The sequence below is a fragment of the Bradyrhizobium sp. LA2.1 genome (genome assembly GCF_040547725.1).
Lineage (GTDB): Bacteria > Pseudomonadota > Alphaproteobacteria > Rhizobiales > Xanthobacteraceae > Bradyrhizobium > Bradyrhizobium barranii.
The window spans coordinates 1-53,924 of record NZ_JBEPQI010000019.1 but is presented as its reverse complement, the minus strand read 5'-3'; the positions used below and the strand labels follow the sequence as shown (position 1 = coordinate 53,924).

Below are 53,924 nucleotides of genomic sequence, written 5' to 3'. Positions count from 1 at the left end.
CTCCAGCTTCCGTCATCGTTGAAGGTGATGTCGCAGCGATAGGAGTCGGTGCGGAAGGCCTGTTCCAGGAAATCGGTCGAGCAGATTCCGTAAGCCGTATCGCCGCGCTTCGCCGTGACCGATATCTTCCTGTCATCCGGCCCGGCCTTGCCCGAGGCGAGCAAGACCTGTCCGCGCGGAATCGCGAGCGTCTGCATGATCAGCCCGGTCGCGGGCTCCCACAGCCAGTAGCCGACCTGGTCGTGGAAGGTGATGTCTTCCTCGGGCGTGTTGATGTGGATGTGATAGCGCAGCCCGTAAAACAGCTGCGGCCCGTTGGCCTGCGGGTCGATCGGGTCCATGCGGATGCGCTCGATGAAGGTCCGCCGCTCCGGCCCCTCCGCCTTCGGATTGATGTCGATGCCCTTGTCCGCCTGCCAGCTCCCTGCGAGACGGCGGAGCGGGCCGAGATTGGCAAGGCCGTCGGGCGAGACGTCCTCGGGTTCGGTGAAGATGTCTGCGGGAATGGGGAGCATGGGAACCTCGCGTCAAGTTGCGGGGAGCAGCAATAGCACAAGGACGGCGGGAAACGACTGGAATGGAACCAGAGCGCGCGCCGGGTGTTATCTGCGCTTGAGTACGAGCCCTCGAAAGCTGGCTCGAATGGGCAAGGACGCCCGTGTCACGCGTAGCGGGGGATCCGGTGCTGTCTGAAAAGGCTGCTCGGCGGTCGATTGAAATGGGCTTCCTCGCTGACGGAGGCAAGCTGGGCGCGATGATGAGCGCCCGCGACTGGTCGGATTCACCGCTCGGTCATCCCCGCGATTGGTCTCAGGCGCTGAAAACGACGGTCAGCATGCTGCTGGCCGCGCAAGCCCAGATCGTCCTGTTCTGGGGGCCCGACTTCGTCGCGCTCTACAATGACGCCTACGCCCCGGGCATCGGCGCCAATCATCCCCGCGCCCTTGGTCGCCCCGCGATCGAAAACTGGGGGGAGCTGTGGGACGATCTCGAACCGCTGCTGTCAGGCGTGCGCCGAACCAGAAAGACATTCGCCGCCAAGGATCGTCCGTTCTACGTCGAGCGCCACGGCTACGGCGAAACCAGCTACTGGGACGTCTCCTACTGGGCCGTACGGGACGATGACGGCTCGGTCGGCGGAGTGCTTTGCATCGTGTCCGAGACGACGGAGCGCGTGCTGGGCGAGACGCGGCTGCGGGCGAGCGAAGCGCGATACAGGGAGCTGACCACGACCCTCGAGCAGCGCGTCGCCGAACGCACCGCCGAGCGTCATTTGCTGGCGACGATCGTGGAAACCACCGACGGACAGATCCAGGCGCTCGATCTCGATTATCGCTGGCTGGCGATCAACACGTCCTGCGCCGATGCCTATCAGCGCATCTACGGCAGGCGGCCGCAGATCGGCGATTCCCTGCACGAATTTCTGGCCGACCGGCCCGAGCATCTCGCTGCGGCGACCGCGATCTGGAGCCGGGCGCTGGCCGGCGAGGCCTTCACCAACATCGATGAGTTCGGCGATCCCCGGTTCGACCGCCGCGTCTACGAGATGAAGTTCGAGGCGCTCCGCGCTCCGGACGGCACGCGAATCGGCGCGTTCCTGACCGGGGTCGACGTGACGGATCGCCTGGAGGAGCAGGCGCGGCTCGCGCAGGCCGAGGAAGCGCTCCGCCAGGCCCAGAAGATGGAGGCCATGGGCCAGCTCACGGGCGGCGTCGCGCACGACTTCAACAATCTGCTCACGCCGATCGTCGGCCTGCTCGACCTGTTTCAGCGCAAGGGCATCGGCGGCGAGCGCGAGCATCGCCTCATCGCCGGCGCAGCACAGGCGGCCGAGCGCGCCAAGACGCTGGTTCAGCGCCTGCTCGCTTTCGCGCGCCGGCAACCGCTTCAGGCCATTCCCGTCAACATCGGCCTCCTCGTTGCCGAGATGGGCGACCTGATCTCGAGCACGACCGGGCCGCAGATCCAGGTGACGGTGGACACGCCGGAAGACCTTCCCGCGGCCATGGCCGATCCCAACCAGATCGAGATGGCGATCCTGAACCTCAGCGTGAACGCCAGGGATGCTATGCCCGGCGGCGGCAAGCTGCGCATCTCGGCGAAGGCCCGGACGATTGGAGACTCTCACAATTCGGAATTGGCACCGGGCGCCTATGTCTGCATCTCCGTCGCCGATACCGGCATCGGCATGGACGAGTTCACACTGGCCCACGCCGTCGAACCGTTCTTCTCGACCAAGGGCGTCGGGCGAGGCACCGGTCTCGGTCTCTCGATGGTCCACGGCCTTGCGTCACAGCTCGGCGGCGCGCTGACGATCAGGAGCGCCGTGGGGGCGGGGACGACGGTCGAGCTGTGGCTGCCGGTCAGCCACGCCGTTGCGGGCGCAATTGATGCCGTCCCGCAATCAAAACTGCGGCCACAGCCCGTCGGCACGGCTCTGCTGGTGGACGACGAACCGCTGGTGCGCATGAGCACCGCCGAGATGCTGGGCGAGCTCGGCTACAACGTCGTCGAAGCCGGCTCGGCGGAGGATGCGCTTCAGCGCGTCAGGGAAGGCCTGCGGCCGAACCTGCTCGTCACCGACCATTTGATGCCCGGCATGAGCGGAACAGACCTCGGCCTCGCGCTGCGCAATCAATATCCCGAGCTCCAGATCCTCGTCGTGTCAGGCTACGCCAACAACGAAGGCATCACGCCGGACCTGTCGCGGCTGACGAAGCCGTTCCGAAGCGACGAGCTGGCGGCGAGTTTGGCGGGCTTGGCGAAGGCGGGGCGGTAGGCGACGCAAGCGGGCGAGCAGCTCGCATGAGCGAAAGCGACATGCCGGTGCGATGACATGTATCGGCGATCACGCCGTGATTATCGATGCGCGGGCGACTGTGCCCAGTCCGATCGGAGGAGGCTGGCCTAGCCGACGAGCCTCCTCAACCCCAGCCGCATCTACTTCAACGCCAGACTCTGGGCGTGAACTGAGAAGACCGAGGTGGAGGCCCGCCGGTTCACGCTGGCGGGCTCGCTACGTTCTGAGAGCGTCAACCGCGTGGGCGACGAGAACGCCGATGCTGAGTACGATCAGGCAAATAATCGCCGCTTGAAATAACATCGGAGTAAATCCCGTGGGCCAGGGTCGGCTTTTATAAGCCCTCACATTCCGCCAGCATTTGGCCACCCAGAAGGCGCTTCGGTGTCCGCCTCGTTACAAGTATGCAAGGTTCATTGGCCTTGCGCGACGACGTCTCACCCCTTCAAAGCGGTGCGAGAATCTACCAGTCGATCAGCAGCACAACGATTACTAACATGGCGTAGATAGTCCTGCGGCCGATCCGGTTCATTCGAAAACCTCGTATTCGAACGCCACTCCCTCAGGATCGTTCTCTACGAACCATGCTTCCGCGGCATCCTGGCTGGCGAACACCTTGATGTGGTCCTTGTCGCCGACCTGCTTGGCGATGTTGGCGTAAACGAAGACGGTCGTTGATCCCTCTTCCACTTGCGCCCCCCCGATGCGGCTCTTTCCCTCGGGGTTAATCGTCGGATCGCCGCGCTCGACCCCCAGGAGCAGGGCTTCCACCGCTGCCTGCCACTCCGGCACATCGTGCTCTTTCTTCGGCAGCGCGGCGATGTATTCGCCGGCGTTAAGCGGCGTCGCCAGCTTGCGGCCGTCGACCTCGATTGGCTCCTCGAAAGGCCGCCCCCAGCCCTTGGTCATTGCGTGTTTTGATACCCCAGCAGGTGAGCCGGCGGCTTGCCTCGCTCAAAATCTGGCTCGACATCGGCGCCCGCCTGCCGCAAGCGGCGCAGATGAAACGGGGCTCGATATCCGAAAGCCGTACGTCATCCGGCCAGCGGTCCGCATTCAAGGACACGCAATGGCAATTGTTACGTTTACCTACAAGCAGTTCCGAGCCTGAATAGCATGAGCGCTTTTCGCGCCAGGTAGCATCAATAAACGCCCCAGCGTCTGGCAAGGGCTTTTACTGGCGGTATTCCCCTCGCGCCGCCAGTATATTCACCTCCATCCATCCACGGAGATCGATATGCATCGTGTCGCTCCGATGCTGACGTTACTCACTGCCACTGTATTCCTTGCTTTTTTGGAGCCAGTCCGAGCTGTCGAGGCGGATCGATACTGCCTGCGAGGTCGCAATTGGGGCTTTCCGGGCAATTGTCAGTTCGCCACCCGCCCGCAATGCCTGGCTGCTGCTTCTGGCACGAACGCATATTGCGGCATCAACCCGCGCTATGCCGCTCCGCGGCGGCGCTAATCACCGCTCGGAGCTATTCGGCGGCACGGCATGGCAGAAGCGGTCAATCAAGGGAAGGCCCCCGATGCGAAAGCTTGCACTGTTCGTCATCCTGCTCTCGTTCGCAGGAATGGTCCCTTCCAGCGAATCATTTGCTCAGAGTGCGCTTCGAGGTGCCGTCATCGGTGGTGCTGTTGGTGGTCGCCGCGGCGCTGCCATAGGGGCGACGGCCGGAGCCATCGCGGGCGCCCACCGGCGACATCACCATTGGCATCGATATTATTGGAGGAACGGCAACTGCTGGTACCGCTCGACCAGCGGAAGATCGCACCGCGTGTCGCATCGGTACTGCCGTTGAGCCTTCGCGTAGCGGGCCGCGCGACTGGCCTACAGGAAAGATCGAGAACGGCAACTCAATAAGGGGATCGCAATGTTCTTCGCTCAGGAAGGATTCACATATCGAAATTTTCTGATGGATATAATTGCTGTATTCGCATTTGTCGTTTGGTTCTGGCTGCTCATTGTCATCTATGGCGACCTGTTCAGGCGCCACGACATTTCCGGATGGGGTAAGGCACTGTGGGTGCTTGCACTTGTTCTGACCTCCTACCTCGGCATCTTTGCTTACCTCATCACCCAAGGCAGGGGGATGGCGGAACGCAGCGCTGAGCAGGCTCAGCGGGCGCGCGAGGAATTACGGCACATCGTCGGCTTTAGTGTCGCCGACGAGCTTTCCAAGCTCGATCAGCTCAAAAAATCGGGATCCATAACCGACACCGAGTACGGGCGCCTTCGCACCAAGCTGGTCTCCTAACCATCGGTGAGGGAAGCGGGGAGGCCCATGATGTTCGCAAAGCCTTTTGGCACCGTTGGAGCTCTTATTGCTGGCTTTGCAATTGCGTGGACTGAAAGCGCGCATGCGGAAATATTCATAACAACCGCCACCATATCGCAGGGCGAGTTGGTCATCGTCGGAAGAGTAAGACGGCCCCGCGAGCCCAGCGTGGAAATCAAGATCAGTCCGAGCAAAACCGTGAAAGTCGAGAGCACTTCGACCGGAGGATTTCGGTGGATTGGACCGGAGTTTCCATCGACTTGTATCGTAAAGATCACGTCCGGACCGGATACAAGAGACGTGGTGATACAGAATTGCGGCCTCCCCGGGCCAGCGGGTCCTCCAGGGCCGGCCGGACCTGCGGGCCCGATCGGACCGCCCGGGCCCAAAGGGAATTAGAAGGCAGACTTCGTCTTGCGGGTTTGCAGGTTGCCCACCGGATCGCTCTCGCATCGACAATCGAGGTGTCGGTTCGAAGTTCTGACGGAGCGCTACTGAGCATTATTGGGCTTGGTCGCGTTTTCGACCGGAACCGCAGCGTGAGTTCCGCCATCCGTCCTTGTCCCCCTCGACTTTGAAGCCAAGCGGCATCGGCGGCGAGCGCGAGCATCGCCTCATCGCCGGCGCAGCGCAGGCGGCCGAGCGCGCCAAGACGCTGGTTCAGCGCCTGCTCGCCTTCGCGCGCCGGCAACCGCTTCAGGCCATTCCCGTCAACATCGGCCTCCTCGTTGCCGAGATGGGAGATCTGATCTCGAGCACGACCGGACCGCAGATCCAGGTGACGGTGGACACGCCGGAAGACCTTCCTGCGGCCATGGCTGATCCCAACCAGATCGAGATGGCGATCCTGAACCTCAGCGTAAACGCCAGGGATGCCATGCCCGGCGGCGGCAAGTTACGCATCTCGGCGAAGGCGCGGACGGTTGGAGACTCTCACAATTCGGAATTGGCACCGGGCGCCTATGTCTGCATCTCCGTCGCCGATACCGGCATCGGCATGGACGAGTTCACGCTGGCCCACGCCGTCGAACCGTTCTTCTCGACCAAGGGCGTCGGGCGAGGCACCGGTCTTGGCCTCTCGATGGTCCACGGCCTTGCGTCACAGCTCGGCGGCGCGCTGACGATCAGGAGCGCCGTGGGCGCGGGGACGACGGTCGAGCTGTGGCTGCCGGTCAGCCACGCCGTCGCGAGCGCCATTGATGCCGACCCGCAATCAAAACTGCTGCCACAGCCCGTCGGCACGGCTCTGCTGGTGGACGACGAACCGCTGGTGCGCATGAGCACCGCCGAGATGCTGGGCGAGCTCGGCTACAACGTCGTCGAAGCCGGCTCGGCGGAGGATGCGCTTCAGCGCGTCAGGGAAGGCCTGCGGCCGAACCTGCTCGTCACCGACCATTTGATGCCCGGCATGAGCGGAACAGACCTCGGCCTCGCGCTGCGCAATCAATATCCCGAGCTCCAGATCCTCGTCGTGTCAGGCTACGCCAACAACGAAGGCATCACGCCGGACCTGTCGCGGCTGACGAAGCCGTTCCGAAGCGACGAGCTGGCGGCGAGCTTGGCGGGCTTGGCGAAGGCGGGAAGGTAGCAGGGTTCGTCAACGCTCGGCGTGATGCAGATGATTTTCAGGCCTTCGACGCCTGGCAGACTTAGAATATCCCTAGGAGTGCTTCAGCTTACCGGTAATATGTCGGAGCATCGTATCATCATGGGTAAATCGCAGCTCGAATCCGCAGTTTGATCTTCGATAGCTTTCATACTGACAGATTGCATTTCTCGGCGACCCGCAGGGGCACGCTGAGTTGGAAAGGTAACCGTGCAGGCACAACTTCAGCTACTGACCAATCAGGTTAAGATCCATGAGGCTTTTTCCATTTGGCGCAATGCCATCGAGCAGCGCGGAGAGCGTTTCCACGGCACCCATTGGCTCCCCGAAGAGCGGGTGTACTTCCTCACCACAGGAAACAATTTCAAATTCGGCTTTGACGATAAGGGTGAGAACTGGGTCGTCGAGTTGAACGAGCCAGAGCAGGGAACGGAAAATCCCCTGTCGGGCCTTGCACGAGATTCGACCGGCCGGCTTTATCTACTCAGACAAGGTACCCTGCATAGAAATGCTCTATCTGTCCGGATCGAAAGCGACGTATTTGAAGAACGGACTGGCCTTAGTCCCGCTGACGTAACAATAGATGGCAAGCCTGCAAAGCGCTCGTGGTTCATCGTCGCGGCGCTGGACTGCCCACCAGCGGAAATCTGTCAGAATACGGCAACATTCGTGGAGCGATGCCGCCTCGCCAGGGACCCGACTGCTGCAGCCATTGCAAAGCAGGACGATGAGCATCTGACTCAACTCTTCGGCAAGCCAGAGCAGGGTGGTCGAATTAGCGGGCAACCGTACATCAATCCCAACCAACGCCATCGCGTTCAAGGCGAGGTTTCGCAAAGGCTGCGGATGCTGCTCACCTCCGATGGTCGCAACCTCGATAAGCCCAGACACGCCCGTGGCTACGAAGTCGACGGCGAAATCAAAACTGCGACCGAAAGCCTGCTCCTCGAAATCAAGATCGATACGACGGCATCGGACGTCTATGCCGGAATAGGTCAGCTGACTGTTTATCCGAAGCTACTACCGCACCTTGCTGACCATCGTCGGATCCTTCTTCTTCCCGGCTGCCCGTCGAGCGCTCTTGTTGAAGCGATCCGCGAGTGCGGGGTTGAACTCCATAGTTACAAAGTAAACATCGATGGTGAGAGCGTGGACGTCAGCTTTTCCGAGGATTTTCTTCAGCTGTGCGGTATCGGCGGCTAGCATACGTCAGCCGAAACCCGAATGTCGCTTCCGCGTTCGTTACTTGAGTGAATGCTGGCCGGCGAGCCTCGCCCCCTACTTCAACGCCAGGCTGCTGCAATACGCCGAGGTCTCGCCCGATCGCCAGCCGGTGACCCGTCCGGCTTCCTTGCACTCGTCGTAAGTCTTGAAGTTGCCGACGTTCCGGCACGTGAAGGAGTACACGCCGCCCGAAGCGTTGCAGCCGACCCAGGGCTGATTTCCCGTCTTGAAGCTCGATTGGCAACCGCCGGCACAGCTGCTCGTTTCGCGTTCGAGCTTGGCGAGCCTCGCGGCATCCGACATCGGCGCCGCCGCGGCGGTCGATGCGGCTGGCGATGTCCGATACCCGGTGCTGCGGGTGGCCACGTGATGCGTTGGCTTGTGCGGCCTCGCCACCTGTCTCGGCGCGTCGACCGTGATGCTGGGAAGCTGGGTCTCGATGGGCGTCGGTTGAGACATCGCCGTGCCGCTCAGGCCGCACAGCAACAGTGCAATCGACGGGAATGTGACAGCGGGACGCGCAACGAAGCGTGACGACAACGTCATGGCCATGTCCTTCCAGATGCGGAGGGACAGTCCATTCCATCCCCCGAGACGAGGATATCACGCGCCGATTGAAGTTGCATCGCCAAACCCTGCAACTTGATTCGGCCGCTCTCGTCATCCGCCCGTGGCGATCAACCACTGGAAGAACGTCATCAGAACGGCGACCGCGATGGCGACGACGATGAGGTTTGGCTCCTGGAGCGGGCGGAAATCATCGTTGCATTCCGCCTTGAAGCGGGCGCAGCCATGAATGAGCATGGTCAGCAGCACCGCGCCCGCTAAACCAAGGTTCGCGCTCAGCCACGATGCGTGGCGTTCGTGAAATAGGCCGGAGAAATTGGCGTCAGCGGATGCCGGAGAACGAGGGCAAACACCAGGATGGTGCCCAGGGGCGGAATCGAACCACCGACACTGCGATTTTCAGTCGCATGCTCTACCAACTGAGCTACCTGGGCGTGCTCCAAAGAGGGGCCAAGGCCCATCGAGCGGGCGGTTTATAGTGGGCTAGAAGCGGCATGTCCACCCGGCTTCGCCAAGTGGCTTCGCCGGGCGCGGCCCGGCTGTGCACAAGGTGCGAGGGCGTCGCCGCGGCTGGTGCGCGGCGAATCGGAAGCCGAAATAAGCATCTGATATTATTGGCTATTCTTCGCCGTCCGCCTCGTCATCGCGGCCGGAGATGACGTAGGAGCCTTTCAGCCAGCGGTTCAGGTCGACGTCGCGGCAGCGCGAGGAGCAGAACGGGCGGGTGGCTTCCGACTGCGGCTTGCCGCAGATCGGGCAGGTTTTGAGCGGGCCGGCGGGCTTTTTGACGTGGTCGTCCATGATGTCGGCAGCTTACTCGGGGTGAAGGCGTTCAAGAGCCTGTCGGCAAAGCGGTTCCTCGGGCGGACGCGCAGGCGTCGCGGGCCGGGTCCCGTCGGCCCATTCTACTGTGCATGGGGTTGTTTTCGAGATTTTTGTCGGCGCGCTAGATGGCCGTGGCGTTGAGCCAGCCGAATCGGATCGGAAAACCTTCGCCGCCGAGCAGCGTCGTGGTCTCGTAGAGCGGCAGGCCGACGACGTTGCTGTAGGACCCCACCATCTTGACCACGAAGGAGCCGGCGATGCCCTGCACGGCGTAACCGCCGGCTTTGCCGCGCCATTCGCCGGAGCCGATATAGGCCTGGATGTCGTCCTCGGAGAGGCGCTTGAAGCGGACGCGGGTCTCGACCAGGCGCTGGCGGAAGGCCTCGCGCGGCGTCACCAGGCAGATCGCCGTGTAGACGCGGTGGTTGCGGCCCGACAGCAGCCGCAGGCACTGCGCCGCCTCGTCCACGAGGTTGGCCTTGGGCAGGATGCGGCGGCCGACCGCCACAACCGTATCGGCGGCGAGGATGAAGGCGCCGCGCAGCTCGTCGTCGAGCTGCACCGATTTCAGCGCCGCATCGGCCTTGGCCCTCGCGAGACGGTTGGCGCAGGCGCGCGGCAGCTCGCCCCGCTTCGGCGTCTCGTCGACGTCGGCCGGCCGGAGCGCGTCCGGCTCGATGCCGGCCTGGTTGAGCAGCGACAGGCGCCGCGGCGAACCGGAGGCAAGTACGAATTTGGGGCGGCCGAGCATCAGGTGATTTGGGGGATGAAGCAGGGGGTGAATTGCGCGCGGAACCTATCGGAAGGGGGCTGATTTCACAACCCGGGAACCCGGACTTTACTGATTCGAGGCGTCCAACATGCGTGTGCCCTCGGTCTGTGACGCGGGTGTTACGGCTACCCGCTCGCCGCGCCGACCTTCGCAAAACGCCTGCGGATGCGCATCAGGAGCTGGTCGCAGACCTCGCGGTAGGCGGCGAGCTTCTGATCGCGGCTGCCTTCGATGGTGGTGGGATCCTGCGTCGGCCAGTATTCGACGTCGGCGGCGAGCGTGCGGGTCAGCTCCAGCGCCTTGTGGTGCGCTTCGGGCGAGAGCGTGATGATGAGGTCGAAATTCAGCCCCTCCCAATCCTCCAGCTCCTCGAAGGTCTGCGGCTTGTGGGCGGAGATGTCCTGCCCCAGTTCGTCCATCACGGCGACCACGAAGGGATCGAGCTCGCCTTTTCTGGCGCCGGCCGACTTCACGTAGAGGCCCTGCGGAAACATGTGCCGGAGCAGGCTCTCGGCCATCGGCGAGCGCACGCTGTTCATCGCGCAGGCGAACAGCACCGATTGCGGATCGCGTGCGCGTGGCGGACCCGCCATCGCGCCTAGCCTCTTTTGAAAGAGGGCATGGCCTTGTCGGAAAACCGCTGCACATTTTTCCGGGCCATTAAGCCGTTTGTCTCGCGCATGATCTGGTCCGAAAACCGGTGCCCACTTTTCGGGATCATGCGCCTAACCCTTCCAGTGCAGGACGGTGATGAGCGTGAACAGCCGGCGCGAGGTCTCGAAGTCGACCCGCACCTTGCCCTTCAGCCGCTCCTGGAGCGTGCGCGATCCCTCGTCATGGATGCCGCGGCGGCCCATGTCGATGGCCTCGATCTTGTCCGGCGTAGCTGTCCGGATCGCCTGATAGTAGCTGTCGCAGATCATGAAATAGTCCTTCACGATCCGCCGGAACGGCGTCAAAGACAACAGATGCGCGACCACGGGCGCGCCGTCCTCAAGGCGAATGTCGAACATCAGCCGGCTGCCGGTGATGCCGATATGCAGCGTGAACGGCCCCTTCCCGTCGGCGCCATCGGGCGCGAACAGGTTCTGCTCGATCAGATCGTAGATCGCGATCGCGCGCTCATGCTCGATGTCCGGCCCGGAACGGCCGATCGAGTCCTCGTCGAGGGTGACCGCGACGATGCGATTGGTCGAGTCGTCCTGTTCGGGCGGCTGGGTCATGACAGATTGAGGCGCAATCCAATCGAGCGCGAATGAGCGTCCAGCCCCTCCGCTTGTCCGAGCGTCATCGCGGCAGGTCCGAGCGCACGCAGCTGGTCCGGGCCGCATTTCAGGATCGAGGTGCGCTTCATGAAGTCGGCAACTCCGAGGCCTGAGGAGAACCGCGCCGAGCGCGCCGTCGGCAGCACGTGGTTGGAGCCGCCGACATAGTCGCCGATCGCCTCGGGCGTATGCGCCCCGAGGAACACCGCGCCGGCGTTGCGGATCTTTGCGGCAAGCGCATCGGGATCATCAGTCATGATCTCGAGATGCTCGGCCGCGATCGCATCCGCGAGCGGAATGGCGTCGGCAAGATTCTTGACCATGATGATGGCGCCGAAATCGGCCCAGGAGGCGCCGGCAATCGCTGTGCGCGGCAATGTCTTCAGCTGCGCTTCGACGGCCTTCTCGACATCCGCGGCGAGGCGCGCGGAATCCGTGATCAGGATCGATTGCGCGCTGGCATCATGCTCGGCCTGCGCCAGCAGATCCGCGGCGATCCAGTCGGCATTGCCGGTGTCGTCGGCAATCACCAGCACCTCGGAGGGGCCGGCGATCATGTCGATACCGACCTTGCCGAACACGAGCCGTTTTGCGGCGGCGACATAGGCGTTGCCGGGGCCGACGATCTTGGCCACCGGCGCGATCGTGGCGGTACCGTGCGCGAGCGCCGCCACAGCCTGCGCGCCGCCGACGCGGTAGACCTCGCTGACGCCGCCAAGCGAAGCGGCCGCCAGCACCAGCGGGTTGAGCTTGCCGTCCGGCGACGGCACCACCATGACGAGGCGCGCGACGCCGGCGACCTGCGCGGGTACGGCGTTCATCAGCACAGAGGAGGGATAGGCCGCGGTGCCGCCAGGTACGTAGAGGCCTGCGGATTCGATGGCGGTATAGCGCCAGCCGAGCTCAACGCCGAGCGGATCGGTGAAGCGCTCGTCCTTCGGGAGCTGGCGGCGGTGATAGGTCTCGATGCGGTCGCGCGCGAGCTTGAGCGCATCCAGCGTCGGGGCATCGCAGGCCTTCACGGCCGTCTCGATCTCGGCGGCGGTGACGCGCAGGCCGGATGCATCCAGCTTCAGCCGGTCGAACTTTGCCGTGGCCTCAAGCAGGGCCGCATCGCCCCGCCTGGCGACGTCGTCGACGATGCTGCGCACGGCGGCCTCGACGTCGGCCGAGACCTCGCGCTTGGCGGCGAGGAAGGCCGCGAATCGCTGGTCAAAATCGGCGCTGCTGCGGTCGAGACGAACGGGCATTTTGGGCTTGGCTTCCGGCTGGTCTTTGGGGCGGATTGGCTCACCCGACCCCCTGCTCAATGGCGCGGCGGGGAAGCTGCGTCAACCCTCGGGAGATGCCGTTCCGGCAGCGGCCCGACCTGGCTTGACTGGTATACCGGTCAGCTCACCCCTCCTCCTCGAGGCCGAGTCCGGCCCCCAGCGCGTCCGCCCCCAGATCGGTCAACTCGCATTCCAGACATTCGACGTCGAGGCGGATGGCGCCGCCATGGGCGAACAGCAGCAGGGCGCTGCCCCCGGGCTCCTCGTCGCGGCCGTCCTGGGAGTGAAACTCGATGCCGACGAGGTCCAGAACCTCGTCCGGGGCGCCGAGGTCGATGTTGCGTGACTTGCAGGCGAGCACGCGGTCGAAGCGGAGCGCGGCGACCAACCGGCGGGGTTCGGCCTCGCCGTCCAGCGACTGCTCCCAGTCCAGCCGGCTCATCCCGACCACCAGCCGCTTCTCGCTTTGCCGCCAGATGATGTCGGCGGCCTGGACGCGGGCGTCCTGCACATGGGTCGAGATCACAGCGAGATCGTCGGCGTCGAGCGCGATCAGTTTCAGCTGGGGAGACATCGCCGGCATTTCTCCTCGGGGCCGATAAGGCTCAACGCGCGCGGACGCGGAAATTTCCGTGAAACTAACGGGCTAGCCGGTTAGAGGCTATTGATATCCTCCATCTCCAGCACCTTCCGCGGATACCCCTCCCGGGCGACACGAATCATGGCGCGGCCCATCTGCTCGGTCGAGGTGACGAGCCGCGGCGAGATCCGGCGCAGCGCCGACCAGAGCGGCCCGGTTGCGGTATACACGGCCTGCACCCAGGCGGTCTTGGAGCGGGCGCCGTGCAGGGGCTGGATCGCCCCGGGCCGGAACATGTAGGCGCCCCGGAACGGCAGCTTGAGCAGATCGTTTTCGGTCTTGCCCTTGATCCGCGCCCACATCCGCGATCCCTGCTCGGTGGAATCGGTGCCGGCGCCGGTGACGTAGACGAACGTCATCTGCGGATTGAGCTTCGCGAGCGTCGTCGCTGCCGCGAGCGTGAGATCGTAGGTGAGATGGCGATAGCGATCCTCGCTCATGCCGATCGAGGAGACGCCGAGGCAGAAGAAGCAGGCATCGAAGCCCGTGAGCTGCGCTTCGATCGCCGAGTAGTCGGTGAAATCGCCGTGCGTGATTTCGGTGAGCTTGGCGTTGCGCACGCCGGTCGGGCTGCGGCCGACCACGAGCACGCGGTCGATGCCGGTGTCGATCAGGCATTCGCGCAATACGCCCTGCCCGACCATGCCGGTCGCGCCGAAGATGATGACTTGCATCGTGACGTCCCCAACCGGCCCGCGGCTCATGCGGCGACCGCGATCTCGTCGAAGGATACACCGGTCAACGTCGCCGAGACATCCCACAGCATGGCGGCCGCGGCGAAATCCTTCGCCTGCGGCATGATCTTCGCCGGCGCGGGCGGCCCCTTCAATTCGTAGAACCAATTCGGACCGTAATAGCCACCGGGCTCTGCAGCCGGAGAGGTTGCCGCGAACAGCGTGGGCAGCGCGCCTTCGGCTGCAGAGTGGCTTATGAAAGGCTGGAGCCAACGGCTCACACGCCACTGGAAGGTGTTCGCGCCCGGCCCGTTCGGAATGAGATCGGTCCGCGCGTAGCCGGGATGGGCAGTAAGGCTCGTCAGGCCCCAGCCGGCGGCGAGGCTGTGGCGCTGCAGCTCCAGCGAAAACATCAGCATCGCCAGCTTGGACTGGCAATAGGCGCGCCAGGGACGATAGGAACGCTTGCCTTGCAGATCGTCGAAATTGATCGCGCCGGAGCGGTGCGCGAGGCTTGACAGATTGACAATGCGCGGCGCTTTCGCGCGGCGGAGCTGCGGCAACAGCTGTGCCGTCAGCGCGTAATGGCCGAGATAGTTGGTGCCGAACTGCATCTCGAAACCATCCTCGGTCTGCTGCCGCTTCGGCAGCGCCATCACGCCGGCATTGTTGATCAGGAGATCGAGCTGCTCGTTGCTGGCGGCAAAGCGCCTGGTAAAATCGGCGACGGAGGCGAGACTGGCGAGATCGAGATGCTCGTAGGCGATCAATGCGTTGGGAAACCGCTCGCAAATACCCTCGATCGCCCGCAGGCCCTTTGCGTCGTTGCGTCCGGTGAGTATGACAATGGCACCGGCGCCCGCCAGCGCCATCGCCGTCTCGTAGCCGAGGCCGCCCGTCGCCCCTGTCACGACGGCGGTCATGCCGCTGAGGGAGGGGATGTCTGCCGTGCTCCAGTCGGTCATGCCGTATCTCCGTTCGGGGCTGGAATGAGGCCCGCGACCGGTCTAAATGTGCACTGAGTGCAAGTTTGCAAGAGGTGAAATAATTTGAAGGCTTCGAAGCCCGGCGGGAAATCGGTCAGGACAGGCGCCAAGCCATTGCCGGCAGGAGCAAAATCCCCTGATGGTCCCGGCCTGCGCCAGCGTAAATTGCAAGAGACCCGCGAGCGGCTGACCCGCGCGGCGATGGCGCTGTTCCTGGAGCGCGGCTTCGAGGCCACGACCATCGACGACATCGCGACCGCGGCCGACGTGTCACGCCGCAGCTTCTTCCACTACTTCGCGTCGAAAGAGGACGTGGTCGCCGCCTGGCAGGAGGGCGCAGCAAGCGCGCTGGTCGCAGAGGTCGTGGCGCGGCCAGCGGGCGAAACCATGCTGACGGCGGCGGAGAATGCGATCGCGGCGGCGGTCAGGCGGATCGACCCGGCGGAAGCGGCGGCGATGTCGCGGCTCAAGCGCGATAATCCTGCGCTTCAGGCGCGCGACCAGCTCAAATACGAGAAGCTCGAGCGCGCACTTGCCGAAGGGCTTTCGCAGCGTGCGAAAACCAAATCGGACAGGCTGAAGGCACGGCTCGTCGCCATGATCGCCACCGGCGCGATGCGCGTCGGCGGCGAAAACTGGATCGGCGAAGATGTACGGGAAAAGCCGGAGGTCTTCGTGAAGCGCACGTTCGATGCGATCAGGGCGATCTTGAAGTGACACTCTTCCCCTCTCCCCTTGTGGGAGAGGGTGGCTCAATCGCGCTTCGCGCGATTGAGACGGGTGAGGGATTGTCTCCGCTCGTGAACTCTTGCAGTTCGACTCGTTGAAGCAGACCCCTCATCCGGCGCTTCGCGCCACCTTCTCCCGCAAGCAAGGGGAGAAGGAAGACTCTCTCACCCCTTGAAGAACGCGAGCAGGTCCGCGTTGATGGTTTCGGCGTGCGTGGTCGGCATGCCGTGCGGAAAGCCCTTGTAGGTCTTGAGCGTGCCGTTCTTCAGCAGCTTGGCCGACAGCGGGCCGGAATCGGCGTAGGGAACGATCTGGTCGTCGTCGCCGTGCATCACCAGAACGGGCACGCTGATCTTCTTCAGATCCTCGGTGAAATCGGTCTGCGAGAACGCGACGATGCCGTCGTAATGCGCCTTCGCGCCGCCCATCATGCCCTGGCGCCACCAGTTCTGGATCACCGCTTCCGACGGCTTTGCGCCGGGACGGTTGTAGCCGTAGAACGGGCCGGTGGGGAGATCGCGATAAAACTGCGTACGGCTGGCGGCGAGCTGCTTCTGGAGATCGTCGAACACGCTCTTCGGAAGGCCGCCGGGATTGGCCGCCGTCTGCACCATCAGCGGCGGCACCGCCGAGAGGATCGCAGCCTTCGCCACCCGGCTCTCGCCGTGACGCGCGATGTAGTGCACGACTTCACCGCCGCCGGTGGAGTGGCCGACATGGATGGCGTTCTTGAGGTCGAGATGCGCCGTCACCGCCGCGAGATCATCGGCATAGTGATCCATGTCGTGGCCGTCGGCGACCTGCGAGGAGCGGCCGTGGCCGCGGCGGTCATGGGCGATGACGCGGTAGCCATGATTGGCGAAGAATATCATCTGCGTGTCCCAGTCGTCGGCCGACAGCGGCCAGCCATGGCTGAACACGATCGGCTGGCCCGAACCCCAATCCTTGAAAAAGATCTCGACGCCGTCCTTGGTGGTGATGGTGGGCATGAATGGCTCCTTCAGTGAAAATCAATCCGGGGCTCGCAAAACGCGAGCCGGCAATCCGGAGATGGTCGGGCGATGTCACGAGGTCGATGCCGCGCACCGACCGTGAACGTGCGATCAGGCAAACGTCATCGGCTTGTAGCGGCGCCAGGCGCCGATGGTCAGCACCACGAAGAACACCAGCACGATGCCCTGCACCACGGCGAAGACGGGGCCTCCCGGCGGATTCGGCGGCACGGCAGGCGCGAGCGCGGCGAGCGCCGGCACCTTCAGGAACGACTGGATCACCAGCACGAAGACGTTGAAATAGAGCGAGATCATCGCGGTCACGATGTAGACGGGACGCCAGACCCCTTTGAGCTTCATTCCGTAGAGCGCGAGGCAGGCGATCGCGAGCAGCACTAGCGAGATGCCGGCGATGATGTACGAGGGCAGCAGCTCCTTGAACGGAAACAGGAAGCCGGTGACGCTGGTGAGGATCGTGAACAGCAGGAAGATCGCAGTGAGGCCCGGCATCGACTTCGACCCGAGCAGGCCGAACATCACGACCAGGCCGGCGACGATGCCGATCAGGCTGATGATGACATGGACCAACGTGAAGGCGGGCAGGCTCAACCCAAGCATCATCTTACTCTCTCCGTTTGGAAGCTTTGGATGGTATTACGGCCCTCATTGAATGGCTACATGCGCGATGTCACAGGCTCGTGCGGAGCCATGCGCCGTCGTGCGAATCGACAAACGCATGACTGAATTTTTTGCACCGCTGTCACAAACGACGGCAGTTTGTAGCCCGGATGGCGCGCAGCTAAATCCGGGCTACGAGCTTGCAGGTCTTCGACGAAAGTTGAATCGAATTTGGCGAGACGCTTCGCGCGCGCTCAGACTTCCTTGGTGTCGAAGATCAGCAGATCGGCGCCGCCGCTGGCGAATTTCGGCACGTCGCCGGCGGCCGCCTTGCCAGCTTCGCTGCCGAAGGCCTTCTGGATGTCGCCCACGCTGTCGAAGCTGAGAATGGCGACGAGGTGGACGCCCGATGGTCCGGCGGGCGAGCCGACTGCGCCCGTGCTGACGGCGTATTTCTTCAGGCCGGGAAGTTTCTTCGCGAGCGGAATGTGGGTCTCGGCATAATGCTTGTCGAAGGCGGCGGCGTCTTTGGGCGTCTTGTAGAGCACGACGAGTTCGGCCATTTAGTCCTCCCTTGTGAATCTTTTGTTCTTCCACGCGCGATTGGCCTCGCGACGGGGCGATAGTCTGTGGGACACCGCAAGATGGCAAGTGAGATTCCGCTTGCCGTCTGCTTGCCTTGTCCTTGACTAAAGCGCCGGTTTTGCGGCGTCGCCGAGATAGCCGTGCAGGGAGGCCACGACCTGCGCGCCTTCGCCGATGGCGCCGCCGACGCGCTTGACCGAGCCGGAGCGGACGTCGCCGACCGCGTAGACGCCGGGCACCGAGGTCTCCAGTGGGGCCACCAGCTTGCCCTGGTTCAGCTCGGACTGCGCACCCGTCACGACGAAGCCGCCGCGATCGAGCGTGACGCCGCAACCGTCGAGCCAGCCGGTGGCGGGATCGGCACCGACGAACAAAAAGAGATTCTTGATGTCGGCAGAGTCTTCATCGCTCGACAGCCGGCTCTTCCAGCGGATGCGCCGCAGCAGCGAGGCCTCGTCGCCCTCGAGCGCGGTGATCTCGGTGTTGAACATCAATTCGATGTTGGGCGTCGCTTCGATGCGCTCGATGAGATAGCGCGACATGCTGGCGCCCAGGCCCCCGCCGCGGATGATCATCAGCACCTTCTTGGCGTGTCCCGACAGGAACACGGCCGCCTGGCCCGCCGAATTGCCGGCGCCGACCAGGGCCACCTCCTCGCCGGCGCAGAGCCGCGCCTCGACCGGAGAGGCCCAATACCAGACGCCGCGGCCCTCGAACTTGTCGAGGTTCTCGATCTCGGGGCGGCGATAACGCGCGCCGCTCGCAACCACGACTGCGCGCGAGCGCAAGGGATCGCTGCCGTCGAGCGTCACCGCAAAGGCGCCATCCCTGCGCGTGCAGTCGAGCGACTTCACCGTGACGGGGATCATGATGTCGGCGCCGAACTTCTGCGCCTGGTTGAACGCGCGCGCGGTCAGGGCCTGGCCGGAAATGCCGGTCGGAAAGCCCAGATAGTTTTCGATGCGCGCGCTGGCGCCGGCCTGGCCGCCGAAGGCGCGGGTGTCGAGCACGGCAACCGAAAGCCCTTCGGAGGCGGCATACACCGCGGTTGCCAGCCCGGCGGGTCCGCAGCCGACGATCGCAACATCGTAGATGCGGTCGTTGCGGGGGCCGCCGATCATGCCGATCGCGCGCGCAACCTCGGTTTCGCTGGGGTTGCGCAGCACCTCGCCGCTCGCCGCGACGACCAGCGGCCAGTCTTCCGGCTTCGGCGAATAGCGCGCGATCACCTCGGCGGCGTCGCGGTCACGCTCGGGATCGAGCAGATGATGCGGCTGGCCGTTGCGGGTGAGGAAGCCCTGCAAGCGCACCACGCCGGCCGAATACGAGGGACCGATCAGCACCACACCGCCGACGCCGGCCTGAAGCAGATTGACCCGGCGCAGGATCAGCGCGCGCATGATGCGCTCGCCGAGCTCGGCCTCGGCGACCAGCAGCGCGCGCAGGCGGGGCGGCGGCAGCAGCAGCGTCTCGACCTCGCCTTCGGCGCGGCCGTCGACCAGCGCCGGCCGGCCCGAGAGCTGGCTGAGCTCGGCCAGAAATTGCCCCGGCCCTTGGTCGATCAGCGGCGTGACATTGCCGAGCCCGTCGCGCTGGGTGATGGCGACGTGGCCCTTCAGCACGACGAACATGCCCGGCCCGGGCTTGCCGGTCTCGAACAGGAATTCGCCGTCAGCGTAGGTGCGGACCTCGGCGAAATTCCGCATGCGCTCGATCTCGGCCGATGTCAGCGCCGGAAAGGTCTGCTCAGGGCGCGTGAACCGCGACATCTGCGCGTCACCATCGTCTCGTTGCTGCTCGTCCTGCCCCGTTGCCACGTCCATGCACTCCAAAAATTCTAATCGCCAGTCTTCAATCGCCAGTCTTGCCGGCGGTCCCCTCATCTAGGGAAGCATCGTCGTTCTGCGAGGGGTCGGTGATTGCGGCGCGTTCGCGCGCCTGCACTTTCCGTCGCTTCAGGTTTTCGCGCAGCGCCGATTTCAGCCGGTCGCCCCGCGCCCCCCTCGCCTGTCTCGTGCTCTTGTCGTTCTCGTCAGCCATCAGCGGTCCATACCAGCGATCCGCGATAACATGCCCGGAGAATGCGGCAGCTCAAGAGGCCCCTCACGAACTGTTCGTGCGAAATCCAAAATGGGCCGAATGCCATGCCGCGGCCAACTGGCCAGTTGGCCGGGGATATCGGAACCGAAATCGGCGGGAAGTCGGTACTTTCAGGTGAAAACGGGCATTTTGGCCCCGATATCGGCCCGATTTTCTCGTTTTGGCGGGGCGAGCAAGCTTGCACAGCAGGGGGGCTTGTGGCAGATATCGGCCCGCTTGGTAGGCCCCCATGTGGCGGCCGATTCTCATCCCAGCACATGCTGCCGTAGCTCAGTGGTAGAGCACTCCATTGGTAATGGAGAGGTCGACAGTTCAATCCTGTCTGGCAGCACCATTTATTCCAATGAAATCAATCGTTCTCGAAACTCGGTATCGATATCGAGCGTGCGCATTTGGCGCTTGCGCGCAGAACAAAGCACGAAATGGCGTGCAGTGGCGTGCAATATCCGTGCAGTGGGTTCGCGTGACGTTCTCTAGTCTGACCCGTTTTCCAAGTGCGGGCGACGACGCTCACCCATGCCCGAAAGGAACCCTCGTATGGACGCTCAAGCCGTAGAACAAGCAAGAGGCCGTCTGCAGCGGGCCGACAAGGCGCTGTATGCATTGAAAACCGCCACGCGCTACGAAGAGGCAGAGGAGGCTTGGTCTGACTTTCTATTAGCCGCCTCAACGATCTACTCAAAGCTTGAGCAAGGATCAAAATCAAAGGGATCAAGCGCCGGCTGGCATGGTCGCAAAAAGAAAGAGCGTAAAGACGATCCCCTGTTGAGCTTTCTGCATCATGCGAGAAATTCAGACGAACACGGAATCGAACGTGTAGCGGAACGCGGAGGCAACATACGAGATTTGGGCGGCAAGCCCTTAATGTTCAACGAGTACCGAGAGCATGTTATTACTGACGTGCGCGACGGCGAGACCGGAGAAATCAAGTTACAGAATATCAAGGCCATTTTGCACGGTCCCTCGCTGGTTATGATTAGAGTCCACGACCGCGGTGTTTCTTACGATCCACCAACGACGCATATGGGCAAAACTATCGAGGTCGAGGACAACTCGCTTATTGGTGTCGCGTCACTTGGTTTCGAATACTTGACCAAGCTCGTGGCAGAAGCGGAGACGCTTATCTAAGCGCTTGCGCTTTCCGCGAACCAACAGCACCACCGGTCTCGCAGCGCCCGGGCATTTTTAAGCGCTGCACCACTGCCGCAATTGCGCGGCGCATCATCAGAAGAAGAATGATCAAGATAGAATTTGAATCCATTATGCGTTCTCAGTTTCGACGTTCCGCAAACTGGCGCAAAAACAACTCCCGAAGGTTTCCGAACGATAGCAGCAGAAACGAGCAGGCCGCGCAATGGCTACTTGATTTTGAATCATCGATCGTGTTCGACGATGAAATTTGGCGGAAGCTACAGCCTCACATTGTCGATCGGAACATTGCTCTCGCTGCATTGACCGATACCAACCGTGATGTGGGATTTCGAACCCATCCAGCCGACTTCCCGGCGTGGATGCTAGAATTCGAGAACAACTTGCTGGCCGCGAATTGAGGTCGGAGCAGTTGGAAGCACTTAGCCCCCCCTTCATTCAGGGGAAGAACGCCGCCACGATCGTAAAGGAAAAAGGCGAACTCGCCGCAGGCTTCATCACCTCGCAATGGCCGAAAACCAAGGATTTGCCGGCCGCCTGTATCGCAGCAATGCAAATCGGTCATCTAGAAGCCGCTCGCTCGATTTCTTATGAGCGGAGCAAAGAACTACTCCGGTTAAACCTCAATGAGCGGGATATCCCGGAAGATTATCGGCAAGATGTCTATGATGCTTTCGGTCACGGTCGAAGTGTCGTCATGACCCGAAGCCAACTCTGGGAGAGTTATCTTTCGAAGGCGACCAACGACAATAAGCCAAAGTCTCTACAGTTACCTGACGCGGCGAAAGCAGACCTGAAAGAGAGATTCCAAGTAACGTGGTTCGATGACGTAGACCAATCGACGGCGAAGGAGGAAATCCTTCAAGGCGTTTTGGGCGCTGGTGAGTTCAGTTTGTTCGTGGCCAAACCCGGGACAGGAAAAAGCGTGCTGGTTGGTGACATTGGATGCCACATCGCGGCTGGCCGCGAGTGGCATGGCCGCAAGGTCAAGCAAGGGTTGGTGGTGTTCTTCGCTGCAGAGCGCAAGAAGCTCACGGAGAGGCGCGTTGCGGCGTGGCGCAAGACACATGGTGTATCGGGCATTCCGTTTGTTGTGGTCGGGGGCAAGCTTGATCTTACGTCCGGTGCGATCGATGCCAAGGCATTGGCAGCGACCATTAAGGGATTGGAGGCGAAGATAGACCACAAGTGTATTTTGATCGTTCTCGATACCGTAACTCGGACCTTCGGCGGAGGGGATCAAAACGCTTCCAAAGACATGCAGCGATACATCGCCTCAGTTGACGAACTAACGCGGGCCACCGGGGCGCACGTAGCCGCTATCCACCACTCCGGATGGGAGGGCGACAGGGGTAAGGGGGCTATCGACCTTGACGGCGCAATTGACGTGTCGTTCGGCGTCACGGTAAAGGGCTCCGGGCCGTCCAAGGTGTTCACCCTAGCCTGCACTGGCGCGAACGACGGGGAGGAAGGGCCGGTAACTTCCTTCCGGCTGGACTCGGTGGAAATCGGCACCGACACAGACGGCAACGTGACGACCGCCCCGGTGGTTGTGCAGGTCGACGCGGTACCCTGCAAGACCGACGGGTCAAACCTCAAGGGCAACGCTGCCAAGGCTCTAGAGTCTCTCAAGGCGACTATCGAGGCGGACGGCGAAAGCCCACCAGCGGGCTCGCCCGGCTTTCCAGAAGGCTTTTTGGCGGTGACCCGGGACGCTTGGCGCAATCGGTTTCTTGCCGATGCGTGGGCAAAAGAGCCCAAGGCTACCGAAGATACGCTCAGCAAGCGATTTCGACGGGCCGTAGTAGAGCTTACCGAAGGCAACAAGGTCGGCTCATCCGGCCAATGGTTCTGGCTGGACAGCCGGACATTGGCGGACATGTCCGGACATTGAGTTTTTGTCCGGGACCATTCTACCGGACAGGACAGGACAGGGTTCTTTAGAACCCTGTCCATGTCCGGTGGTTTGATTTGAATATTCTATAGCGCCATGGGAATCCGGGCCCGCGCCGCCACCGTCACTCGCCTAATCGTTAGACGAGTCCGCTTTGGGAGGTATTGCAGAGATCATCCCATTCCCGCCGTCAAGTCCGACTGTGACCCGTTGGAGACATCACAGTTGCGTTCTCGGCTCTGTTGTGTAGAAGGACCATGGGTGCTCACTGCATAAAGCAGTGACAGGTTAAGCGATGGTCGGGCCGCCACGCAGAATGCGTGTGCCCATGAACGATCAACTGCCCAGCAGAAACCCTTTAAAGTCCCAATCTCTTGCCGAGCGAGCGCTCGCGACACTCCAGCACTTCCTGCATGTCGAGGCGATCAGCGGGATTGTGCTGCTCGCGGCCGCGGCGGCCGCATTGCTGTGGGCCAACTCGCCATTGGCCCATTCGTATCATGACGTCTGGAACCTGACGATTCCACTTCGTCTCGGCGCATTTGCTTTCGAAAGGCCGCTGCATTTCTGGATCAACGACGCGCTGATGACGATGTTCTTCCTCGTTGTCGGCATGGAGATTCGCCGCGAGATCCACGAGGGCGCGCTGAGCAGGTTCGACCAAGCTATTTTGCCGGTGCTGGCGGCATTCGGCGGAGTCGTCGTTCCTGCGCTGATCTATCTGAGCTTCAACGCCGTTCCGGGGCGCGGCCATGGCTGGGCGATACCGACCGCCACCGATATCGCTTTCGCCGTCGGCGTGCTCGCCCTGCTAGGCAAATCGATTCCAGGCAACATTCGGGTCTTTCTGCTGGCGCTCGCTATCATCGACGACATCATCGCGGTTCTCATCATCGCGCTGTTCTACACCAGCGGACTCGATCCCAGTGGCTTCGCCGTCGCGGCGCTCGGCGTTGTCATGGCGCTCGGCTTTCAGCGCCTCGGGATCGGTTCCGCCTATGCCTATGTCGTGCCGGCGTTCATCGTCTGGGCGGGCTTTCTCATGGCAGGCGTTCATCCGACGCTCGCAGGCGTCGTGCTTGGGCTGATCACACCGGCGCGGTCGCGGCATCCCTGGATCGTGCCGCCCGTCATTCGTGTGGAGATGGCACTGCATCCCTGGGTCGCCTACGCCATCATGCCGGTCTTCGCGTTGGCGAATGCGGGTGTCAGTTTCAAAGGTATGGAGCTATCAGGCGACGCTCAGTTCGTGACGCTCGGTGTCGCACTCGCGCTGTGTGCGGGAAAGCCGGTCGGTGTGATCGGGGCGACGTGGCTTGCGGTGCGCACGGGCTGGTGCCGCCTCGCGCCGGACGTGTCATGGAGCGGCGTTTGTCTCGTCGGGCTGCTCGCCGGCATCGGCTTCACCATGTCGATCTTCATTGCCATGCTCGCCTTTAGCGACGACAAGTTGCTCGATGCGGCGAAGCTCGGCGTGCTGTTCGGCTCGCTGATCTCGGTTACCTTGGGACTTGGATGGGGGGCCGAGTACGCCCAACGACAGCGAAAACCCAACTGATGGAAACTCGAGTAGACGACTAATGAACCATGATAAAATCCTAACATGGCTCTCAGTGATGATGGGCATTCTTGTCATCGGCTATTCGCTTTACGTTCTCTACGTCCTTGTCTGGTGAGAACGCATTTCCGAACGCGGGCTCTCGCGCGCCCCCACCGCATGGTGACGCCCGCCGTCACGGTGCGAACCGGACCCGCATGCAAATTCAAAAGTGGAAACGGCATCGCTTTTGGCCAGCAATTTTGCTACAAAAACTCGAATTGCAGACTTGTTCGGCCGGTCGTTGGCGGCTCGGGATAGCAAGATAACCAGCGCGTCGGGTAGTGGGCGATCTGACCGCAAGGTGAAGACCTTGAACAGTCTGGATTTTTGTCACGGATTCGGCTACACGTGTCGATATTGATTATTTGATTTTCGCCGCCTTGAGCGGCCAAGGGACACCAGCAAGATAACTGGCAGGACATCGCCTAGCTTGGGCGAGCGCTTTGCCGCGTATTGAAGGAGACACAACGCCCGCGTTGGCGGGCGACGATCTATTTTTGATTCATTGCGGCCCGACCGGCGATCAACGCAGCGGTTATTTTATTCATGGGATTTTCTATGCGAAGAACAATTACAGACCAGACGCGCGATGAACATCGCGAACTCATTTCCACAAGCAGCGATGATGTTGCCACAACACTGGATGGCCAGTGGCACGGGATAGGCGTGAGCTACCGGCCCGGTGCATGCTTGCCCCTTGCAACGCTGGTAACCACCGTTGATAACGGCCCAACTCCGCAGCCTGCGAATAACAACCGTCCTGTCAGACAGCACTTGAAAGAAATGGCGCAGCGTGGCGAGCTTGGAGTCAATGAGCCGGAGAATCGTCGCCACGCGTTTGCCGCGGAACGTTTGAAACGAGATATCGCAGTTTCCAGGGGGGAGCCGTTGAACGATTCTGCGGCCAACGACTGGCGTGAACTGCGCGGAGACTATTTCGGCGAGGGAATAGACTCGTTGGGCTCTGATAACGAAATACTGTTGAGTGATGAGCTTGAATTCGAAGACACAGACGCGCCGGAGCAATCTGCAGTCGTCGACAATGCCGGAACTGAATGCGCCCAAGTATGTATTCACCGTGTTCAGCAAGTGGTGGCGCTCGCGAAAGAAGTTCTCGGCGACGACTACGGAGTTTTGGAATCCGTCATCGTAAACAACTGGACGGCGCAAGCAGTTGGAGAAAACGAACTTTTCGGCCATCGCGCAACAGCGAGCGCATGCGGCAAGGGAATGATACGGTCAGCATTGCGCAATCTTGCACGGTTCTATGACCGCCTCGATCGCCTGGAACTCAGTGGCGATCGTCCAATCGACGTGTGGCCGCTTATCGGAACGCAGTATCCGACCGTGAAATACCCGCGAGAATTCAGGCTCAAAGCTTCATACATGAACCAGTCTCGGAACTATGTCGTGCGACATCCCGCATCGGATGGCGCTGCAGCTTAGCGGCATTGTTGTCGCAAGCGTTTTGGTTGGTGTCGACACCACGCATCGGCAATGGGGTACATTAAGAATAGAGGTTGCGTTTCGCACCGCCCCTCGATTCTCATGACCAGCTTCAAGGCAGCCCGCGTCACCGCGCGGGCTGCTTCTTTTTCCGGCCTGCTGGAGAGGCCAGATGCATACTCACAACGAGGATTTCATGAAAACTTACCCGACCGGCGTTGCTGGAAAGGCGACCGGCACGCCGTTGGCAACGCTGCAACGGTATCTGCAACGCTCTCACATCACCTTACAGCCGTGCGACGTGCCGTCCAGGGGCTGCGGCGAGAACCGCGGCTATTCATTGCGGCGCATCCTACAGATCGCACTAACCACTGAGCTAACCCGGCTAGGGATTGGCCCATCACGGGCCGCCAAGGCCGCTTTCGAGTTCAGCGACAAGGGAGGCACCGGCCGTCCTGTGGGGGAACTCTATCCTCTGGGCCAGACGCTGCTTGTTGGGCTGCCGGACGGGAAGAGCAAAGTGATCAATGTGCCGCCCGACAAGTCCATCAGCGACGTGCTGTCGAATGATCGCGCGGCGTTCATCTGCGACTGCGGGTACGTCGTCGCCAAGGTTACAGAGAAATTGGAAACAAAGTGAAGACTATCCCAAGTCCAGAAGAACTGCATCCCCCTCTTCGAGAGGCGCTCAAGAGGGATACAGACCATTCCCTTGCTCTTGCCCCACTGATGGCACGCGCAATGGTTCTACGCGCCGAAGAGCGGGACCAGCCTGCTACTCACGTAAATGTGGCGGAAGAGAATCGCATTCGCGCATTGACCGGTCTGCCACCTCTCGTCGGCGTACCAAGCCAAACCGAGCTAGAAACGATCTTGCGAAAAATCCAAGACCTCAAGACTGCAAGAGGACGGGAAGCTGGCACTATTCAGCGCGAACGTGCAGTCGCCTCTCGCATGGTCTGCGAGGAAGTTAAGGACGAAGTGACCCGTCTAGGGAGGAACTTCGCCAAGGCATTTATCGATCTTTATGCAGCGCACTCGGCCTACACCAAGATGTTTGACGCCATCGAAGACGCAGGCGCGTCAACCAGTGCGTTGAAGCGTGTCTGGTCAAATGCACTCGGCGGAATTTCCGATAGAAGCGGTCCTTATCATTACATCTTTGAAGAGTTGCACGAAGCGAACCTGATCGGAAAGTCTTCAATCCCAGAGGCCGTTCGCTAAATGACTATCGTAATTGACCCTGCGGACCTCCGTTCGCTGGAGCGCTCTGAGGCGCGCGCTTTCAGAGTAGAGCGCGGCGGCGCCATGAACGTCATTTTTGATGTGGTCGAAGATCAGGCGCTTGATGGGCAGATTCTTAAATTCAACGAAGTATTCACGCACAAGGGCGAACGAGTCGCGCTTGGGTCAGGGTGCTTCGGTGATATCAGCAATCGACGTGTTGGCTTCTGGATCGATCATCAGGCGTCGTTTGAGGTCGCAAGCACCGACGATGCTCTATCGGTGATGATTGACGACGAAGGTGTGCAATTCCGGCTTGACCTTGATCAGTGCAAGGATGGCCCCATGGTCGCTCGAATGTGCAACTCAGGTAATCGAGCGAGCATGTCGGTTGGTTGCGACATCTTAGCTGAACGCAAAGAGGAAATCGACGGAGAAACGGTGCGGGTCATCACTCGGGCGCGGCTTACCGAACTGACGATTTGTGCGGAAGGGGCAGCGGGCGATAATGCCTTCGCCTTTGTGGTCGACAAGACAGCTACGCCCAGGCCAGTGGCTGGCCATCGTTCAGCGACTTTCCGGGCGGCCCAGATGTTGCACAAGTTGTCGCGCAAGGTGCGGTCCTTGAAAGCACAGGCCATCTCCACATACGGCACGTTGCCACGCCCTCGGCGATCGATGACGTTGGATCAGTTGAACAGCTTTCAGACGGCAGAGATAGAGCGCCTGCAAGCTGTTGCGCGGGGGCACCACGGTCTCTTTCTGTAGGCGTGGCTACCGCTCCGCCGCGTCCCGCCAAGGTGTCGATCGTGTAACAGGCAGCACCTTGGCGGGAGATCCCCAAGGGGGCACCCCAAAAAGTCTAGGCCCTCCGGGCAGTAGGAACCGACATGGGCCAACACGTGCACTCCCGCATTTCCAACATTTTTGCTTTTTCTATTTTCTCAAGGATTTAACTGCATGGCACGGAGACGAGTGCCCTTACTTAAGGCTGAAGCCACGGGTCGAACATTGCACGACCCAAAGAGATTCAAATCGCGGCGCGAGCCGAAATCAAACGGCCCGCTTGGTGATCCACCAAAGTGGATGACTGACAAGCACCAGATTGCGGCGTGGCGGATGTTTTCGGACGAGCTGCCATGGTGCAACAAGCAGCATCGGACTCTGGTCGCAATTGCATCGCAAATTCGAGGGCAATTGATCGCCGGTACCGAAGTTAGCGTGAGCGGTTTAAACCTGCTTCGACTTTGTCTTGCTCAGCTTGGAGCGACACCATCCGACTCGTCGAAGGTGTCTCTGCCGGATGATGAAGCGTCAAGCGAAGACGCTAGCGCAAAATATTTCTAACTCATATTCATAGGACCCCACTCATGGGCATTTCGATTAAGGCAACTTCCGTAGCAGTCCCCGCGGCTACACCGACGCCATTGGTAGGCGCAAACAACGATAGGAAGCACCTATGCATCGTAGTCAACGGTGTGAACCCAGTGACGATCAAGTTTGGGTCCGCGCCGGCTAGTGTGACTGATGGCATCAGCCTGGACGGATCGAGCGTGGTCGGCGGACAAGGCGGCTCCATCTGGTACGGCGAGCTGGACGCTCCTACCGACGCTATCTTCGCGTGGTCGACACTGGGCACGACAGTTAGCGTCGCGCAGGGGACTTAGAGCCAGCCAATGTTGAAAGCTATCCGTTGATCCATCTTGAATCACTCCCGGCCGATATAGCGGCCCCGCCACCCGACGCGAGTGGCAATTTCGCGTACCAACCTTCGACCGGAAAAATCTGGCGGAAAGTCAACGGCGATTGGCTGCCGATCGGCGAAGCGAACGAGGTCAACTCCTAAACGATGACTGCATTTAACAACTACTCGACCGGCACCGTAGCCATCGGTGCCGGAGCAACCTCTATTGTCGGAAGCGGCTCCAACTGGTCTGGCTCCAACGCAAAGCCGGGTGATGACATCGTTGTCGCTGGCCACACTGTTATTGTCATGGATGTTGTCGACCCGACAACACTTACAATCGACGCGTGGCCGTACTCCGCTGTCACTTCCGGTACAGCGTACAAAATCGTTCAGCGTTCGCCCCTGCGTTTTGCTGGCGGCGATGCCATGGCCTCCGTATCGAAGTTGATTGCCGCGCTAGAGACTAACGGCGTGCCGGTTATCGTTCCGCCAACTGCAACTGTGCCTGATCCCTCTCTTGGAGAAGACGATCAGTACGCGATTCAGCCGGGAGCATATAAATTTTGGCTCAAGACTGCCGGCGCTTGGGTATTTCAGGGGGCGTACAAAGGCTTCTCTCCTAGGGGGGCGTGGAGCGGCGCTACCGCCTATGCAATTGGCGATGTCGTTGCGCTCAACGGGTCTTCTTATCTGTGCATCCTTGCGCACACAAATCAGACTCCGCCCAATGCAACGTATTGGCAATTGCAGGCAAGCAAAGGCGACATTGGTACAGTAGGGCCTTCCCCGTTGCTGCCCATCGCAAGCTGGGCGACAGCGACGGCCTATGTGGTTGGACCGCCCGCGAGCTACGTTTCGAATAACGGCTCGTCTTATATGTGCCTTGCGCCTCACACGTCGGGCACGTTCGCCACTGATCTTGCGGCTGGAAAATGGGGGCTTGTTGCGCAGAAGGGTGCGGGAGACCTTACGAGCACGAACAACCTTTCGGATGTGGCAAGCGCGACCTCCGCGGCGACAAATCTAGGCGTCGTTCGATATGGCGGCTCGCAATCGCTTTCTTCACCACAGAAGACGCAGGCGCAGTCGAACATTGGTGTGCGTAAGGTGCTCACTGCGAACGCGACGTATGAGGTCAACTCATCGACCGGCAACGATGCCAATGACGGTCTCACGACCGGCACGGCATTCGCGACGACGCAGAAGGCTATGGATGTCATCGCTGCGCTCGACTGCTCGACCTACGACGTCACGGTCAATGTTACGAACGGTACATATGCCGCGCTCATCCTGAAGAGCTATCTGGGTTCCGGATCGGTCACTTTCCAAGGCAACAACGCCAGCCCGTCGAGCGTGGTGATCAGTGCGTCTGGCGCTGCCCTATCTACGACCGCTGTGGGTGGAAGGTTTACAGTCTCCGGCTTCCGGGTGCAGTCGTCGACGGCGCAGGATGTTGCCGTCTCGTCGGCAACGAGCGTCACCCTCCAGAACATGGAATACAACGGATCGAGCGCGAATTTCCGGATCTATGCGAACAGCGGCGGACAACTGACTTGTGCCGGGACAAATCACAAGGTGCTGACGGGCGGGATCGGACTCTTCCTCGTTGGGGATGGGGCGGCAAAGCTCACCACCAGCAGTTCGACCTTCACCTTTGGTGCAAATGTCACGTACAGCGGGGCAACGTTCACAGCGCGCCGGTTCGGCTACTGCGAATGCCCCAGCATGACCTTCGCGCTCGGCGGCTTCACCGTCACCGGCCAGCGGCACGCTATCGCGCAATGTTCCGGCACTGCCGGCGCCGGAGTGTCCACGTTTTTCCCGGGTACGGTAGGAGGTACCACCGACGCCACCAGCTTCTTTGGTTAGTTAAAAACGATCGCCGCTGCCGTGACGACTGGCAGCATCAAATTCTAAGGGAAAATATTTTGACAAGCACTACAGATGCCGCGGCCATTCAGGCCGTGGCCGAAGCCGTTGCGCGAGGCGTGGCGCATGGCTGACGGCGATATTGTCCGCAGAGTAACAATCACTGCGACCGGCGAAGGCATAGACAGCACGACACGTTCGGTCGAGTCGCTCGGTGATGCTGTCGGAAGCGTTTCTTCATCAACCGATTTGCTATCGACTGCACTAGCGGGGTTCGGCGCATTTGGCGCCGCCGCTGGTTTTCTAAACTACGTCGCACAAGCTAACAAAGAGCTTGCCGATATGGCGACAACGGCAGAGCAGGCCGGGTTGTCAGTGCGTGATTTCCAGTCTGTCACGTTCGCCGGGCAGGTAAAAGGCCTGAGTCTGGACGAGGCAAATGCCGGTCTGTCGAGGTCCGCGCAGTTGCTGAACGACGCGCAACGCAACGCAAATTCTCTTTCCAAGGAATTTGAAGCGAATGGACTCAGCATCAAAAATGCAAATGGGCAACTGATCAGCGAGACGCAATTACTACAGATTGCTGGCGATCTTGTGCGGCGAGCGCAGACTCCTCAAGATCAAATAGCTATCGCTCAAATGCTGGGATTTACGAAGGAATGGATTCCGTTCCTTGAGCAAGCCTCGCACGGCTTTGATGGCATCCGATCGGCCGCGGAAAGCGCTGGGGCGGTTATCAGCGACGAAACGATTGAGAAGGCAAAGGACTTCGACGAGCGTTGGCGAAAGTCTAGCGTTGAATGGTCTACGTATATGAAGGCGGCGATTTCTGAGCTTCTGCCAGAAGTCGACAAGTACATTGATAAAGCTGCATCCTTCATTAAGGAAACCAGAGATCGCGCTGGGGGGGCGTCCGACCCCGCTCGCGCGGTAGTGGAAAGCGCCGCATCTGAAGCGCTCAAGGCGGCCGGTGTCGATCCTCAAAAGGGAATCGTTATCGATACGGAAGCATTCGAACGGGCTAGCCATGAGTTTAACAACTCTCCGATTTTCTCAACGGAAACTTGGTCAACGTTCGGAAGGGCGCTGTGGGACGGCTTCGGCTACATGAGCCAGAAAGAGGCGTCCGAAAAGATTCGCGGAGTCGCGGCCGGCTTGGTGAATGAACCACGCTACCCGACAGCCTCGGAAATGGATGCCGCGTTCGATAAGGCAAATCCACCCGACCCCGGCTCTAGGGCCAAGCCGCTGACTCAGTTTGGTTTGACCGCCTCGGATTACGAGTCCCCGATACCGTCCAGGGTGGCTTCAAAGGACCTCGGCAGTAATGCCATCGACAGAGCCACCGAGTCTTTGACGAAGTACTCAAAGACGACGCTTGCCGCGGCTGAATCAGTTGGCACTACGGCAGACAACATCGAACGCCTCAAGGCTATGGCTTTGCTTGAAGCTGCAGCGGAGAAAGAAGGCGTTTCTGTTACGGGCCAGCGTGCGAAAGCATTTCAAGAGCTAGCACAACAGGCCGGTGATGCGGCGTTAGCCTTGGAGAAGGCGAAGGTCGCAAACCAAATTAACTTCTCACGTCAGACGGCGCTGCTTACTCCGCAAGATGCACAGATAGCGTCGACCCTGAAGAATATTTATCCGGACGTGACTACAGCCCTGAACAGTTCAGAGGCTGCGCAAATCCGGATGAACAACGCTATTAAGGAATTCTCTTCAACGTCACAGGACGCAGCGAGGGGCTTTGCGCTCGATTTCGAGCACGCCCTAGCGCAAGGCAAATCGTCTTGGGATTCGTTCGCTGCGGCCGGAACGAACGCGCTGAACAAGATCGCTGACAAGCTCACGTCTATGGCCGTCGACCAGCTTTGGTCGAAAGCATTCCCCGGAGGCGGTGGCGGCGGCGGTGGGTTATTAAGTTTGTTCGGGCTCGGCAGCAACGCAACGGACGGTGTTGGCGGGTACGGCCCAACGGCTCCACCCGGTTACGCCAACGGCACGGACGATGCTCCGGGCGGTTGGTCGATCGTCGGTGAAAACGGGCCGGAGTTTATGAACGTGCCTAAGGGCGCGCAAATCCTGCCTAACGGCGTGACCCCGGGCGGCTCTGTAAGTGCGCCAGTGAGCGTGACAATCGACGCACGCGGCGCCGACGAAGCCGGCCTTGCTCGTGTTCAGGCGCAGCTAGCGGACCTGAAGGCGAGCTTGCCGAACGTCATTGTAAACACTGTCACCAAAGCGAAGCAGACGCGGCGTCTGTAAAGGATTAAGGCGGTCTCCGGGCCGCCTCTTCGTCCTAGCCCAGCAGTTTGCGCTCAATCTCCGTGGTTGTCTTCCTCACATCGGCGGTGTTGATATTCCATCGCCACCATAGCGTGCCAAGGGACAGAACGGCAGGAGCAAAGCTCGCGCCAATGAGAAAGAAAGCGAGATAGATACTGGCCGGATCATCTGCTTGCACCGCAGCCCACACCAGTAGACAAAACAGCCCTACCGCTGCAATGGTGTTGACCTCAGCGGCGATGCGGTACTCGTTGAAAAACTGGACCTTCCTTAGTTCTAAAGTCGAATGGAGGTCGAGTACTTCATTTTCCAGTTCGAGGGACATTTCCGCGAGGTCGCTCCGCTGTTCAAGTCGCGTTCGCCGCAACGCAGCGAGCTTAGCTAGACGCTCGATTCGCTTCGAAAGAGGGGAGCTTGCGAACTCGGCTATGGATTGAAGAAGTGCTGTTCCGAGATGGAGCCCAACTCCCAGTTGCAATACGCTAGAGAAATCGCTTAGTTTCATGATCAACCGTCCGGCCTCGGAAGAAATCGTCTTGGCGTCAATAAAGCACAATGTAGCTAGACTACTACAAGTTCGTGGTCTTACCGAACGCGATTTGGGCGCGCGTGTCGGTATGGAGCCGGACGAATTCCATCATTGGCTAGACGACCCGCCGAAACGAAAAGAGACGGTGGTCAAAAAAATCGCCACTGAACTTCTGGTACCCGATTTTTACCTTTTTGCTGAGGGTGAAAGTCTAGTCCCAGCGTCAAGCATCGCTGATTTTCGTTTGTCGACTCCCGCCCGCAGAGCGTACCAGCGGGACACGCTTAAGGCGATCGATCTTGCAAAAAGTATACAGAGCGACCCGCTAGCACGACTAGCTTTCCATTCAAATCGTCGGCTGACTGAGATCATTCCAAAGTCTTGGACGCCGGAAGAAGCAGCATCCAAGTTGCGTGCCGTAATTGGACTGACTGATGATCTGCAGTCAGAGATTGGCGACGCGCGGCAGCTTTATGTTCGTCTTCGTAGGTGGGTCGAGCAATTTGAAACGCTTGTGTTTCAATTTAGCTTTTCGATTGAGGACGGTGTCGGGTTCGCGGTAGCCGGGAATAATACGTTTGATGCTATCGTTGTAAATACACTTGGCCAATCTTACTCGCGTCGTCTATTCACACTCGCCCACGAGATATATCACTGTATCTTAGGTGAGACAGGCATTTCCGATCCTGACGTTCTTAACAATGCGGTCGAGCGAAAGTGCAATTTATTCGCCGTCAATTTTTTGGCTCCGCGCTCTCTTGTTAGCTCGGCAGCACAAAGGACGATCACTTCAAAGCAGTTCAAGATAGATGAAGTGAGGGCGTTTGCTAAAATCACGAAGATATCTCTGTATGCTAGCGTTCTTCGCCTCGTCGAAACCGGATACTACGGTGACCGGGCGATAGCGGCATGGCACGCGTTTATCAAAGCCTCAGGGAATCCAGATTTCGTTAAGTCTGGAGGTGGTGGCAAAAATCGGCAGCCTGAATGGAAGTATAAGCTGTCACGATACGGCTCGCGGCTCGCGGAAATTTATGATCCTGCCATTCGGGCCGGGATAGTTGACGATCTGGATTTTTATCGACTGTCCGGAATTAAGCCGAAGTACCAGTCCGACTATTTCAGCAACGCCCCAACGGCGTTGTTGACTGATGAGGTGGACGAGCCCGATGCCTGATGGCACCGCGTTCACCTTCGATGTGAAAGGTTTGCTGGCTTGGTCGACATCGTCCGGCAATCAATTTGCCGTGGCGCAAGAAGACGTGGCTAGCGGCAAGGTGCGCATTTTTGCGGCTGCTTACAATGAATTCTGCGAAGTCTACGAAGACGAGTCGGTGACGATTGCCGGGCTCAAAGTTAAGCGCGAGCAGCTAACAGAGGAGCACCGAACATCAATCATAGCCATCGCCGATCGTGCTAAAGCAACGTTTGGACGTAAAGGACCTAACGATAGCGCTGTTGACTGGAAAATTGCCGGCGTTGCCTCATGCGAGAAACTTGTTGTTGTGACTGACGAAAGCAGGAAGCGCCGATACCTGAACGTCGATGGAATAAAGGCCGTTACATTCGAAGAATATATTTCAACGCACGAGTGATAAAGCTGCAGCGAAGCGCCGACTTATCGCCATCCCCAGGCGGCGGCGCGAGAACTACCAATTCATCGGGCGGGAAGTCTTCTTCGCAGTGATCGCAACGAGGCGTTTCGTTCATGCTTAGTCACCAGAAGCAGGCGGTGTAGCAATTTTAGCTACAACTTAGACGTTTGACAGGCGCTCCTCACTACGACACTGTGTTGACTGGGGTGTAGCCGGGTCGGGGGGGCGATATGCAAAAAATTCACGGCGTTGCCGCGCTGACGGCTGCGTTGCTGCTGGCCGGTTGTTCTTCGACGCCAGCCGATCTTGAGGCGAAAGCCACGCCCGTCGTTCGAACGTACCGAGAGAATTACCAAGAAATCTATCGGCGCGTTTCTACGACCGCGAAGCGTTGCTTTGCCGGCAACGTCGGGGCCTACGCGTCCTTTGCCGTCGACTCGGACCTCTATTCCGAACTTGGGTACGGCGAAGCAACGCTCTCATTGATCAATGTGGGGACGCGCAACTACTACCTTTCCGTCCGCGTCGAAAAGGACCCGGCCGGCTCAAAGTTGACGGTACGTTCTGGGAACACGCTGGCAAGCGAGCGTTACAAAAGCCTGATCCTGGCTTGGGCCGATGGAGACCAGAACTGCCCCATGATCTGATTGGACCGCGTTGGCGTACGACTCCGCATTGGCCCCGCGGTCCGACAAGGATTCTGAGTTATGCCGAGCTGAGTTCGGCTCGCGGAATTACCTTCAGTCGCCGTCATCTACAGCGGTTGGAAGACGGAAAGAAATTCCCTATGCGAGTTCGGCTTGGGGAAAATAGAATTGGGTGGGTTGAGACCGAGATTGACGAGTGGCTCTCGGCAAAGGTCGCGGCAAGAAATGTTTGATCGACGTGGGCGACATGAAAAGGACCCCAATCCTTACTGGCCACGCGGGCTTAACCGTATTCAGGCGGCAACATACATCGGAGTGTCGCACGCGCTCTGGGATAGGATGGTTGCGGCTGGCGACATGCCAAAACCAAAGCGGTTCTATGGCCGCACCATATGGGACAAGATCGCAGTAGACAGGCTCTTCGATCTGTTGGACGGCGGGAATTCGTTGGACTTGGCCGGCGAGGAGATATTCGAATTTGCAGCCGGTCCGCCAATCAGCGAGTGGCCGATAGAGACGCGTCCGCTGCCACAGCTTCAAGAACGCGCATTGGCCCACATGTACGAATTTCGGGAAGGGCCGTTCTTCCGCGCTGATGGTTGCGGCCAGAAGACATACGCTGCGCTTACAGAACTAGGACTTGTAGAGATAGTTGGTGAAATTGGGCCCGGCAAACCAACGTATCGACTTACTGAGCTGGGGCTCAAGAAGGGCGAGTACCTAAATGCTTGATGCCGAGTTCTAGCAATCGACGAATCGCTTCCGGTCGAGACAAGTTCGCCTCTTGTTGTCGCTTGATCCAATCGTCTAGCGCCGACAACGGTGCATCGAGCAGTCGGACTCCAATTAGCGTGCCCTTGCCCGTGGTGACTGGACGGCCGCGTTGCCTTTTTGTGTTAACACGAATTGACTTTGCCATGAATTAGGGTTAGCACAAACTCAAGCCGGAGGGAAGTTACAGCTTCCGCTCCGGCTCTAACCCAGCGCAAGGACGTGACATGCACAAGGCTGCCCGCGTGATTAGCACGCCACCCACAGACGTGCCCACCATGATCAGAAAGCTATTCGAAGCCCGGCGCGTCGTCGAGAATAGCCCCGACGACGAAAGTGGGATGAAGAAAATGGCGGATGTCTACGCAGCCGAGTCGGCAATTCTGTCCGCACCGCTGAAGACGCGGGCCGCCGTCCTGGCCGCTCGAACGACGTTATACGAAGATGGCCAAATTGATTTCGCCGATCATTTCAAGGCGCAGCTCGTCATGAGGCTGCTGCAGGCTATCTAAGCTTCGCCGATTCGATGCGAAGCGCCGTCCATGCGACTTAGCATGGGCGGCTTTCCGTCCGGCTGCGATCAAGTGGAAACACCAAAGAAATCCGAACCAAACTCGTCTAAAACCATCATGTTGATTTTCCTGGCCCGGAATCGCCCCGGACCGGCTTCTCATTTCAGGGGAATAGAATGGAGTTGCCTGCGGCAGCTAACGATAACAAGATTGGTGCGATCTACAAATTTGAAGAAGCCGCCGAAAAATTGCGAGTCAGCAAACGACGCCTGCAAGAGCTTGTTAAGCTGCACCCACACTACGCGAAAAACGGCAAGGTCTATCTGTTTTGTGAAAACGATATTGCGTTGATTTGGGAGGGGATGCGATGCCGTTGCGACTCGTCAAACGGAAAGGTTCTGAACACTGGTACGTCCGCGGCACCGTCAGAAACAAAAGTGTTTTCGAAACTACTGGAACAGACGACAAGAAAGCGGCGGAACAAATCCTCACTAAACGCGATGCGCAGCTTTTAGAGGAAAGCATCCACGGACGAACGGCTACTATCACATTCGCTGAGGCGGCCAGTTCTTACATTGCCAGTGGCGGCTCACCTCGATTCTTAGGAGAATTCAAAAACGAGAAGTGGACCGGATTAATCGGCGAGTTCGGGACTCGCAAGCTGAACACGATCACACAATCCGATTTGGACGCAGCAGCGACCAAGTTGTTTCCATCTGCACAGTACATGACAAAGAACAGGCAGTGCCATGCGCCGTTCATTTCCGTTTGGAATCACGCGGCACGCAACAAGTGGGCTGATCCGCGTCAATGGGTACGCCCTCGAAAGCCGAAGGGCACGATGTTGAAGTTTACCCAAAAGAAAGTTCGCGCTGGCACTAAGCCGGTTGGTTACGACAGGGCTGCTGAATTTGTTCTGGCTATGTCGCCTGCCCCGGCCATGCTGATGACTGCTTTTTTCTATACGGGTATGCGGCCAATTGAATTGTTTACGCTGGAGGCCGAACAGGTTTCAATCAAGAACCGCTGCATCACGCTTGAAGCCAGCAAGAGCGGTGAAGAACGCGAAGTGCCAATGCACGAGTTTCTCGTTCCGCTATTCACCGGATTATGCAAGCGAGGCGGGTTCCTGTTTAGGACTCCCCGTGGTGAGCCATACGAGCCAAAAGAAGATGGCGGTGGTCAGATGAAGACGGCCATCAACGGCGCTCGCAGGCGGTCTGGGATTAAAGATATAGCGCCTTATACCGGCCGCCATTCCGTCTCTACGCAACTGGTGGTCAACGGCGTTCACCAATTCGTCAAAGACCAGATCATGGGGCATGCGAAGCCAACCAACGATATGAGCAGACACTACACCAACGTCCCGCGCCCTCAGTTGCTCGATGCCATCAACACGCTGCCAATCATTGATCGGTGGGCAAACGCGCCGTGGATGAAAGACCCGATCGCGTGGGCGTCGAAGCTTGCCGAAGGCACTGGTAAGCGCAACGACTTGCTGCCGAAGAAGATAGCGTGACCCGTGCAAAATCAGTGCAGGTCGGAATATCGATGCAAGATATCGCTGTGCTGCAATGCTATCTGACTTGTACCCTCACCATTGGTAATGGAGAGGTCGACAGTTCAATCCTGTCTGGCAGCACCAGTTTCCTCAGAAAATCGCCTTCTTCCGTTGCCCGGTTGCCTCCTGGGAGGGGCCGGACGTGTCGTCCCCCCCTCCGATTCTCGCAGTGATCGAGCTGAGCTAGAAGCCGAAGCCGATGCCGCCGGCTGCGAGATGGTGCGATGTGCCGCCGAAGCTGGCCGTCCACGGGCTGGTCGCAGCATGAGCGGGATTCACGGTGGAGCCGAAAACCTGATTCACATCGCCGACGTACAGATAGCGGTACTCGCCGAACAGGTAAGCGCCGCTGTTGCCGAGGGCGAAGCGCGCACCGGCCTTGGCCTGTGCCGCAAAGGTCCAGGCTGAGGAGTCCGGACGCGCGTTGAAGTGGTTGATGCCAGGCTCGGCCGGGTCGGTCTGTGTGGACGTGGCGCCGTTGATGGAGACGTTCGCGGCCCCGATCCCGCCACCGATATAGGGCGTGATGCCTTGATAGGGCGTGTTGAAGCCGACAACCATGTTCGCCAGCAGCACCGTAGTGCGCGTCGGGAAAGTCGTGTCGAAGGAGTGCTCTGCAAATCGGTCTGTGGGTGTCACCAACGTCGCACGCGGCTGGTTACCTGCCAGATAGAAACCTTCGATCTCCAAAGCGGGCCGCAGATACGTACCATACGACCATTCATAACCGAGATGCGCGCCACCGAACCCGACGCCGCCGCTACTGGTCCGCCCTGTGGCGTCGACAGCCAAGGGGCCCCCGACGGCCTCAACGAAAAAGACGGTGCCGAGCTGGCTGACGTCAGTGCCGCCGCGACTGCCGCCGCCACCGAACACACCGACATAGGCACCGCCGGTGCGCGCCGGCGCGACTGCGGGTCCCTTGTTGTACATCGCATAAGCCTGCGCAGGCGGTGCTACCGCAACCGTCTCCCTCGCGGCGTCGCGTCCGGCTGGCTTGGCTGCCGGTGCAGCCGCCTCTCGCGGAGTGACCGTGCGCCGCTCCTGTTTGGCCTGCTTCAATTCGGCGCGCAGCTCGGAGATGGTCTGCTGCTGCGCTTCCAGCATGCGAAACAGTTCGGCGTTGGAGGGAACGTCCTCGGCATGGGCGGCGCTCGCCGTCATCAATCCCGCGGCCACGATGAAACATTTACGCGCTGTCATTTGATACCCCGCCCCTCGGTTGCAAATCATCGCTGACACTATGGAACCTGGTCAGGCCATCGCAAAGATATCGCGTCCGCGGATGCGACCGTTTGAGGCACCTAAGCTGGCGATTCCGAACCCATGTGGATTTTGAGCGACACGCACCCCGCGTCTCGATCAATCCCATCGGGCAACACGATTCTCAATTCACGCATGAAGCGGCATTCTCGCGGCATGAAACGCCCGAGTTTTGCTCTCCTCTTTCGCCCTCTTCCGTGAAGAGGCCGCAGGGAAGGCCGGGTGCCGGCTGACACCCATGATCCGCTGCGCCAGGAATTTGCACACGCAAATGCGCAGGCGGGAAACAGGTGGGCCGGAAAAACACCCGGCCTTCCCTGCGCGATGGTCTGACGGCTTATGCGCGCTCTCCCCGGAGCCGAGTTCCTTCTGGCCTCCGTCACCTCGCGAATTGACGATGCCTCGAAACCCGGTAGAGCCCCGATCCATCTCCGCAAGGCTTGACCGTAGCAACGACGGTCAGGACCACGCGTTTTCGCCGTACGCAGCGATCCAGCTCCGCCCAAGGGCTTCGCCGGACACAGGCGCCGTCCGTTCCGCACGCAGTCAAGGCCCTCACGAGGTTCATCTCGCCCTGGTCCTGCCTTCGCGTGCCCGGCACTGCCGCGTCCACCGCACCCCGGCCCACGTTCGCGACGACGTACGATCGCCCCTCTTCTCGGGTCGGGATGGTGGAGAGAATGCCGCAATTCCGAATTTCGGTAAAGTGGAATATTTTTACTGCAGAGGATTGACGGGTTTGTGCGAGCGGCGGGTGTTTTGCCCGACGCATCAATTAGCGCGAGCGTGTCGGCTTTTGGCGACATCGCATTTGTCACTCGCCGCAGGTTCCATCAGGTCATGCTGCTGACGCATTCTCTGTCTTAGACGGGGACAACCTAAAACACTGCGTGCGGACCGCTCTGGTTCGCACATCGGTTCCGTAGCCAGGGGTTGGCTCGAATCCGCAAAGCACTGGTGCAAGTTCGTGAACGCTTCCGCGTTCGCTTGACCGTGTTTGCGGTGTCGGAACCGGACGATCGAAAAAATCACAGGAGTTATAATGCTGTTCCGCTCGAGCGCCGCAATTTGCGGCGCCCTGGTTGCGCTTGCCGTTTCTGTTCCCGTTGATCGAAGTGAAGCGTGTGAAGTTCACTCAAGCGCCGTCGTCGATGCCGCCTCCGGGGAGGCGATCGTTGGCGCCGCATCCATGTACAATCCGTTCAAGCCCGGCAAGGAAGAGGGCGGTCCGAACACAGCCTCCGGCGAGCGCTATGATCCCTCTGTCTGGGCGGCTGCCATCAAGACGAATTTGCGCGGGAAATTTGGTGGGGTCCAATTTGGCGCGAGGCCGAAATATGCCCTCGTCGAGGCCGTCGGCAAGAAGGTCATCGTCAAGATAAATGACGTGGGGCCATTAAGGCCTGGCCGCATCATCGACCTCAACGAGCGGACGATGCGCCATTTCGATCCAAGCCTGGAGCTCGGAGTCATTGTTGGCGTAAGAGTGATCCCACTTTCAGGGGACGATTGGATCCCGGGACCGGTGGGCTGAACGTCCCACGCGAAGTGGCGTGGCCCGGATGGAGCGCGAGCGTAATCCGGGACCGTCAGCCGCGGAGCGAACTTGCGGCGGCGCAGAGAAGCACAGTCATCTCGCGGGGGTTTCGTCTTCGTCCGCCTGGTGTCCGGTGAGGCGATCGTCGGCACGGCGCAGCCGCCGGCATAGCTCGCGATTGATGTTCTGCAGGACGATCACATAGGCGTGGATATCGGCCTTGTAGCAGGCGTAGAGCTTTTGCGCCGTCAGCTCGTACAGCACCGTCGGACTCTCCGCGACCACCGTGGCGGAGCGATTTTGCATTTCAATCAGCGTCATTTCACCGAAGAAATCGCCAGCCTCCAGAACGGAAATCGGGATGACGCTCCCCGAGTTCGCCTGCTTGCTCACCGCCAGCCGGCCGGATTTGACGATGAACAGCGAGCGTCCCGGCTCGCCCTCCGCCACGACGGTCGCGCCGGCATCAAAGCGGCACTCGACCAGCATCGAAATCAGCAGGTCGAGGCTTGGGTCCGGAAGACCGCCGAAGAACGGCGTCGCGAGCAGGAACGTTTTCAGCTCGGGGGCACTGACAACCATCGCGCTAGGATACGCCCCGTCGCTATCTGCGACAAGCGGAGCGGAGATCGGCGCTGACGACGCCGAACGTGTTTGAACAAGGCGGTCAGCAAAAGTTTCGTAGGATGGTAGAGCGCTTGCGAAACCCATCATGCTTCCGCGCAGACAAAGTGCGATGGGTTTCGCTTCGCTCTACTACGCGCTACGCGCGGCCATGTCACTGCGGCGCAGTGCCCTCGCCGCGCAACGTTCTTCGCTTTCGCCACACCTGCAGGTCGATCATGCCTTTTACGGTTGCCGCGAGGACGAGCGCGCAGAGCGCCGCCTTAGAGATCGTCTCCATCGTCCCCTCGATCAGCAGGCAATGGACCACGCTGCCTGCGACGATGACGATCGCCAGCGGCATGTGAATGAAGCGCCAGGTTCGCGGTCGCAGTCCCAATCGCCGGCGCAGGGCGGCCAAAAGCGCGACCGCGAAGATGGCCCACATGGCGGTTACGCCAAAGGGAGAGAATGGCGTCGGCGATGAGAAGGTCAGCGCGTCGATCATGTCGGGCGGGCTGGTGATCCAGAGGCCAACGACATGGATCACGATCGCTGCGACCAGCGCGCCGCCGATCCAGTGATGCGCACGCCGTCCGCGATAGGCCGGAAATCCCGGCAGATATCCGCCGATCAGCAGGGGCTGAACGAGCACGAGACCGAGGGCAACAATCCCCGCAAACCCGGCCATGATGTAGAGCGGACCGCGCCATGCGAGCTGCTCGCTTCCCGCTGCCGCGGCGATCGGCACGCCAATGGCCAAAGCAAGGGCGACCCAGATCAGGATCACCCGGGCCAGTCTCCACCCCTTCATTCGCAACCCGGTCAGGCCGGCTGCAGGACGAAGTGCGCTTCCAGGCTCGTCTCCTTCGCGCTCCGCATCACCGGCCGCAGAAAGACGGTCTTGAACTCATCGCTGTCATAGGCGAGGTGACCATGCGGCTGGCCAAAGATCGGAATGATCTGCGGCATCTCAAGCCGGAACTTGCCGTCCTTGTCGGTGAGCGTGGCGCCATGACTTTGCGGCTCGTGCTCCTGCCCTTCGGTCGTGTGCGCCCAGATCTGGATGCGCTGCCCGGCAAGTGGAGCCCCGTCGCCTGCGCGGCGTACGGTGCCGCTCATCCAGAAGCCGCCCTTGCCGATCCTGTCCACGATCGCCGCGCCCTTGCGGTAGTTGTTCGCGCCACCCGACATCGACTCGGTCGGTGCGAGGCCTTCCGCACGGGCAGGCAACAGGAGCCCGGAGACCCCGGCCGCCAGGACCGAGCCGCCGGCGGCGAGGAGATAGCGTCGGTTGAGTACGACCATGGTCATGTCAGTTCCTCCTCGACCCGTGCAGTGGCTTCGCCGAGGGTACAACAACAGGCGCAAAACGCCCAGTTGAGACAAAGGGCGCCATAGGTCGCAATAACAGGGTTGTGAACGGAGGCACAGGCCACTCAAACAGCCGCGAACGAACGCCATTCTCGCGGCATGAAACGCCCGAGTTCGGTTTTGGTCCTTCCCTCTCGTCCGTGAAGAGGGCGCAGGGAAGACTTGGTGCCGGCTGGCACCCATGGCCCGCTGTGCTGCTTCGGCCATAGCGCCGGGCCACTGTTCAGCCTGCTGCGGGCGTAATAGCCTGATCGGTCCAACACATCATGCGGGGCAAACTTGCTCAATGCGGGCTGGGAGAAACCATCAATGAAGCGCTGGTTGCCCGGACTCGACACTCTCCGTCAATATGAAGCAGCATGGCTTCCGCACGATATCTTCGCCGGCATCGTCCTGGCGACAATGCTGGTCCCGGTCGGCATTGCCTATGCAGCTGCATCGGGCCTGCCGGGCATCTACGGTTTGTACGCAACGATCGTGCCGCTGCTGGCCTACGCGCTGTTCGGCCCAAGCCGCATTCTCGTCCTTGGCCCGGACTCGGCGCTGGCGGCAATACTCCTTGGAGTCATCGCTCCCTTGGCTCAGGGCGATCCCCTGCGGGCCGTGACACTCGCGGGCATGATGGCGATTGTCTCAGGGACGGTCTGTATCCTGGCAGGTGTCGCGCGCCTTGGCTTTATCACCGAGCTTCTCTCGAAGCCGATACGCTACGGGTATATGAACGGAATTGCCCTGACCGTATTGATCAGCCAGCTGCCCAAGCTCTTCGGCTTTTCCATCGAGAGCGAGGGGCCACTGCGAAGCCTGTGGGCGATTGTCAGCGCGATCCTTGGGGGGCAGATAAACTGGGTCGCGTTCGCGATTGGCCTCGCCACGTTGATCGTGATCCTGCTTCTCAGGAACAACAAGCGGGTACCGGGCCTTCTGATTGCGGTCGTTGGGGCTACGCTCGTCGTCGGGGTGCTTGATCTCGGGACGCAATACGGCGTCAAGGTGCTGGGCCCCCTTCCCCAGGGCCTGCCCGGTTTCGTTGTCCCATGGATCACCTCCAGCGACCTCGTGCCGGTGCTGATCGGCGGTTGTGCAGTAGCGATGGTTTCGTTTGCCGATACGAGCGTACTTTCACGTACCTATGCTGCGCGATTGGGGTCTCGGGTCGATCCCAACCAAGAGATGGTCGGGCTCGGTGCCGCCAATCTGGCGACGGGATTTTTCCAGGGCTTCCCGATCAGCAGCAGTAGTTCACGGACACCCGTTGCGGAAGCCGCCGGTGCCCGCACTCAACTCACCAGCGTCGTAGGCGCGCTTGCCATCGCGTTGCTCCTCCTGGTCGCGCCGAGCCTGCTCCAACATTTACCCACCGCCGCATTGGCCGCCGTCGTCATCGCATCGGCGATTGGCTTGATTGAAGTTGCCGACCTCAAACGAATCTATCGCATTCAACGGTGGGAATTCTGGCTGGCGATCGTCTGCTTTGTCGGTGTAGCAGTATTCGGAGTCATTCCAGGAATTGGTCTTGCGATCGCAATCGCTATCATCGAGTTCCTGTGGGACGGTTGGCGCCCACACTCCGCCGTATTGGGGCGCGCCCACGGCGTCAAAGGCTATCACGACATCACACGATATCCGGATGCGCGCCGGGTCCCCGGGCTGGTCCTGTTTCGCTGGGATGCACCTCTGTTTTTTGCCAACGCCGAATTCTTCAGGGAACGCGTCCTGGATGCCGTAGCGACATCGCCAACACCCGTGCGTTGGCTAGTTGTTGCCGCGGAGCCGGTCACGAGCGTAGACGTCACCGCCTGCGACGTGGTTGCCGAACTGGACCGATCGTTGCACGCGCAAGGCATAGAGTTTTGTTTTGCCGAACTCAAAGATCCCGTGAAGGACAAGCTGAAAAGATTTGGCCTCTTCGCGCAGCTTGGAGAGAATTACTTCTTCCCGACAATCGGCGTAGCCGTCGCCCGCTATCTCGAAACCAACAACGTGGAATGGGAGGACTGGGAGGACGACGATGTGCAAGGCTTGGAGAGAGTAGCGGGCCAAGATACCGCGTCTGGTCCTTAGCCGAGATTCAGACTCAAACCCGACAACTGCGTCCTGACGTGGTGTCATTTTTGTCCCGGATGCGCAGCGATTGCAGTCGTATGCTCGCCGTCCCTTTTTCGACGACAGCCACCGTCATCGTGTCGGGCTCGAAGGTCACCTCGAGGTCGGCGCCGGCATCGACGGCAGTGCCGATCATCACCAGATCGACGAATTCCCTCCCATCGTTATCGCCGAAGATGGCGCGCTTGATACCCAACCAACTTTGGACCGGCACCCTGACCGGGTCGCATTCGTTTGCGTAGGCCAGAGTCACGCTGCCCCGAGGCCTGGCGCCGTTATGCACGAGATAGATGCCTTGGCCACCGACAAGCCAGAAACCGGGCGAATCTCGACCGTTCATGGCTCGCACCGAAACCGGCCATTGCCGGACGGCCTCGTTCCAAAGCGCCTTCAGCCTTGCATGAGGGAAGGTCAGCTTCACTGAAGTTGGTTCCGCCGAGCTGCGTAGTTACGAGTTGCGATCGCGTCGGCAATCTGGTCGCGTGGCACAACGCACACGATCTGGGCATCATTCGGCAGGGCGAACGTCAGCCAATAGGTTTCGGCGTCGTACGCGGCGATCACCACGACGGCTTCGACGTAGGCAGCCTTGCTGTTGTCGGCGACGGAAAACCCAGCGTCCGTCAGCGCGGTGCGTTCCTGTTCGTCAAACTTCACGGCGTCATCTCGTGTCTGGAGGACGCCCCCGCGACTCGCGGTTTACCCACACCGCTTACGGAAACCTCGTTAAATCGCATTAAGGTTGTGAAGGATCGGCAATGTCCGGCGACGACGGGAGCCCGACGACTCAAGCGTCACGGCTGCGCGAACGAGACCCAAGCCATTGAATGATCCTTTTTGTCAGCGCCGCGTCCCTCAATATTCAGCAGGCATCCACTGGTGGCGCCGCAGCGCCCTGCCGCGACTGCGTCCAGATGTCGCGCTCCTCGTCGATGGTCAGGACGATCGGCATCGGCTTCGGCTGGATCGGTTGTTACCGCGATTTAACTGGCTGATCTCTCCGGATCGGGCGAGGGCTGCACGCGAGCACACCGTCCGCGAGAACGACCAACAATGCCGGAAATTGAAATCACCGACGAGTGCCGCGCTCTGATTGCGGCCGAGTTCCCGTCCGACGATACCGGACAACGCATGGCAAGCGGCAAATGGCAGATACAGATCGATGAGGTGACGTGGCAAATGCTGCACAAGGCACGGCGGCCCGGCGAGTCAGTATCGGACTGCATCATTCGCGTTATCATCATCATCCAGCACAAGCGCGGCTTGCTGTAGCTGCCGCCAACGGGAAAGGTGCCGGCCACATCTCGACCGAACCGACAATCATGGAGGTTCGTCCCTCGACCCCAGAGACGTGGAATAGGAACGGCAGAACAATTCACGAGATGGAGCCAAAACTAGTAAACGGAGGACGATTTCGCTCTTGAGAAGCAAAAAGGTAAATCCTGGCCCGCTACGTCGTTTCTGACGTTAGCACAGCAGGTTTGGATTGCATTTGCGCGCTACGGCCGCGCTAACATTTCCATAATAAGCCACTACATGTCAGGCCGCAGCGCACATCCCACTCCCACCCGGTACGCCAAACATGATCCCCTTCTCCGTGCTCGACCTCGCTCCCATCCGAAGAGGTGGCGATGCGGCGCAGGCGTTCCGCAATTCGCTCGACCTCGCCCAGCATGCCGAGGCCTGGGGCTACAAGCGGTTCTGGCTCGCCGAGCATCACAACATGACGGGCATCGCCAGCGCGGCGACGTCGGTGGTGATCGGGCATGTCGCGGGCGGGACCAGGACGATCCGGGTCGGGTCCGGCGGAATCATGCTGCCGAACCATTCGCCGCTGGTCATCGCCGAGCAGTTCGGCACGCTCGAGTCGCTCTATCCCGGGCGCATCGATCTCGGGCTCGGCCGCGCGCCGGGCACCGATCAGTTCACCGCGCGGGCATTGCGGCGCGACCTCGCCACCAGTTCCGAAAACTTTCCACACGACGTGCTGGAGTTGCAGGCGCTGCTCGGTGATGTCCAGCCAAACCAGGCGATCCGCGCCGTGCCCGGCTTTGGGACGAAGGTGCCGCTCTGGATCCTGGGATCGAGCACCTTCGGCGCGCAGCTTGCCGCGATGCTTGGGCTGCCCTTCGCCTTCGCCTCGCATTTCGCGCCTCAAATGATGATGCCGGCGCTGCGCGAATATCGAGCGCGCTTCGAGCCGTCGGCGCAGCTCGACAAGCCTTACGCGATGGTCGGCGTCAACGTGTTCGCCGCCGACAGCGACGCGGAAGCGCAGCGGATGTTCTCCTCGCTTCAGCAGCAGTTCATCAACCTGCGCCGCGGCACGCCCGGGCCGCTGCCGCCGCCGGTCGACGACATGGACGCGCTGTGGTCACCGGCCGAGAAGGCTATGGTTAGCCAGTCGCTGTCCTGCTCCGCCGTCGGCTCGCCTGACATGGTCGAGGAGAGGCTGAAGGCGCTGATCGCCGAGACCGGCGCGGACGAGCTGATGACGACGGGCCAGATCTACGACCACGCCGCGCGGCTGCGCTCGTTCGAGATCGCAGCCGAGGTGCGCGACCGGCTGGCGGCGCAGCCGGCGGTGTGAATCAATTCCGCCCTAGTCCGGAAAGCCGAACAGCTTTGCCGGATTGTGCACCAGGATCTTCTCCAGCTCGGCCTGGTCGGGCGCGTAGCGGTACATCAACTCGAGCAGGTCGGCGTCGTTGGGCGGCTGCTTGACGGAGACGGGATGCGGCCAGTCGCTGGCCCAGACGCAGCGGTCGATGGCGGCCTCGATATAGGCGCGCGCGATCGGGATCACGTCGTCATAGGGCGGGCCGGCCTGCGAGGTCTTCTCGCCGAGCGACAGCATGACCCAGAAATTGCCCTTGGCGAGCAGCTCCAGCATCTTGCGCAGGTTCGGATCATCCTTGCCATTCGAGGGCACGGGCCGCGCCATGTGATCGATCAGCACGGGGACGTCGAGATTCTCGTACTTGGCGACGCTGGAGATGATGCCGTCCTTCTCCGGCTGGATCTTCACATACCAGCCGAGCTCGCGGATGCGCGCGATGGCGCGGGCGAAATCGGCGTCCGACAGCACGGCGCCGAGCTCCTGGCGGAAACTGAAGCGCGCGCCGCGCACGCCCGCGTCATGCAGCTTGGCGAGATAAGCGTCGTTCGCCTCCGCGAACACCAGTGCGTTGGCGCAGCCGCGATAATTCGGGCCCATCGCGGCGAGGCCGTCGAGTACGACGGAATGATCCGCACCATAGGTCGTGGTCTGCACGATGATGCCGCGCTCGATGCCGAGCGTCTTGTGCACGCGCAGCGCTGCTTCCCAGGTCGCGCTCGGCATCCGATAGGCCGCGCCGGGGCGCTCCGGATATTTGTCGATGGGTCCGAGCACGTGAAACTGGCTGTCGACAGTCTTCGGCGGCGGCGTCTTGACCGGGCGACGGGGATTCGGATCGAACGGCAGATAAGTCGGCATGCGCAAAGCTCCCTCAGTCGATCACGGCGGTGAAGTCGCACTGCACCAGCGCGCCTCCGTCCATATTGTCCATCTGCAGCGCGTGACGCGCCGGGCGCGAATGCTCGTCCGGAAACATTTTCAGCCACTCGACATTGACCGGGCCGCGCTGCGTACGGTCCTTCAGCCACACCGTCATCTTGATGATGTCGTCCGTGGTGCCGCCGGCGGCTTCCACCGTCGCCTTCATATGCGCGAACATGTTGGCGCATTGCGCGTCCAGGCTCGCAGGCATCACGCCGGCCGCATCACGGCCGAGGATGACACCGGACATCACGAGATTGCCGATGCGGCAGGCGTTCGGAATCGGGTTGGCGTGCTTGAAGCCACCGATGTGGATGCTCTTGCGCCGCGTTTGACCCGTCATGATGCGCTCCCTCTTATGCATTGGTTCAGACGAACTGGCACGACACCGAGCCGAAGACGCCATAGTCGGCGTGGAAGGTATCGCCGCGGCGGATGTCGACCGGCCGCGTGAACGATCCCGCCAGCACCACTTCGCCGGCCGCGAGATGTTCGTCATGCGGCGCGAGGCGATTGGCGAGCCAGGCGATGCCGTTGGCGGGATGATTGAGCACGCCGGCCGCGAGCCCGGTCTCCTCGACCTCACCATTGCGGAACAGCAGCGCGCCGATCCAGCGCAGATCCGCGTCCATCGGGCGGAACGGCCGGCCGCCCAGCACCAGCGCGGCATTGGCCGCGTTGTCCGAGATCGTGTCCATGACTTTACGCGTCTTGCCCGTTTCAGGGTCGACGCGATGCATGCGCGTCTCCAGGATTTCGAGCGCAGGCGTGACGTAGTCGGTGGCGTTGAGCACGTCGAAGATGGTGCAGTCAGGCCCGCGGAGCGGCGCCTTCAGCACGAAGGCGAGCTCGACCTCAATGCGCGGCGCGTGAAAGCGGTCGAACGGAATCGGCGTGGCGTCGGCATAGAACATGTCGGCGAACAGCACGCCGTAATCGGGCTCGGAGATGCCGACCGCGTTCTGCATCGCCTTCGAAGTCAGGCCGATCTTGTGCCCCTTGATGATGCGGCCGCGGTCGAGCTGAAGCTTCGTCCAGGCGCGCTGGATGGCGTAGGCATCCTCGATGGCGAAGTCGGGATATTCCTTCGAGAACATCGGGATCAGCGTCTTGCTGCGCTCGGCCTCATCCAGGCGCGCGGCCAGGCGTTCGATCGTGGCGGTATCAAGCATGGCTTACTGCTCCGCGGCGACGGCGTTGCGCAGCACGCCGATGCGGCTCGACTCGACCTCGACGACGTCGCCCACCCTAAGCCAGCGCGGCGGATCGAAACGCGCGCCCGCGCCCGTCGGCGTGCCTGTTACGATCAGGTCGCCGGGCTTCAGGGTGGCAAAGGTCGAGAGATAGGAGATCAGGAAATCGAACGGGAACATCAGCCGCTCGGTCGTGTCCTGCTGCCGCACCTCGCCGTTGACGCGCGTGATGATGTCATGAGGCCCGCGCGGATCGAGCTCGTCAGACGTGACGATCCACGGCCCGATGCTGCCGGAGCGATCGAAATTCTTGCCCTGGGTGACGTTGAACTTGCCGTGACGCAGCCAGTCGCGGATCGTGCCCTCGTTGCACAGGGTCATGCCGAAGATATGCGCGAAGGCCTGTTCGCGCGGGATGTGACGGCCGCCCTGGCCGATCACGATGACGAGCTCGCCCTCGTAGTCGAGCTGCTCAGATACATGAGGCTTCTCCAGCGGCTGGCCGGAGCCCGTCATCGACGAGATGCTGCGCACGAACAGACTGGGATATTTGGGCAAGTCCGAACTGTCTTTATACTCGGCGTTGCGCTCGGCGTAGTTGACGCCGATGCACCAGAGCTTTTCCGGCGCCAGCACCGGCGGAAGCAGGACGAGGCTTTCCAGCGCGTGGTCGGGCTTTTGTCCGGCCACCGCTTCCTGCGCGTCCGCGAGCGCGTTGGCCGCGATCAGCGCTTTCACGTCGGAAAAATCGCGTCCGATCCGCCTGGTCAGATCGACGACACCGCCATCCACCACCGCGCCATAGCGCGGCTCTCCGTCCAAGAGATAGCTTACGAGTCGCATTGTCGTGTTCTCCAATGGTCTTCAGGCACGAGGGCCCGCGCGATAGGCCGCGCGCTCAGTCTTTGGATTTGGGCGTCTGGAAGACGGTGTTCAGCGTCACGATCTCGCCGAGACGGGCGTAGCGCGGGCCGCCGATGCGCGCGATCGGGTCGAGCGCCGCGGTCTCGACCTTGCCGTCGTTCACGAGGCCGTCGCGGATGTGGAACATCACGACCTCGCCGACGATGAGCCGGCTGCGAGCCTCGCCGAATTCGAGGCACTGCCGGAAACGGCACTCCATCGCCACGGGTGCCGCCGCAAGCCGCGGCACCTTGATCCGCTCGCACGGCAGCGTCTCCAGACCGAGATGCTCGACCTCGCTGATTTCAGGCGGATGCTCGACCGAGCTGTCGTGCACCGCGGACATCAGCGGGGTATCGGCGATGTGGATCACATATTCCTCGGTGTCGAGGATGTTGTGCGCGGTGTCCTTGTAGTCGGCACCCTTGCGGCCGACGCTGATGGCGAGCATCGGCGGCTTCTGCGAGACGAAGGTGAAGGCGCTGAAGGGGGCGAGGTTGAGCACGCCGGAGCGCGACAGGCTCGTGACCCAGGCGATCGGGCGCGGCACCACGATGCCGGTCATCAGCCGGTAGATGCGCTCCGCGCCGAGCTCGGTGGGGTCGATCCGCATCGATCAGTCAGCCTTGATGTTGGCCTTGCGCACGACCGGAATCCACTTGGCGTCCTCGCGCTCGAGATAGGCCTTGAACTCGGCCGGCGTCATCGGGGTGGATTCGCCGCCAAGCTTTTCGAACTTGTCGATCACACCGGGATCTTTCAGGATCGCAATCAGCGTCTCGTGAAGTTTGTCGACGATCGGCGCCGGCGTGCCAGCAGGCGCGAACAGGCCCGTAAAGGTCTGGCCGTCGAAGTCCTTGTAGCCGAGCTCGACGAAAGTCGGCACGTCAGGCAGCGACTTCAGGCGGTGCGGGCTGGTGACGGCAAGCGCACGGAACAAGCCGGCCTTGATGTGCTGGAGGCTGACCGTGAGCTGGTCGAATGCGAACTGCACCTGGCCGCCCAGGAGATCGTTGATCGCCGGCGCGTTGCCGCGGTAATGCGCGGTGACCCATTGCAGGTCGAGGCTCGACTGCATCAGTTCGCTGAGCAGATGGTTGGTGGTGCCGGGGCCCGGCGAGGCCATGGTCAGCTTGCCGGGCTCGCGCTTGGCGAGCTCGATGAATTCCTTGAACGTCGTGGCCTGCACGGACGGGTGCACTTCGAGCACCAGCGGCGTCATCGAGATCGTCGAGATCGGAAGAAAATCCTTCTTCCAGCTATAGGCCTCGCGCTTGTTGATCTCGGTCGCGAACAGCACCGGGCCGTTGGCGCCGACGAACAGCGTGTAGCCGTCGGGCGCCGATTTCGCGAAGGCTTCGCCCGCGATCATGCCGCCGGCGCCGGCCTTGTTCTCGATGATGAAGGGCTGGCCGAGCTTTTCCTGGAGCTTGTCGGCGACGATGCGCGCGGCGCTGTCGACATTGCCGCCGGCCGGATAGGGCACGATCAGCTTGACGCTGCGCGCCGGCCATTGCTGGCCCGATGCGGGTCCCGCCAGCATCGCGGCTGCGGCAGCTATGGCAATCCAGATTAATCTCATGTTAACCTCCCGGCGGCGCTTCCAATTCCATATCGAATGCCGTGACGTCGCGCATGGCGCTCGATCGCGGCGCAATCTCCAGATGAGCGCTTTACCTGTCGAGTGAATTGTGGCGTTCTTGTCCATAATATGGACAAGACAAACTCCGCAAGATCCGCCCGCGGAACGGCAGAGCCGCGACAGGGCGCGCAGGCGATCCGGCGCGCGCTCGCGGTGCTGCGTATTCTTGCCGCAGGCCGCGAAGACGGCGTGCCGCTGGCCGAGGTCGTGCGCGCGACCGGCCTCACCCGCCCGACCGTGCATCGCATCGTCCACGTGCTGATCGAGGAAGGCATCGTCGAACGGTACGAGCGAACCGGCCGCTACGCGATCGGCAACCAGGTGCCGGAGCTCGCACTTGCGCGCCCGCGGCCGTCGCGGCTGCTGGTCGCGGCAAATCCGTCGCTGCGGCGTGCCTCCACCGAGATCGGCGACACGCTGTTCCTGACGGTGCGGACCGGCAACGACACGCTGTGCGTCGATCGCAGGATCGGCATCTATCCGATCCAGGTGCTGTCGATCGAGATCGGCGCGCGCCGGCCGCTCGGCGTCTCTAGCGCAGGCGTCGCCATCCTCGCCGCGATGCCGGCGCAGGATGCGCGAAAAATCGTCGCGGCCAACGAGAAGCGATTCGGGGCCTACCGGACCGACGTCGCGACGGTGATCGGCCAGATCACGGCCGCGAGACGGCTGGGATACGGCATGAGGGAGATCGGCCTCGTGCAGGGCACGAAATCGATCTCCACCTGGATCAAGACCCCGGACGGACAGCCTGCCGCGGCGATCACCGTCTCCGCCGTTCGGACGAGGCTCGGCCCGCGCCGCGAGCATGAGGTGGCGGAGATTTTGCTGCGGGAGGCGCGGATCATCGAGCAGGCGATCGGCGGGAACGTTAGCTAGCGCGGACGGTGCCGCTTCACCTCTCCCCGCTTGCGGGGAGAGGTCGGATCGCCCCCGGCGATGCGAAGCATCGTCCGGCGCGATCCGGGTGAGCGACTGTGTTCGCTGTCAAGCGGGTTGCCATGGTGTTTTCGTCCTGATCATGACGTTGAGGATGGTCAGCAGCTTGCGGGCGACGGC

General features: G+C 61.0%; 58 protein-coding genes, 3 tRNA genes and 1 pseudogene (1 of these 62 running past the window's edge). 31 read left to right on the top strand and 31 right to left on the bottom strand.

Annotated features, from left to right (window positions below):
* On the bottom strand, positions 1 to 515 hold the 5' portion of the coding sequence (locus tag ABIB95_RS30970; RefSeq protein ID WP_063985871.1) for an FABP family protein. The gene continues 148 nt to the left of window position 1, outside the view; the window shows 515 of its 663 coding nt (coding positions 1-515); it begins with the start codon at positions 513 to 515; the stop codon falls past the left edge of the window.
* Between the two features lie 203 nt (positions 516 to 718).
* Between ABIB95_RS30970 and ABIB95_RS30965 the strand changes: the two genes are divergently transcribed.
* Positions 719 to 2,779: an ATP-binding protein gene (locus tag ABIB95_RS30965; RefSeq protein WP_354245028.1), complete on the top strand. Its 2,061-nt coding sequence runs from the start codon at positions 719 to 721 to the stop codon at positions 2,777 to 2,779.
* A gap of 549 nt (positions 2,780 to 3,328) precedes the next feature.
* Here ABIB95_RS30965 and ABIB95_RS30960 read toward each other — a convergent pair.
* Positions 3,329 to 3,709 carry a hypothetical protein gene (locus tag ABIB95_RS30960; RefSeq protein WP_354245025.1) on the bottom strand — a complete coding sequence of 127 codons (381 nt, stop codon included), beginning with the start codon at positions 3,707 to 3,709 and terminating at the stop codon, positions 3,329 to 3,331.
* A 328-nt stretch (positions 3,710 to 4,037) separates the two neighbouring features.
* Between ABIB95_RS30960 and ABIB95_RS30955 the strand changes: the two genes are divergently transcribed.
* From ABIB95_RS30955 to ABIB95_RS30940, 4 genes and pseudogenes are all read left to right on the top strand, one after another.
* Positions 4,038 to 4,265 (top strand): DUF3551 domain-containing protein, encoded by a 228-nt coding sequence (locus tag ABIB95_RS30955; protein WP_354245022.1) that lies wholly within the window; start codon positions 4,038 to 4,040, stop codon positions 4,263 to 4,265.
* 409 nt (positions 4,266 to 4,674) lie between these two features.
* Entirely contained in the window at positions 4,675 to 5,058 is a 384-nt protein-coding gene (locus ABIB95_RS30950; RefSeq protein WP_028147401.1) for a PLDc N-terminal domain-containing protein, read from the top strand.
* A gap of 595 nt (positions 5,059 to 5,653) precedes the next feature.
* Positions 5,654 to 6,667: pseudogene (locus ABIB95_RS30945) on the top strand (ATP-binding protein); the annotation flags it as partial.
* Between the two features lie 228 nt (positions 6,668 to 6,895).
* On the top strand, positions 6,896 to 7,888 hold the full coding sequence (locus ABIB95_RS30940) for a hypothetical protein (protein ID WP_354245019.1): 993 nt from the start codon (positions 6,896 to 6,898) through the stop codon (positions 7,886 to 7,888).
* A gap of 75 nt (positions 7,889 to 7,963) precedes the next feature.
* On the opposite strand, the gene ABIB95_RS30935 is transcribed toward ABIB95_RS30940, so the two are convergent.
* From ABIB95_RS30935 to ABIB95_RS30885, 11 genes are all read right to left on the bottom strand, one after another.
* Positions 7,964 to 8,455 carry a hypothetical protein gene (locus tag ABIB95_RS30935; protein WP_354245016.1) on the bottom strand — a complete coding sequence of 164 codons (492 nt, stop codon included), beginning with the start codon at positions 8,453 to 8,455 and terminating at the stop codon, positions 7,964 to 7,966.
* Positions 8,456 to 8,569: 114 nt separating this feature from the next.
* Positions 8,570 to 8,725 (bottom strand): hypothetical protein, encoded by a 156-nt coding sequence (locus ABIB95_RS30930; protein WP_354245013.1) that lies wholly within the window; start codon positions 8,723 to 8,725, stop codon positions 8,570 to 8,572.
* Between the two features lie 109 nt (positions 8,726 to 8,834).
* Positions 8,835 to 8,910 (bottom strand) — tRNA-Phe (locus tag ABIB95_RS30925).
* A 184-nt stretch (positions 8,911 to 9,094) separates the two neighbouring features.
* On the bottom strand, positions 9,095 to 9,277 hold the full coding sequence (yacG, locus tag ABIB95_RS30920; protein ID WP_354245010.1) for a DNA gyrase inhibitor YacG: 183 nt from the start codon (positions 9,275 to 9,277) through the stop codon (positions 9,095 to 9,097).
* 145 nt (positions 9,278 to 9,422) lie between these two features.
* On the bottom strand, positions 9,423 to 10,052 hold the full coding sequence (locus ABIB95_RS30915) for a Maf-like protein (RefSeq protein WP_085400916.1): 630 nt from the start codon (positions 10,050 to 10,052) through the stop codon (positions 9,423 to 9,425).
* A 146-nt stretch (positions 10,053 to 10,198) separates the two neighbouring features.
* Positions 10,199 to 10,666, bottom strand: coding sequence for an arsenate-mycothiol transferase ArsC (locus ABIB95_RS30910; protein ID WP_063985873.1), 468 nt, complete (start codon positions 10,664 to 10,666; stop codon positions 10,199 to 10,201).
* 132 nt (positions 10,667 to 10,798) lie between these two features.
* Positions 10,799 to 11,296, bottom strand: a complete 498-nt coding sequence (locus tag ABIB95_RS30905; protein ID WP_063985874.1) for a UPF0262 family protein — start codon at positions 11,294 to 11,296, stop codon at positions 10,799 to 10,801.
* Complete coding sequence (gene hisD, locus ABIB95_RS30900) at positions 11,293 to 12,588, bottom strand: histidinol dehydrogenase (RefSeq protein ID WP_354245005.1); 1,296 nt, start codon at positions 12,586 to 12,588, stop codon at positions 11,293 to 11,295. Before hisD ends, ABIB95_RS30905 begins: the two co-directional genes overlap by 4 nt.
* Before the next feature lie 145 nt (positions 12,589 to 12,733).
* Complete coding sequence (locus ABIB95_RS30895; RefSeq protein ID WP_063986739.1) at positions 12,734 to 13,183, bottom strand: DUF2948 family protein; 450 nt, start codon at positions 13,181 to 13,183, stop codon at positions 12,734 to 12,736.
* A gap of 80 nt (positions 13,184 to 13,263) precedes the next feature.
* Complete coding sequence (locus ABIB95_RS30890) at positions 13,264 to 13,923, bottom strand: NAD(P)H-binding protein (protein ID WP_071917089.1); 660 nt, start codon at positions 13,921 to 13,923, stop codon at positions 13,264 to 13,266.
* Positions 13,924 to 13,949: 26 nt separating this feature from the next.
* Positions 13,950 to 14,888, bottom strand: a complete 939-nt coding sequence (locus ABIB95_RS30885) for an SDR family oxidoreductase (RefSeq protein WP_354245002.1) — start codon at positions 14,886 to 14,888, stop codon at positions 13,950 to 13,952.
* 84 nt (positions 14,889 to 14,972) lie between these two features.
* Between ABIB95_RS30885 and ABIB95_RS30880 the strand changes: the two genes are divergently transcribed.
* On the top strand, positions 14,973 to 15,626 hold the full coding sequence (locus tag ABIB95_RS30880) for a TetR/AcrR family transcriptional regulator (RefSeq protein WP_354244999.1): 654 nt from the start codon (positions 14,973 to 14,975) through the stop codon (positions 15,624 to 15,626).
* A gap of 176 nt (positions 15,627 to 15,802) precedes the next feature.
* Here ABIB95_RS30880 and ABIB95_RS30875 read toward each other — a convergent pair whose 3' ends face one another.
* The 5 genes from ABIB95_RS30875 to ABIB95_RS30855 all read right to left on the bottom strand — a co-directional run bounded on the left by ABIB95_RS30875 (position 15,803) and on the right by ABIB95_RS30855 (position 19,873).
* On the bottom strand, positions 15,803 to 16,627 hold the full coding sequence (locus tag ABIB95_RS30875; protein WP_354244996.1) for an alpha/beta fold hydrolase: 825 nt from the start codon (positions 16,625 to 16,627) through the stop codon (positions 15,803 to 15,805).
* A gap of 114 nt (positions 16,628 to 16,741) precedes the next feature.
* Entirely contained in the window at positions 16,742 to 17,251 is a 510-nt protein-coding gene (locus ABIB95_RS30870; RefSeq protein ID WP_166348553.1) for a hypothetical protein, read from the bottom strand.
* 251 nt (positions 17,252 to 17,502) lie between these two features.
* The gene (locus tag ABIB95_RS30865) at positions 17,503 to 17,811 is read right to left on the bottom strand and encodes an EthD family reductase (RefSeq protein WP_063985878.1); all 309 of its coding nucleotides are present in this window, start codon (positions 17,809 to 17,811) and stop codon (positions 17,503 to 17,505) included.
* A gap of 126 nt (positions 17,812 to 17,937) precedes the next feature.
* Positions 17,938 to 19,656 carry an FAD-dependent oxidoreductase gene (locus tag ABIB95_RS30860; RefSeq protein ID WP_354244993.1) on the bottom strand — a complete coding sequence of 573 codons (1,719 nt, stop codon included), beginning with the start codon at positions 19,654 to 19,656 and terminating at the stop codon, positions 17,938 to 17,940.
* A 28-nt stretch (positions 19,657 to 19,684) separates the two neighbouring features.
* Positions 19,685 to 19,873, bottom strand: coding sequence for a hypothetical protein (locus ABIB95_RS30855; protein ID WP_354244990.1), 189 nt, complete (start codon positions 19,871 to 19,873; stop codon positions 19,685 to 19,687).
* A gap of 319 nt (positions 19,874 to 20,192) precedes the next feature.
* Here ABIB95_RS30855 and ABIB95_RS30850 point away from each other — a divergent pair.
* The 11 genes from ABIB95_RS30850 to ABIB95_RS30800 all read left to right on the top strand — a co-directional run bounded on the left by ABIB95_RS30850 (position 20,193) and on the right by ABIB95_RS30800 (position 33,067).
* Positions 20,193 to 20,267, top strand: a tRNA-Thr gene (locus ABIB95_RS30850).
* Positions 20,268 to 20,470: 203 nt separating this feature from the next.
* Positions 20,471 to 21,061, top strand: coding sequence for a hypothetical protein (locus ABIB95_RS30845; RefSeq protein ID WP_354244987.1), 591 nt, complete (start codon positions 20,471 to 20,473; stop codon positions 21,059 to 21,061).
* A 107-nt stretch (positions 21,062 to 21,168) separates the two neighbouring features.
* On the top strand, positions 21,169 to 21,483 hold the full coding sequence (locus ABIB95_RS30840) for a hypothetical protein (RefSeq protein WP_354244984.1): 315 nt from the start codon (positions 21,169 to 21,171) through the stop codon (positions 21,481 to 21,483).
* 11 nt (positions 21,484 to 21,494) lie between these two features.
* A complete protein-coding gene (locus ABIB95_RS30835; protein WP_354244981.1) occupies positions 21,495 to 22,976 on the top strand; it encodes an AAA family ATPase in 1,482 nt (493 codons plus the stop codon).
* Positions 22,977 to 23,304: 328 nt separating this feature from the next.
* Positions 23,305 to 24,534, top strand: coding sequence for a Na+/H+ antiporter NhaA (nhaA, locus tag ABIB95_RS30830; RefSeq protein ID WP_354244978.1), 1,230 nt, complete (start codon positions 23,305 to 23,307; stop codon positions 24,532 to 24,534).
* Between the two features lie 588 nt (positions 24,535 to 25,122).
* The gene (locus tag ABIB95_RS30825; protein WP_354244975.1) at positions 25,123 to 26,022 is read left to right on the top strand and encodes a hypothetical protein; all 900 of its coding nucleotides are present in this window, start codon (positions 25,123 to 25,125) and stop codon (positions 26,020 to 26,022) included.
* Positions 26,023 to 26,194: 172 nt separating this feature from the next.
* The gene (locus ABIB95_RS30820; RefSeq protein WP_085405365.1) at positions 26,195 to 26,662 is read left to right on the top strand and encodes a hypothetical protein; all 468 of its coding nucleotides are present in this window, start codon (positions 26,195 to 26,197) and stop codon (positions 26,660 to 26,662) included.
* Positions 26,659 to 27,246 carry a hypothetical protein gene (locus tag ABIB95_RS30815; RefSeq protein WP_247457454.1) on the top strand — a complete coding sequence of 196 codons (588 nt, stop codon included), beginning with the start codon at positions 26,659 to 26,661 and terminating at the stop codon, positions 27,244 to 27,246. The genes ABIB95_RS30820 and ABIB95_RS30815 overlap by 4 nt, the downstream gene beginning before the upstream one ends.
* Positions 27,247 to 28,014 (top strand): HK97 family phage prohead protease, encoded by a 768-nt coding sequence (locus tag ABIB95_RS30810; protein ID WP_247457455.1) that lies wholly within the window; start codon positions 27,247 to 27,249, stop codon positions 28,012 to 28,014.
* A 1,081-nt stretch (positions 28,015 to 29,095) separates the two neighbouring features.
* Positions 29,096 to 30,802: a carbohydrate-binding protein gene (locus ABIB95_RS30805; protein WP_354244970.1), complete on the top strand. Its 1,707-nt coding sequence runs from the start codon at positions 29,096 to 29,098 to the stop codon at positions 30,800 to 30,802.
* 126 nt (positions 30,803 to 30,928) lie between these two features.
* Positions 30,929 to 33,067 carry a hypothetical protein gene (locus ABIB95_RS30800; RefSeq protein WP_354244967.1) on the top strand — a complete coding sequence of 713 codons (2,139 nt, stop codon included), beginning with the start codon at positions 30,929 to 30,931 and terminating at the stop codon, positions 33,065 to 33,067.
* 34 nt (positions 33,068 to 33,101) lie between these two features.
* Here ABIB95_RS30800 and ABIB95_RS30795 read toward each other — a convergent pair whose 3' ends face one another.
* A complete protein-coding gene (locus ABIB95_RS30795; RefSeq protein WP_354244964.1) occupies positions 33,102 to 33,413 on the bottom strand; it encodes a hypothetical protein in 312 nt (103 codons plus the stop codon).
* Positions 33,414 to 33,591: 178 nt separating this feature from the next.
* Between ABIB95_RS30795 and ABIB95_RS30790 the strand changes: the two genes are divergently transcribed.
* The 8 genes from ABIB95_RS30790 (at position 33,592) to ABIB95_RS30755 (ending at position 38,787) form a co-directional block, all read left to right on the top strand.
* Positions 33,592 to 34,794 (top strand): ImmA/IrrE family metallo-endopeptidase, encoded by a 1,203-nt coding sequence (locus ABIB95_RS30790; protein WP_354244961.1) that lies wholly within the window; start codon positions 33,592 to 33,594, stop codon positions 34,792 to 34,794.
* Positions 34,787 to 35,212 (top strand): hypothetical protein, encoded by a 426-nt coding sequence (locus ABIB95_RS30785; RefSeq protein WP_354244958.1) that lies wholly within the window; start codon positions 34,787 to 34,789, stop codon positions 35,210 to 35,212. Before ABIB95_RS30790 ends, ABIB95_RS30785 begins: the two co-directional genes overlap by 8 nt.
* A gap of 230 nt (positions 35,213 to 35,442) precedes the next feature.
* A complete protein-coding gene (locus ABIB95_RS30780; RefSeq protein ID WP_354244956.1) occupies positions 35,443 to 35,859 on the top strand; it encodes a hypothetical protein in 417 nt (138 codons plus the stop codon).
* Complete coding sequence (locus tag ABIB95_RS30775; protein WP_354244953.1) at positions 35,823 to 36,092, top strand: helix-turn-helix transcriptional regulator; 270 nt, start codon at positions 35,823 to 35,825, stop codon at positions 36,090 to 36,092. Before ABIB95_RS30780 ends, ABIB95_RS30775 begins: the two co-directional genes overlap by 37 nt.
* Complete coding sequence (locus ABIB95_RS30770; protein ID WP_354244950.1) at positions 36,085 to 36,591, top strand: helix-turn-helix transcriptional regulator; 507 nt, start codon at positions 36,085 to 36,087, stop codon at positions 36,589 to 36,591. The genes ABIB95_RS30775 and ABIB95_RS30770 overlap by 8 nt, the downstream gene beginning before the upstream one ends.
* A gap of 266 nt (positions 36,592 to 36,857) precedes the next feature.
* Positions 36,858 to 37,142, top strand: coding sequence for a hypothetical protein (locus tag ABIB95_RS30765; RefSeq protein ID WP_354244947.1), 285 nt, complete (start codon positions 36,858 to 36,860; stop codon positions 37,140 to 37,142).
* A 367-nt stretch (positions 37,143 to 37,509) separates the two neighbouring features.
* Entirely contained in the window at positions 37,510 to 38,661 is a 1,152-nt protein-coding gene (locus ABIB95_RS30760; protein WP_354244944.1) for a tyrosine-type recombinase/integrase, read from the top strand.
* A gap of 49 nt (positions 38,662 to 38,710) precedes the next feature.
* Positions 38,711 to 38,787 (top strand) — tRNA-Leu (locus tag ABIB95_RS30755).
* Between the two features lie 99 nt (positions 38,788 to 38,886).
* Here ABIB95_RS30755 and ABIB95_RS30750 read toward each other — a convergent pair.
* Entirely contained in the window at positions 38,887 to 39,906 is a 1,020-nt protein-coding gene (locus ABIB95_RS30750; protein ID WP_354244941.1) for an outer membrane protein, read from the bottom strand.
* Between the two features lie 1,102 nt (positions 39,907 to 41,008).
* On the opposite strand from ABIB95_RS30750, the gene ABIB95_RS30745 reads away from it, so the two are divergent.
* Entirely contained in the window at positions 41,009 to 41,500 is a 492-nt protein-coding gene (locus ABIB95_RS30745) for a septal ring lytic transglycosylase RlpA family protein (protein ID WP_094184040.1), read from the top strand.
* Between the two features lie 96 nt (positions 41,501 to 41,596).
* Here ABIB95_RS30745 and ABIB95_RS30740 read toward each other — a convergent pair whose 3' ends face one another.
* The 3 genes from ABIB95_RS30740 to ABIB95_RS30730 form a co-directional block, all read right to left on the bottom strand.
* Positions 41,597 to 42,085, bottom strand: coding sequence for a cyclic nucleotide-binding domain-containing protein (locus ABIB95_RS30740; protein WP_354245260.1), 489 nt, complete (start codon positions 42,083 to 42,085; stop codon positions 41,597 to 41,599).
* A gap of 196 nt (positions 42,086 to 42,281) precedes the next feature.
* Entirely contained in the window at positions 42,282 to 42,920 is a 639-nt protein-coding gene (locus ABIB95_RS30735) for a ferric reductase-like transmembrane domain-containing protein (RefSeq protein ID WP_354244938.1), read from the bottom strand.
* Positions 42,921 to 42,931: 11 nt separating this feature from the next.
* Positions 42,932 to 43,420, bottom strand: coding sequence for a peptidase associated/transthyretin-like domain-containing protein (locus ABIB95_RS30730; RefSeq protein WP_354244935.1), 489 nt, complete (start codon positions 43,418 to 43,420; stop codon positions 42,932 to 42,934).
* Between the two features lie 369 nt (positions 43,421 to 43,789).
* Between ABIB95_RS30730 and ABIB95_RS30725 the strand changes: the two genes are divergently transcribed.
* A complete protein-coding gene (locus ABIB95_RS30725) occupies positions 43,790 to 45,544 on the top strand; it encodes a SulP family inorganic anion transporter (protein ID WP_354244932.1) in 1,755 nt (584 codons plus the stop codon).
* A gap of 13 nt (positions 45,545 to 45,557) precedes the next feature.
* Here the strand turns inward: ABIB95_RS30725 and ABIB95_RS30720 are convergent, their stop codons facing one another.
* Together ABIB95_RS30720 and ABIB95_RS30715 are read right to left on the bottom strand one after the other, a co-directional pair.
* Complete coding sequence (locus ABIB95_RS30720; protein WP_071909249.1) at positions 45,558 to 46,007, bottom strand: DUF3085 domain-containing protein; 450 nt, start codon at positions 46,005 to 46,007, stop codon at positions 45,558 to 45,560.
* Complete coding sequence (locus ABIB95_RS30715) at positions 46,004 to 46,243, bottom strand: hypothetical protein (protein ID WP_085400900.1); 240 nt, start codon at positions 46,241 to 46,243, stop codon at positions 46,004 to 46,006. Before ABIB95_RS30715 ends, ABIB95_RS30720 begins: the two co-directional genes overlap by 4 nt.
* A gap of 170 nt (positions 46,244 to 46,413) precedes the next feature.
* Between ABIB95_RS30715 and ABIB95_RS30710 the strand changes: the two genes are divergently transcribed.
* The 3 genes from ABIB95_RS30710 (at position 46,414) to ABIB95_RS30700 (ending at position 48,176) form a co-directional block, all read left to right on the top strand.
* Complete coding sequence (locus ABIB95_RS30710; RefSeq protein WP_354244927.1) at positions 46,414 to 46,581, top strand: hypothetical protein; 168 nt, start codon at positions 46,414 to 46,416, stop codon at positions 46,579 to 46,581.
* Positions 46,582 to 46,639: 58 nt separating this feature from the next.
* The gene (locus tag ABIB95_RS30705; protein WP_071909248.1) at positions 46,640 to 46,858 is read left to right on the top strand and encodes a hypothetical protein; all 219 of its coding nucleotides are present in this window, start codon (positions 46,640 to 46,642) and stop codon (positions 46,856 to 46,858) included.
* Between the two features lie 310 nt (positions 46,859 to 47,168).
* Positions 47,169 to 48,176 (top strand): LLM class flavin-dependent oxidoreductase, encoded by a 1,008-nt coding sequence (locus ABIB95_RS30700; RefSeq protein ID WP_354244923.1) that lies wholly within the window; start codon positions 47,169 to 47,171, stop codon positions 48,174 to 48,176.
* 12 nt (positions 48,177 to 48,188) lie between these two features.
* Here the strand turns inward: ABIB95_RS30700 and ABIB95_RS30695 are convergent, their stop codons facing one another.
* The 6 genes from ABIB95_RS30695 to ABIB95_RS30670 are packed head-to-tail and all read right to left on the bottom strand — an operon-like array spanning position 48,189 to position 52,805.
* Entirely contained in the window at positions 48,189 to 49,064 is an 876-nt protein-coding gene (locus ABIB95_RS30695; protein ID WP_354244921.1) for an amidohydrolase family protein, read from the bottom strand.
* Positions 49,065 to 49,077: 13 nt separating this feature from the next.
* On the bottom strand, positions 49,078 to 49,470 hold the full coding sequence (locus ABIB95_RS30690) for a RidA family protein (RefSeq protein WP_354244918.1): 393 nt from the start codon (positions 49,468 to 49,470) through the stop codon (positions 49,078 to 49,080).
* Between the two features lie 25 nt (positions 49,471 to 49,495).
* Positions 49,496 to 50,299: a 2-oxo-hept-4-ene-1,7-dioate hydratase gene (gene hpaH / locus ABIB95_RS30685; RefSeq protein WP_354244915.1), complete on the bottom strand. Its 804-nt coding sequence runs from the start codon at positions 50,297 to 50,299 to the stop codon at positions 49,496 to 49,498.
* 3 nt (positions 50,300 to 50,302) lie between these two features.
* Positions 50,303 to 51,163, bottom strand: a complete 861-nt coding sequence (locus ABIB95_RS30680) for a fumarylacetoacetate hydrolase family protein (RefSeq protein WP_354244912.1) — start codon at positions 51,161 to 51,163, stop codon at positions 50,303 to 50,305.
* 55 nt (positions 51,164 to 51,218) lie between these two features.
* Positions 51,219 to 51,836, bottom strand: coding sequence for a flavin reductase family protein (locus ABIB95_RS30675; protein WP_014491471.1), 618 nt, complete (start codon positions 51,834 to 51,836; stop codon positions 51,219 to 51,221).
* Between the two features lie 3 nt (positions 51,837 to 51,839).
* Entirely contained in the window at positions 51,840 to 52,805 is a 966-nt protein-coding gene (locus ABIB95_RS30670) for a Bug family tripartite tricarboxylate transporter substrate binding protein (RefSeq protein ID WP_354244908.1), read from the bottom strand.
* A gap of 129 nt (positions 52,806 to 52,934) precedes the next feature.
* Here ABIB95_RS30670 and ABIB95_RS30665 point away from each other — a divergent pair, with 129 nt between their 5' ends.
* Complete coding sequence (locus tag ABIB95_RS30665; protein ID WP_354244905.1) at positions 52,935 to 53,744, top strand: IclR family transcriptional regulator; 810 nt, start codon at positions 52,935 to 52,937, stop codon at positions 53,742 to 53,744.
* The last annotated feature ends 180 nt before the right edge of the window (positions 53,745 to 53,924 follow it).

Excerpts from the sequence above, each read along its gene's own strand:
- ABIB95_RS30965 (WP_354245028.1), top strand. The coding sequence starts at position 719 with ATGGGCTTCCTCGCTGACGGAGGCAAGCTGGGCGCGATGATGAGCGCC.
- ABIB95_RS30960 (WP_354245025.1), bottom strand. The coding sequence starts at position 3,709 with ATGACCAAGGGCTGGGGGCGGCCTTTCGAGGAGCCAATCGAGGTCGAC.
- ABIB95_RS30955 (WP_354245022.1), top strand. The coding sequence starts at position 4,038 with ATGCATCGTGTCGCTCCGATGCTGACGTTACTCACTGCCACTGTATTC.
- ABIB95_RS30950 (WP_028147401.1), top strand. The coding sequence starts at position 4,675 with ATGTTCTTCGCTCAGGAAGGATTCACATATCGAAATTTTCTGATGGAT.
- ABIB95_RS30935 (WP_354245016.1), bottom strand. The coding sequence starts at position 8,455 with ATGACGTTGTCGTCACGCTTCGTTGCGCGTCCCGCTGTCACATTCCCG.
- yacG (WP_354245010.1), bottom strand. The coding sequence starts at position 9,277 with ATGGACGACCACGTCAAAAAGCCCGCCGGCCCGCTCAAAACCTGCCCG.
- ABIB95_RS30915 (WP_085400916.1), bottom strand. The coding sequence starts at position 10,052 with ATGCTCGGCCGCCCCAAATTCGTACTTGCCTCCGGTTCGCCGCGGCGC.
- ABIB95_RS30910 (WP_063985873.1), bottom strand. The coding sequence starts at position 10,666 with ATGGCGGGTCCGCCACGCGCACGCGATCCGCAATCGGTGCTGTTCGCC.
- ABIB95_RS30905 (WP_063985874.1), bottom strand. The coding sequence starts at position 11,296 with ATGACCCAGCCGCCCGAACAGGACGACTCGACCAATCGCATCGTCGCG.
- hisD (WP_354245005.1), bottom strand. The coding sequence starts at position 12,588 with ATGCCCGTTCGTCTCGACCGCAGCAGCGCCGATTTTGACCAGCGATTC.
- ABIB95_RS30895 (WP_063986739.1), bottom strand. The coding sequence starts at position 13,183 with ATGTCTCCCCAGCTGAAACTGATCGCGCTCGACGCCGACGATCTCGCT.
- ABIB95_RS30890 (WP_071917089.1), bottom strand. The coding sequence starts at position 13,923 with ATGCAAGTCATCATCTTCGGCGCGACCGGCATGGTCGGGCAGGGCGTA.
- ABIB95_RS30885 (WP_354245002.1), bottom strand. The coding sequence starts at position 14,888 with ATGACCGACTGGAGCACGGCAGACATCCCCTCCCTCAGCGGCATGACC.
- ABIB95_RS30875 (WP_354244996.1), bottom strand. The coding sequence starts at position 16,627 with ATGCCCACCATCACCACCAAGGACGGCGTCGAGATCTTTTTCAAGGAT.
- ABIB95_RS30870 (WP_166348553.1), bottom strand. The coding sequence starts at position 17,251 with ATGATGCTTGGGTTGAGCCTGCCCGCCTTCACGTTGGTCCATGTCATC.
- ABIB95_RS30865 (WP_063985878.1), bottom strand. The coding sequence starts at position 17,811 with ATGGCCGAACTCGTCGTGCTCTACAAGACGCCCAAAGACGCCGCCGCC.
- ABIB95_RS30860 (WP_354244993.1), bottom strand. The coding sequence starts at position 19,656 with ATGGACGTGGCAACGGGGCAGGACGAGCAGCAACGAGACGATGGTGAC.
- ABIB95_RS30855 (WP_354244990.1), bottom strand. The coding sequence starts at position 19,873 with ATGGCTGACGAGAACGACAAGAGCACGAGACAGGCGAGGGGGGCGCGG.
- ABIB95_RS30845 (WP_354244987.1), top strand. The coding sequence starts at position 20,471 with ATGGACGCTCAAGCCGTAGAACAAGCAAGAGGCCGTCTGCAGCGGGCC.
- ABIB95_RS30840 (WP_354244984.1), top strand. The coding sequence starts at position 21,169 with ATGATCAAGATAGAATTTGAATCCATTATGCGTTCTCAGTTTCGACGT.
- nhaA (WP_354244978.1), top strand. The coding sequence starts at position 23,305 with ATGAACGATCAACTGCCCAGCAGAAACCCTTTAAAGTCCCAATCTCTT.
- ABIB95_RS30825 (WP_354244975.1), top strand. The coding sequence starts at position 25,123 with ATGGGATTTTCTATGCGAAGAACAATTACAGACCAGACGCGCGATGAA.
- ABIB95_RS30820 (WP_085405365.1), top strand. The coding sequence starts at position 26,195 with ATGCATACTCACAACGAGGATTTCATGAAAACTTACCCGACCGGCGTT.
- ABIB95_RS30810 (WP_247457455.1), top strand. The coding sequence starts at position 27,247 with ATGACTATCGTAATTGACCCTGCGGACCTCCGTTCGCTGGAGCGCTCT.
- ABIB95_RS30805 (WP_354244970.1), top strand. The coding sequence starts at position 29,096 with ATGACTGCATTTAACAACTACTCGACCGGCACCGTAGCCATCGGTGCC.
- ABIB95_RS30800 (WP_354244967.1), top strand. The coding sequence starts at position 30,929 with ATGGCTGACGGCGATATTGTCCGCAGAGTAACAATCACTGCGACCGGC.
- ABIB95_RS30795 (WP_354244964.1), bottom strand. The coding sequence starts at position 33,413 with ATGTCCCTCGAACTGGAAAATGAAGTACTCGACCTCCATTCGACTTTA.
- ABIB95_RS30790 (WP_354244961.1), top strand. The coding sequence starts at position 33,592 with ATGATCAACCGTCCGGCCTCGGAAGAAATCGTCTTGGCGTCAATAAAG.
- ABIB95_RS30785 (WP_354244958.1), top strand. The coding sequence starts at position 34,787 with ATGCCTGATGGCACCGCGTTCACCTTCGATGTGAAAGGTTTGCTGGCT.
- ABIB95_RS30780 (WP_354244956.1), top strand. The coding sequence starts at position 35,443 with ATGCAAAAAATTCACGGCGTTGCCGCGCTGACGGCTGCGTTGCTGCTG.
- ABIB95_RS30770 (WP_354244950.1), top strand. The coding sequence starts at position 36,085 with ATGTTTGATCGACGTGGGCGACATGAAAAGGACCCCAATCCTTACTGG.
- ABIB95_RS30765 (WP_354244947.1), top strand. The coding sequence starts at position 36,858 with ATGCACAAGGCTGCCCGCGTGATTAGCACGCCACCCACAGACGTGCCC.
- ABIB95_RS30760 (WP_354244944.1), top strand. The coding sequence starts at position 37,510 with ATGCCGTTGCGACTCGTCAAACGGAAAGGTTCTGAACACTGGTACGTC.
- ABIB95_RS30750 (WP_354244941.1), bottom strand. The coding sequence starts at position 39,906 with ATGACAGCGCGTAAATGTTTCATCGTGGCCGCGGGATTGATGACGGCG.
- ABIB95_RS30745 (WP_094184040.1), top strand. The coding sequence starts at position 41,009 with ATGCTGTTCCGCTCGAGCGCCGCAATTTGCGGCGCCCTGGTTGCGCTT.
- ABIB95_RS30740 (WP_354245260.1), bottom strand. The coding sequence starts at position 42,085 with ATGGTTGTCAGTGCCCCCGAGCTGAAAACGTTCCTGCTCGCGACGCCG.
- ABIB95_RS30735 (WP_354244938.1), bottom strand. The coding sequence starts at position 42,920 with ATGAAGGGGTGGAGACTGGCCCGGGTGATCCTGATCTGGGTCGCCCTT.
- ABIB95_RS30730 (WP_354244935.1), bottom strand. The coding sequence starts at position 43,420 with ATGACCATGGTCGTACTCAACCGACGCTATCTCCTCGCCGCCGGCGGC.
- ABIB95_RS30725 (WP_354244932.1), top strand. The coding sequence starts at position 43,790 with ATGAAGCGCTGGTTGCCCGGACTCGACACTCTCCGTCAATATGAAGCA.
- ABIB95_RS30710 (WP_354244927.1), top strand. The coding sequence starts at position 46,414 with ATGATCCTTTTTGTCAGCGCCGCGTCCCTCAATATTCAGCAGGCATCC.
- ABIB95_RS30705 (WP_071909248.1), top strand. The coding sequence starts at position 46,640 with ATGCCGGAAATTGAAATCACCGACGAGTGCCGCGCTCTGATTGCGGCC.
- ABIB95_RS30700 (WP_354244923.1), top strand. The coding sequence starts at position 47,169 with ATGATCCCCTTCTCCGTGCTCGACCTCGCTCCCATCCGAAGAGGTGGC.
- ABIB95_RS30695 (WP_354244921.1), bottom strand. The coding sequence starts at position 49,064 with ATGCCGACTTATCTGCCGTTCGATCCGAATCCCCGTCGCCCGGTCAAG.
- ABIB95_RS30690 (WP_354244918.1), bottom strand. The coding sequence starts at position 49,470 with ATGACGGGTCAAACGCGGCGCAAGAGCATCCACATCGGTGGCTTCAAG.
- hpaH (WP_354244915.1), bottom strand. The coding sequence starts at position 50,299 with ATGCTTGATACCGCCACGATCGAACGCCTGGCCGCGCGCCTGGATGAG.
- ABIB95_RS30680 (WP_354244912.1), bottom strand. The coding sequence starts at position 51,163 with ATGCGACTCGTAAGCTATCTCTTGGACGGAGAGCCGCGCTATGGCGCG.
- ABIB95_RS30675 (WP_014491471.1), bottom strand. The coding sequence starts at position 51,836 with ATGCGGATCGACCCCACCGAGCTCGGCGCGGAGCGCATCTACCGGCTG.
- ABIB95_RS30670 (WP_354244908.1), bottom strand. The coding sequence starts at position 52,805 with ATGAGATTAATCTGGATTGCCATAGCTGCCGCAGCCGCGATGCTGGCG.
- ABIB95_RS30665 (WP_354244905.1), top strand. The coding sequence starts at position 52,935 with ATGGACAAGACAAACTCCGCAAGATCCGCCCGCGGAACGGCAGAGCCG.